The organism is Vibrio sp. 2130-1, from assembly GCF_033339515.1.
The window spans coordinates 1-57,671 of sequence record NZ_JAWOUT010000005.1; the positions used below are offsets into that span (position 1 = coordinate 1).

At 42.6% G+C, this 57,671-nt stretch carries 57 protein-coding genes and 3 pseudogenes; 43 read left to right on the forward strand and 17 right to left on the reverse strand.

Annotation, left to right across the window (positions count from 1 at the left end):
* Nucleotides 1-99: 99 nt before the first annotated feature.
* From R7Q09_RS08565 to R7Q09_RS08615, 9 genes and pseudogenes are all read left to right on the forward strand, one after another.
* Complete coding sequence (locus tag R7Q09_RS08565; protein WP_025510797.1) at nt 100-726, forward strand: hypothetical protein; 627 nt, start codon at nt 100-102, stop codon at nt 724-726.
* 147 nt (nt 727-873) lie between these two features.
* Nucleotides 874-1,446, forward strand: a complete 573-nt coding sequence (locus R7Q09_RS08575; RefSeq protein ID WP_213964699.1) for a hypothetical protein — start codon at nt 874-876, stop codon at nt 1,444-1,446.
* A gap of 140 nt (nt 1,447-1,586) precedes the next feature.
* Entirely contained in the window at nt 1,587-2,063 is a 477-nt protein-coding gene (locus R7Q09_RS08580) for a GNAT family N-acetyltransferase (protein WP_318070783.1), read from the forward strand.
* 613 nt (nt 2,064-2,676) lie between these two features.
* Nucleotides 2,677-3,070: pseudogene (locus tag R7Q09_RS08585) on the forward strand (NUDIX hydrolase).
* A gap of 146 nt (nt 3,071-3,216) precedes the next feature.
* A complete protein-coding gene (locus R7Q09_RS08590; protein WP_062730552.1) occupies nt 3,217-3,615 on the forward strand; it encodes an SMI1/KNR4 family protein in 399 nt (132 codons plus the stop codon).
* A 152-nt stretch (nt 3,616-3,767) separates the two neighbouring features.
* Nucleotides 3,768-4,250 carry a MazG-related protein gene (locus tag R7Q09_RS08595; RefSeq protein ID WP_318070782.1) on the forward strand — a complete coding sequence of 161 codons (483 nt, stop codon included), beginning with the start codon at nt 3,768-3,770 and terminating at the stop codon, nt 4,248-4,250.
* 199 nt (nt 4,251-4,449) lie between these two features.
* Nucleotides 4,450-4,731 (forward strand): type II toxin-antitoxin system Phd/YefM family antitoxin, encoded by a 282-nt coding sequence (locus R7Q09_RS08600; protein WP_213973423.1) that lies wholly within the window; start codon nt 4,450-4,452, stop codon nt 4,729-4,731.
* On the forward strand, nt 4,728-5,015 hold the full coding sequence (locus tag R7Q09_RS08605) for a type II toxin-antitoxin system RelE/ParE family toxin (RefSeq protein WP_213973422.1): 288 nt from the start codon (nt 4,728-4,730) through the stop codon (nt 5,013-5,015). The genes R7Q09_RS08600 and R7Q09_RS08605 overlap by 4 nt, the downstream gene beginning before the upstream one ends.
* Nucleotides 5,016-5,189: 174 nt before the next feature.
* Entirely contained in the window at nt 5,190-5,510 is a 321-nt protein-coding gene (locus tag R7Q09_RS08615; RefSeq protein ID WP_318070781.1) for a VOC family protein, read from the forward strand.
* A gap of 166 nt (nt 5,511-5,676) precedes the next feature.
* Here R7Q09_RS08615 and R7Q09_RS08620 read toward each other — a convergent pair whose 3' ends face one another.
* Entirely contained in the window at nt 5,677-6,468 is a 792-nt protein-coding gene (locus R7Q09_RS08620; protein WP_079765431.1) for a ubiquinol-cytochrome C chaperone family protein, read from the reverse strand.
* Nucleotides 6,465-6,743: a hypothetical protein gene (locus R7Q09_RS08625; protein WP_139046889.1), complete on the reverse strand. Its 279-nt coding sequence runs from the start codon at nt 6,741-6,743 to the stop codon at nt 6,465-6,467. The genes R7Q09_RS08620 and R7Q09_RS08625 overlap by 4 nt, the downstream gene beginning before the upstream one ends.
* 251 nt (nt 6,744-6,994) lie before the next feature.
* Between R7Q09_RS08625 and R7Q09_RS08630 the strand changes: the two genes are divergently transcribed.
* From R7Q09_RS08630 to R7Q09_RS08665, 7 genes are all read left to right on the forward strand, one after another.
* On the forward strand, nt 6,995-7,441 hold the full coding sequence (locus R7Q09_RS08630) for a DUF3291 domain-containing protein (protein WP_140055930.1): 447 nt from the start codon (nt 6,995-6,997) through the stop codon (nt 7,439-7,441).
* Nucleotides 7,442-7,602: 161 nt separating this feature from the next.
* Nucleotides 7,603-8,550, forward strand: coding sequence for a hypothetical protein (locus R7Q09_RS08635; protein WP_021485044.1), 948 nt, complete (start codon nt 7,603-7,605; stop codon nt 8,548-8,550).
* 203 nt (nt 8,551-8,753) lie between these two features.
* The gene (locus R7Q09_RS08640) at nt 8,754-9,821 is read left to right on the forward strand and encodes a hypothetical protein (RefSeq protein ID WP_206935168.1); all 1,068 of its coding nucleotides are present in this window, start codon (nt 8,754-8,756) and stop codon (nt 9,819-9,821) included.
* Nucleotides 9,822-9,994: 173 nt separating this feature from the next.
* Entirely contained in the window at nt 9,995-10,504 is a 510-nt protein-coding gene (locus R7Q09_RS08645; protein WP_318070779.1) for an SMI1/KNR4 family protein, read from the forward strand.
* A gap of 145 nt (nt 10,505-10,649) precedes the next feature.
* Nucleotides 10,650-11,369 carry a hypothetical protein gene (locus R7Q09_RS08655; RefSeq protein WP_318070778.1) on the forward strand — a complete coding sequence of 240 codons (720 nt, stop codon included), beginning with the start codon at nt 10,650-10,652 and terminating at the stop codon, nt 11,367-11,369.
* A 153-nt stretch (nt 11,370-11,522) separates the two neighbouring features.
* Entirely contained in the window at nt 11,523-12,200 is a 678-nt protein-coding gene (locus tag R7Q09_RS08660; RefSeq protein ID WP_025527241.1) for a class I SAM-dependent methyltransferase, read from the forward strand.
* Nucleotides 12,201-12,348: 148 nt separating this feature from the next.
* On the forward strand, nt 12,349-12,975 hold the full coding sequence (locus tag R7Q09_RS08665; protein ID WP_021822674.1) for a LysE family translocator: 627 nt from the start codon (nt 12,349-12,351) through the stop codon (nt 12,973-12,975).
* A gap of 178 nt (nt 12,976-13,153) precedes the next feature.
* On the opposite strand, the gene R7Q09_RS08670 is transcribed toward R7Q09_RS08665, so the two are convergent.
* Nucleotides 13,154-13,633, reverse strand: coding sequence for a hypothetical protein (locus R7Q09_RS08670; RefSeq protein WP_318070777.1), 480 nt, complete (start codon nt 13,631-13,633; stop codon nt 13,154-13,156).
* A 267-nt stretch (nt 13,634-13,900) separates the two neighbouring features.
* Between R7Q09_RS08670 and R7Q09_RS08675 the strand changes: the two genes are divergently transcribed.
* The 15 genes and pseudogenes from R7Q09_RS08675 to R7Q09_RS08745 all read left to right on the forward strand — a co-directional run bounded on the left by R7Q09_RS08675 (nt 13,901) and on the right by R7Q09_RS08745 (nt 24,837).
* Nucleotides 13,901-14,422: a GNAT family N-acetyltransferase gene (locus R7Q09_RS08675; protein WP_258481829.1), complete on the forward strand. Its 522-nt coding sequence runs from the start codon at nt 13,901-13,903 to the stop codon at nt 14,420-14,422.
* A 104-nt stretch (nt 14,423-14,526) separates the two neighbouring features.
* Nucleotides 14,527-14,927, forward strand: a pseudogene (locus R7Q09_RS08680) (DUF2007 domain-containing protein).
* A 143-nt stretch (nt 14,928-15,070) separates the two neighbouring features.
* Entirely contained in the window at nt 15,071-15,679 is a 609-nt protein-coding gene (locus R7Q09_RS08685; RefSeq protein ID WP_318070776.1) for a pyridoxamine 5'-phosphate oxidase family protein, read from the forward strand.
* A 141-nt stretch (nt 15,680-15,820) separates the two neighbouring features.
* Entirely contained in the window at nt 15,821-16,234 is a 414-nt protein-coding gene (locus R7Q09_RS08690) for an RDD family protein (RefSeq protein ID WP_021707760.1), read from the forward strand.
* Nucleotides 16,235-16,377: 143 nt separating this feature from the next.
* Nucleotides 16,378-16,941 carry a sugar O-acetyltransferase gene (locus R7Q09_RS08695; protein WP_053306980.1) on the forward strand — a complete coding sequence of 188 codons (564 nt, stop codon included), beginning with the start codon at nt 16,378-16,380 and terminating at the stop codon, nt 16,939-16,941.
* 253 nt (nt 16,942-17,194) lie between these two features.
* Nucleotides 17,195-17,740, forward strand: a complete 546-nt coding sequence (locus R7Q09_RS08700; protein ID WP_025768089.1) for a GNAT family N-acetyltransferase — start codon at nt 17,195-17,197, stop codon at nt 17,738-17,740.
* A 142-nt stretch (nt 17,741-17,882) separates the two neighbouring features.
* Nucleotides 17,883-18,487: pseudogene (locus tag R7Q09_RS08705) on the forward strand (alanine--tRNA ligase-related protein).
* Between the two features lie 137 nt (nt 18,488-18,624).
* The gene (locus R7Q09_RS08710; protein ID WP_158173947.1) at nt 18,625-18,912 is read left to right on the forward strand and encodes a putative quinol monooxygenase; all 288 of its coding nucleotides are present in this window, start codon (nt 18,625-18,627) and stop codon (nt 18,910-18,912) included.
* A gap of 143 nt (nt 18,913-19,055) precedes the next feature.
* Nucleotides 19,056-19,352 carry an antibiotic biosynthesis monooxygenase family protein gene (locus R7Q09_RS08715; RefSeq protein WP_031781322.1) on the forward strand — a complete coding sequence of 99 codons (297 nt, stop codon included), beginning with the start codon at nt 19,056-19,058 and terminating at the stop codon, nt 19,350-19,352.
* Between the two features lie 92 nt (nt 19,353-19,444).
* Nucleotides 19,445-20,050, forward strand: coding sequence for a hypothetical protein (locus R7Q09_RS08720; protein ID WP_053350312.1), 606 nt, complete (start codon nt 19,445-19,447; stop codon nt 20,048-20,050).
* 97 nt (nt 20,051-20,147) lie between these two features.
* Nucleotides 20,148-20,501: a DUF1428 domain-containing protein gene (locus tag R7Q09_RS08725; RefSeq protein ID WP_005387184.1), complete on the forward strand. Its 354-nt coding sequence runs from the start codon at nt 20,148-20,150 to the stop codon at nt 20,499-20,501.
* 128 nt (nt 20,502-20,629) lie between these two features.
* Nucleotides 20,630-21,256 (forward strand): LysE family translocator, encoded by a 627-nt coding sequence (locus R7Q09_RS08730; protein ID WP_025768094.1) that lies wholly within the window; start codon nt 20,630-20,632, stop codon nt 21,254-21,256.
* A 327-nt stretch (nt 21,257-21,583) separates the two neighbouring features.
* A complete protein-coding gene (locus tag R7Q09_RS08735) occupies nt 21,584-22,210 on the forward strand; it encodes a LysE family translocator (protein ID WP_005377098.1) in 627 nt (208 codons plus the stop codon).
* Nucleotides 22,211-22,379: 169 nt separating this feature from the next.
* On the forward strand, nt 22,380-22,844 hold the full coding sequence (locus tag R7Q09_RS08740) for a DUF2846 domain-containing protein (RefSeq protein WP_318070774.1): 465 nt from the start codon (nt 22,380-22,382) through the stop codon (nt 22,842-22,844).
* A 334-nt stretch (nt 22,845-23,178) separates the two neighbouring features.
* Nucleotides 23,179-24,837, forward strand: a complete 1,659-nt coding sequence (locus R7Q09_RS08745) for an autotransporter assembly complex family protein (RefSeq protein WP_318070773.1) — start codon at nt 23,179-23,181, stop codon at nt 24,835-24,837.
* Between the two features lie 58 nt (nt 24,838-24,895).
* On the opposite strand, the gene R7Q09_RS08750 is transcribed toward R7Q09_RS08745, so the two are convergent.
* The 6 genes from R7Q09_RS08750 to R7Q09_RS08775 form a co-directional block, all read right to left on the reverse strand.
* On the reverse strand, nt 24,896-26,347 hold the full coding sequence (locus R7Q09_RS08750) for a phospholipase D family protein (protein WP_318070772.1): 1,452 nt from the start codon (nt 26,345-26,347) through the stop codon (nt 24,896-24,898).
* A 101-nt stretch (nt 26,348-26,448) separates the two neighbouring features.
* A complete protein-coding gene (locus tag R7Q09_RS08755; RefSeq protein WP_318070771.1) occupies nt 26,449-28,488 on the reverse strand; it encodes a carboxylesterase family protein in 2,040 nt (679 codons plus the stop codon).
* 210 nt (nt 28,489-28,698) lie between these two features.
* The gene (locus R7Q09_RS08760) at nt 28,699-30,354 is read right to left on the reverse strand and encodes a hypothetical protein (RefSeq protein WP_017821369.1); all 1,656 of its coding nucleotides are present in this window, start codon (nt 30,352-30,354) and stop codon (nt 28,699-28,701) included.
* A 313-nt stretch (nt 30,355-30,667) separates the two neighbouring features.
* Complete coding sequence (locus tag R7Q09_RS08765; RefSeq protein ID WP_318070770.1) at nt 30,668-32,023, reverse strand: FUSC family protein; 1,356 nt, start codon at nt 32,021-32,023, stop codon at nt 30,668-30,670.
* 13 nt (nt 32,024-32,036) lie between these two features.
* Nucleotides 32,037-32,900 carry an HlyD family secretion protein gene (locus tag R7Q09_RS08770; protein ID WP_222712645.1) on the reverse strand — a complete coding sequence of 288 codons (864 nt, stop codon included), beginning with the start codon at nt 32,898-32,900 and terminating at the stop codon, nt 32,037-32,039.
* Nucleotides 32,901-32,910: 10 nt separating this feature from the next.
* A complete protein-coding gene (locus R7Q09_RS08775; RefSeq protein ID WP_005377106.1) occupies nt 32,911-33,123 on the reverse strand; it encodes a DUF1656 domain-containing protein in 213 nt (70 codons plus the stop codon).
* A gap of 426 nt (nt 33,124-33,549) precedes the next feature.
* Here R7Q09_RS08775 and aspT point away from each other — a divergent pair, with 426 nt between their 5' ends.
* From aspT to R7Q09_RS08805, 6 genes are all read left to right on the forward strand, one after another.
* Nucleotides 33,550-35,265, forward strand: a complete 1,716-nt coding sequence (gene aspT / locus R7Q09_RS08780; RefSeq protein ID WP_318070769.1) for an aspartate-alanine antiporter — start codon at nt 33,550-33,552, stop codon at nt 35,263-35,265.
* Between the two features lie 95 nt (nt 35,266-35,360).
* Nucleotides 35,361-36,956, forward strand: a complete 1,596-nt coding sequence (locus R7Q09_RS08785; protein ID WP_213898656.1) for a bifunctional aspartate transaminase/aspartate 4-decarboxylase — start codon at nt 35,361-35,363, stop codon at nt 36,954-36,956.
* Between the two features lie 125 nt (nt 36,957-37,081).
* Nucleotides 37,082-37,939 (forward strand): pyridoxal kinase PdxY, encoded by an 858-nt coding sequence (gene pdxY, locus R7Q09_RS08790; protein WP_005377109.1) that lies wholly within the window; start codon nt 37,082-37,084, stop codon nt 37,937-37,939.
* Between the two features lie 210 nt (nt 37,940-38,149).
* Nucleotides 38,150-39,319: a patatin-like phospholipase family protein gene (locus R7Q09_RS08795; RefSeq protein ID WP_115386040.1), complete on the forward strand. Its 1,170-nt coding sequence runs from the start codon at nt 38,150-38,152 to the stop codon at nt 39,317-39,319.
* Between the two features lie 17 nt (nt 39,320-39,336).
* Entirely contained in the window at nt 39,337-39,765 is a 429-nt protein-coding gene (locus R7Q09_RS08800) for a hypothetical protein (protein ID WP_047102715.1), read from the forward strand.
* Between the two features lie 142 nt (nt 39,766-39,907).
* Entirely contained in the window at nt 39,908-40,816 is a 909-nt protein-coding gene (locus tag R7Q09_RS08805; RefSeq protein ID WP_017821360.1) for a LysR family transcriptional regulator, read from the forward strand.
* A 286-nt stretch (nt 40,817-41,102) separates the two neighbouring features.
* Here the strand turns inward: R7Q09_RS08805 and R7Q09_RS08810 are convergent, their stop codons facing one another.
* The 5 genes from R7Q09_RS08810 to R7Q09_RS08830 form a co-directional block, all read right to left on the reverse strand.
* Nucleotides 41,103-42,254, reverse strand: a complete 1,152-nt coding sequence (locus tag R7Q09_RS08810) for an ABC transporter permease (protein ID WP_047009844.1) — start codon at nt 42,252-42,254, stop codon at nt 41,103-41,105.
* A complete protein-coding gene (locus R7Q09_RS08815; RefSeq protein WP_047009843.1) occupies nt 42,251-43,417 on the reverse strand; it encodes an ABC transporter permease in 1,167 nt (388 codons plus the stop codon). The genes R7Q09_RS08810 and R7Q09_RS08815 overlap by 4 nt, the downstream gene beginning before the upstream one ends.
* Before the next feature lie 22 nt (nt 43,418-43,439).
* Complete coding sequence (locus R7Q09_RS08820) at nt 43,440-44,420, reverse strand: HlyD family secretion protein (protein WP_047009842.1); 981 nt, start codon at nt 44,418-44,420, stop codon at nt 43,440-43,442.
* A 3-nt stretch (nt 44,421-44,423) separates the two neighbouring features.
* Nucleotides 44,424-45,839: a TolC family protein gene (locus tag R7Q09_RS08825; RefSeq protein WP_053306992.1), complete on the reverse strand. Its 1,416-nt coding sequence runs from the start codon at nt 45,837-45,839 to the stop codon at nt 44,424-44,426.
* A 130-nt stretch (nt 45,840-45,969) separates the two neighbouring features.
* Nucleotides 45,970-46,197, reverse strand: a complete 228-nt coding sequence (locus R7Q09_RS08830) for a hypothetical protein (RefSeq protein WP_005377125.1) — start codon at nt 46,195-46,197, stop codon at nt 45,970-45,972.
* A 476-nt stretch (nt 46,198-46,673) separates the two neighbouring features.
* Between R7Q09_RS08830 and R7Q09_RS08835 the strand changes: the two genes are divergently transcribed.
* Entirely contained in the window at nt 46,674-48,293 is a 1,620-nt protein-coding gene (locus tag R7Q09_RS08835) for a sensor histidine kinase (RefSeq protein ID WP_104975367.1), read from the forward strand.
* Nucleotides 48,290-48,976 (forward strand): response regulator, encoded by a 687-nt coding sequence (locus tag R7Q09_RS08840; RefSeq protein ID WP_005377133.1) that lies wholly within the window; start codon nt 48,290-48,292, stop codon nt 48,974-48,976. The genes R7Q09_RS08835 and R7Q09_RS08840 overlap by 4 nt, the downstream gene beginning before the upstream one ends.
* 91 nt (nt 48,977-49,067) lie before the next feature.
* Here R7Q09_RS08840 and R7Q09_RS08845 read toward each other — a convergent pair whose 3' ends face one another.
* The gene (locus R7Q09_RS08845; protein WP_213968878.1) at nt 49,068-51,203 is read right to left on the reverse strand and encodes a TonB-dependent siderophore receptor; all 2,136 of its coding nucleotides are present in this window, start codon (nt 51,201-51,203) and stop codon (nt 49,068-49,070) included.
* Between the two features lie 99 nt (nt 51,204-51,302).
* Nucleotides 51,303-52,268: a helix-turn-helix domain-containing protein gene (locus tag R7Q09_RS08850; protein ID WP_137282067.1), complete on the reverse strand. Its 966-nt coding sequence runs from the start codon at nt 52,266-52,268 to the stop codon at nt 51,303-51,305.
* A gap of 537 nt (nt 52,269-52,805) precedes the next feature.
* Between R7Q09_RS08850 and zwf the strand changes: the two genes are divergently transcribed.
* The 4 genes from zwf (at nt 52,806) to R7Q09_RS08870 (ending at nt 57,262) form a co-directional block, all read left to right on the forward strand.
* On the forward strand, nt 52,806-54,308 hold the full coding sequence (zwf, locus tag R7Q09_RS08855; RefSeq protein ID WP_017634563.1) for a glucose-6-phosphate dehydrogenase: 1,503 nt from the start codon (nt 52,806-52,808) through the stop codon (nt 54,306-54,308).
* Nucleotides 54,305-55,021 (forward strand): 6-phosphogluconolactonase, encoded by a 717-nt coding sequence (gene pgl, locus R7Q09_RS08860; protein WP_017634562.1) that lies wholly within the window; start codon nt 54,305-54,307, stop codon nt 55,019-55,021. The genes zwf and pgl overlap by 4 nt, the downstream gene beginning before the upstream one ends.
* A 38-nt stretch (nt 55,022-55,059) precedes the next feature.
* On the forward strand, nt 55,060-56,508 hold the full coding sequence (gene gnd / locus R7Q09_RS08865) for a decarboxylating NADP(+)-dependent phosphogluconate dehydrogenase (RefSeq protein WP_318070768.1): 1,449 nt from the start codon (nt 55,060-55,062) through the stop codon (nt 56,506-56,508).
* A gap of 226 nt (nt 56,509-56,734) precedes the next feature.
* Entirely contained in the window at nt 56,735-57,262 is a 528-nt protein-coding gene (locus R7Q09_RS08870; protein WP_005377161.1) for a hypothetical protein, read from the forward strand.
* A gap of 10 nt (nt 57,263-57,272) precedes the next feature.
* Here the strand turns inward: R7Q09_RS08870 and R7Q09_RS08875 are convergent, their stop codons facing one another.
* Nucleotides 57,273-57,476 (reverse strand): hypothetical protein, encoded by a 204-nt coding sequence (locus tag R7Q09_RS08875; RefSeq protein ID WP_005377162.1) that lies wholly within the window; start codon nt 57,474-57,476, stop codon nt 57,273-57,275.
* Between the last annotated feature and the right edge of the window lie 195 nt (nt 57,477-57,671).

The window sequence follows — 57,671 nt, forward strand, 5'->3', positions numbered from 1 at the left end:
CTATGCGTTGCGTCTAGTGTTTAAGGTGGCATGCGGGAGCATCGGTATTGCGTTGCTCACACCTTAACAGGGCGTTATAAAGATAGAGGAACATGTTAAGTGACAGAAACAATAATGGCTTACCTTGATGCAGGAAACTATGGTTATGTTTTTCTGTTTATTGCTATATCAATCGTCATTAACTTTGAAAAGATTCTTTCTACGTATTCAACCCATAGAAAACGCCGCTTAGATTCATTGGAGCGTTCAGTATCAATTGAAAGTTTAGATGAAAGGCTAAAGCGTCATTTGCATTCGGAGATTGAGATAGAAACTTTTTATCTTACTCATGGTGTGAGAGTTAGCCGTGTACTCTTAAACGGGATGTTAGATCTTAACGAAATCATTGGCACTCGGGTTTCGTTTAAGCACATAATTCGTTGTAGCCGATTACTTCCCAACCTCAAAGATGTTCATAAAGAGAACTTTCAAATTGCTATCGATAAATTTGATAAACTATATGCATATTATAATTTGGGGCTAGGTTTGCCGGGTTTTATTGGAGGGATAATATGGTTTGCTTACAGCATATCTCAAATAGTTACGTCGCCAAATTACCCAAGTTTAATCGTCTCTTGTTTCACGGTATTAGTCAGTTTCGCCATGTTGTTCCAAGGTGCTCCGTATATATCAACCAAAATTATTAATAGAGAGCTGCGTGATTTACCCATGCGTGAGAGCGTTTAGTCATCTTTATAACAAACTGTTTAAGAGTGATTCGCAACGCGTGGCATTTTCACTATGCGTTGGTTTTGGTGTTTAAGGTGGTATGCGGTGGCTTTTGTATTGCGTTGCTCACACCTTAACAGGGCGTTATGTGAATTAGGAGTCGGCATGATAGAGGCTTTGATTGGTTTATCTGGTGTCATTATTGGTGTTCTTACTACAGGTCTAAAAGATTGGATTGTCTTCAAAATGACCTCAAGACAGAGAAAACAGTACTTAGCTACTCGCGTAGTAAGCATGCTAGAAATTTTCGTTGATAACTGTGCTCAGGTCGTTAAGGATGATGGAACTTATCGAGGGCTACCGGATAAAGACGGCTACTATTTACCACAAGTCGAAACTCCAAAGTTTGATCCTCTATCGTTAGAAGTAGATTGGTTGTCTATCAACTCTGAGCTAATGCATCAAATTTTGTACCTCCCGAATGAAATATATGTAGCTAATTCTAAGATTGAAAGCGTTTGGGACTATGTGGCTGAGCCACCCGATTATGCGGAGCTATTTGAAGAGCGACATTATCAGTATTCTTTACTAGCCATTAAAGCAACCAAGCTAATCCAAAATCTTTACAACGAGGCGAAGCTCAAAGAATGCAAAGGTAAATGGGAATGGTTCGAGCCAGAGCTATTCCAAAGTGTTGTGAAAAAAGTGGAACTCGGAAGAGGTCAAAAATTCACATAACAAACTGTTCAAGAGGGATTCGCAACGCGTGGTATTTTTACCATGCGTTGGTTTTAGTGTTTAAGGTGGTTTGCTGCGGCTTCGGTGTTGCGTTGCTCACCCCTTAACAGGGCGTTAGGTGCTTGAAGGAAAATGTAAGTATGGAAATTACTTTTCGGCAGATAAACATTGATGATTTCGAATTATGCGTTGCTGCAAGAAAAGATGCATACTTTTGTAGTTTTGGGCATTACGATGGTTTCGACGACTTCATCAGTGGTTATCGTGAACGAGTCTTAGACCGGTTAGCAACATCAGGATGGTTCTATATCCATATATTTGTGGATGGTCAGTTTGCAGGGCAGTTAGAGTTTCGTAGCTTTTCACCCGAGCCTGAGACTGGCTATGTGCATCTCATTTACTTAAAGCCGATTTTTCGTGGTTCAGGACTCGCTGTAAAATTGCAGGATTATATTGTAAGCACTTTGAGTAAAGCGGGTTGTTTGCGTGCTGTACTTTCAGTAAGCCGAACTAACCATCGAGCTCTCACATTCTATAAGCACCATGGTTGGGAGTTCGTGCGCAAGAATCCCAAGCACGATGAAACAGACTTTTACCAACTTTGGCTACGCACCTAACAAACTGTTCAAGAGGGATTCGCAACGCGTGGCATTTTCATTATGCGTTGGCTTTAGTGATTAAGGTGGTGTGCGGTGGCTTAGGTATTGCGTTGCTCACCCCTTAACAGGGCGTTAGGCGACATGAGACAAACGATAGAGTAGTGATAGTATCTTGGGGTGCATCTAGCTTCAGTTAACGGAAAAGGAACGGGTTAATGAATGGTAAAGCATTTGATAATTGGCAAAATCGCGAAAGAAAGGGTGTTTAAATTGGCTTTTCAGAACCACTTTCGTCACAGCCATTTTGTACATGATTTTTAATGTTATTTTCCTTTATCCATCTTCTGATGCGCCAAGCATTACGATTTTCTTATCGGATAATGCTCTTAATTACTCAATTTACACGATCGGGGTGTTTTTCGCATTTTGGGCTATTTGGCTATACAACGAGTCTTCGTATGAGAAAGAAGTTAAACGTAGAAATGTCGCCTAACAAACTGTTCAAGAGGGATTCGCAACGCGTGGCATTTTTACTATGCGTTGGTTTTGGTGATTAAGGTGGTATGCGCGGCTTTTGTATTGCGTTGCTCACCCCTTAACAGGGCGTTAGAACTTTCAAAGGAACATATAGATGGAAGTAAATGAATGTATTTCCTTTATCATGCTTAATGGTTCAAAGGTACTGCTAGGAAAAACGCAGTGAGCAAAAGGAAACTGATCCGGGCTTAATCACTATACCGGGTGGTCACATTGAATATGGTGAAACTCAAGTTCAGGCGTTGTTCCGAGAGTTAAATGAAGAGCTCAATGTTATTCCAACGGAATACAAATATTTATGTTCCCTTTACCACCCAACAAAAGAACTGCAGTTGATCCATTATTTCATTGTTACCAGTTGGGCAGGAGACATTACGGGTCACGAGGCTGATGAAGTTAAGTGGTATTCATTGCAGGCGAACCAAGTTGGAATCGCAGCTGACAGTATCGCTTTGAAAGAATTAGAACGGGTTAGTCGTTATATTTGAGTACAGTTCTAACAAAGCGTTCAAGGCGGATTCACAACGCTTGGCACTTTCAGTTCGAATCGGCTTTTGTATTTATGGCACAATGGTTTAGGTTGGGTGGTAGCGTTGCTCACCACTTAACGCGGCGTTATGCATCAGAGGGCTTCATGGAATTTATAGATAGACCTGTAGGCGCAAATCAGGAAGAAATACACAAGTTAGAAACTATATTTCAAATAACTCTTCCTGAAAGTATGTTGAATTGGTGGAGTGTTAGCGATGGCCCTATAGTCTATTTTGGGTTCAAAGAGTTACAGTTCTTTTCTTTGTCGGAGATATACGGCGAAGATATTTATGGGGTAAAGCACGATATGTCTGGCGCAATGCCAATTTGCTTAGATGGTAATGGAAATATTTGCGTGGCCAGAATTGCAGGTGGTGTTATATCTGGCTTTTATGTCGTTGATTCTAGTGATTTAGGTTGGGAACAAGCGAAAATTATAAGCTGTGAATTCTTAAAGTTTGTGAACGATAGTTTTTCACCCGAAGAACGACTAAATGCATAACAAAGCATTTAAGAGTGATTCCCAACGCTTGGCATTTTCAGTTCAAGGTTGGGTTTTGTGTTTACGGTGTAAAGGTTTAGGTTAGGTAGCGGCGTTGCTCACACCTTAATGCGGCGTTATGGCGCAGGGATAGAATCAGCTAAGGGAACTCTATGAGCGAGAAAGTAAAAGTAGCCTTGAACTGGCTCAAAGGTCTTTTGGAATCGGAGAATATCGAGTATCAAATAGTCGGTGGGTTGGCGGCAACGATTCATGGTGGCAGTCGTGAAGTCGCAGACATCGACCTCTATATCCACAATTTAGATGCAAAAAAAGTATTAGCTCACGTTCCACAGTATGTTTCTAAGCCACTTACTCGTTACTCGGAATATGGCTGGGACTTAGAGTATTTTCAGTTAATCTATCGAAATCAAAAAATTGAAATAGGTTTGGCTCAACATACCAAGATCCAATCTTCACTGGATGGTTCGTGGCACCAACTTGAAATCGACTTCTCAAAGTCAGTTGTCAAAAGCTATCAAGGTATTGAATTACAGGTCATTCCGGTTCATCAGTTGGTAGAATATAAGCGAATATTGGGTAGGGAAGTAGACCTCAGAGACGTTCAGCAGTTAGCTTCAAGTTCAGCGCCATAACAAAGCATTTAAGGGTGATTCTCAACGCTTGGCATTTTTCATTCCATCGTTGAATTCAGTGTTTACGGTGGTATGGTTAGGTTCAGTGGTCGCGTTGTTCACACCTTAATGCGGCGTTATAACACAGTATCAAGTTCTTGCTCATAACTATTAGTTGAACTATTATTTGTACGTTATTTTGTACTAATTGAGGTTTAACATGAGTCGTATTCATTTCGATCAAGATATTCAGCCGCTATCTGAGTTTCGTGCCGGTGTAGCTTCTTACATCAAACAAATCAATGAGACTCGTCGTCCGTTGGTAATTACACAACGCGGGAAAGGCGTTGCTGTTGTTCTTGATGTTGCGGAGTACGAAGCAATGCAAGAGAAAATAGAGTTACTAGAAGAAATGCGCACAGCAGAAGCTCAATTAGCTTCAGGTCATGGTGTTTCAAATGAGGATGCGCGCGCTCAGGTGTTAGGGCGCATTAAGAAATGAAAGTAGTTTGGTCTCCTTTAGCTCTTCAAAAGCTTGGTGATGCGGCTGAGTTTATTTCGTTAGACAATCCGTCTGCTGCTGAAAAGTGGGTAAATGAGGTTTTCGATAAAACTGAGTTACTCAGCAGCATGCCTGAAATGGGGCGCTTTGTTCCTGAAATGCCCCACACAAACTATCGTGAAATCATTTTCGGTCACTATCGTATTATTTACATTTTAAGCCACGAAATTCGTGTGTTAACAGTTCGTAATTGTCGTCAGATTTTGACGGAAGATGATGTGTAAAACTGTGTTATAACAAACAGTTCAAGAGGGATTCAGCACGCGTGGCATTTTTGGTATGCGTTGGTTTCGGTGTTGAAGTGCAATGCAGCGGCTTAGTCATTGCGTGCTTCACCCCTTAACTGGGCGTTATACGCTTATCAGGACAATCAACAAGGAGCAAGGAAATGAACCAGCATGAAAAACTTAGAGTCGACAAAATCAATCTTCTCTTCAGTTTTCGGTTGGGAGTTTGTTGACTACGGACCTGAATATACAGCTTTTTCAAATCAGGGATTAGACGGTGGTTTCTTCAAATCTGATTGCTGCAACCAAACTAATACGGGTGGAGCACTTTTAGTATTCTACAGCTCTGACATTGAAGGTACTCTAAAGAAAGTCGCTCAAAGTGGTGGTGAAATCATTCGCCCTATATTCGAATTTCCTGGCGGTTGCCGTTTTCATTTTCTAGAACCAAGTGGTAATGAGTTCGCAGTTTGGTCGGAAGCCCGCGTATAACAAAGCATTTAAGAGGGATTCTCAACGCTTGGCAGTTTTGGTTTGAATCAGATTTAGTGCTTACGGCGCAATAACTTAGGTTGGGTGGTGGCGTTGTTCACCCCTTAATTCGGTGTTAGGCTAAGAATACAGAGTAGCCCTAAACAAGGGCTACTCTTAGCAAAGGTTATGCAGCTGTAGAGTGTCCGCATTCAGGACAGAATTTCATCGTAGTATCAGTCAAAACTGCTTCGCAGTTGTTGCAGCAAAGAGAGTTCAACTTCTTTCTAAGCATTGCTACATGAATGACACAAGGAATAGTTACTTTATATGCCGGCCCTGCTATGTCAATTGCTGCCCAAATACCAGAAATAGCCCATCCTACAGGTCCAGCGAGTACTGAAGCTACCCGTACAAGCCCAGCGTTCGTTGCTAGCATTAACCCCCTACCTAAAATCGCTTTTGCGATTTGATTTGCTATGATGAGAGTTAGTTGATAAGAGTAGAAGCCTCCGGCCCTAAAAATGCCGATGAATGTTGCTGTTGCTATTCCTCCTTTACTAAAGCCCCCTTTGCCGCCCATTTCTTTAAGTAGTTCCTCTTTTTCTGTGTCAGACATTTCAGACAGAGCTCTTTCGAGAATTGTTTCAAGAATAGAGTTTTCTATTTCTTCTACAGTTTTATTCTTGTTGTATGGAGCCTTAATTTTACTCGCGACATCACAAACAATTTCATGATACTCAGGTCCGGCTCCTCTCCATACGTTAGCAAAGGAGTTGCCGCCCATATCGCGAATTTCTTTTGCAATTAAGTCAGCATATTTAGTGTGATCAGGAGAATGCTTTTTGTATGCTTCATGATGAGTGAGATCCTCTGAGATCTTAGTTTTTAGGTAGTCAACTAATGTCGCTAAATCGTCACTGTCAGCTATTTCTAATATAGGGTTTAGGTCTTTATCAAAGATAGATGTATTGTTCATTTTTCTAAGCCTTTTAAATATATCGAAACAATCTTATTAATATACTTTCGATTTACTAGTTCTTCTGTTGGAAATACTGTCTCTGAAGTCTTCACAATTAACTCGATTACTTCTTTAGGTAACTTTCCTTGCGTAGCAAGTTCTTTTACTGCTAGCGCTACTCTAATTCTTTCGTCGAACTCTCCTTCTGCACCTCTTACTAGGAGTTGTTTTTGGGATTCCATTTTTAGTTTTGCTCGACGCTTTCTTTGTCTTTCCGCATCTGTCATAGCCATAGGCATCTTCCTTTCACCTTCGTGACAGTCACGAATGTATTCCCGAGCATTCACTGTGTCAATGTTTATTTCAATGAATTGCATATTGGTGGTACATTAGCCTAACAAACTGTTTAAGAGTGATTCGCAACGCGTGGCATTTTTATTATGCGTTAGGTTTATTGGTTAAGGCGGTATGCGGTGGCTTCGGTATTGCGTTGCTCACACCTTAACAGGGCGTTATACGCTTATTGACCAAGGAGGGTCATGAAATGAAATTAGCACAGTTAAATATTGCGCTTGCCAAATATCCTTTGGATGCGCCTGAAATTAAAGAATTTGTAGACAATTTAGACCTGGTTAATGGCATAGCTGAAGAAAGTGAAGGTTTTATCTGGCGTTTAAAAGACGACTCTGGTGATGCTACAAGCATTAAGTTGTTTGATGATCCAAACATGATTGTAAATATGTCAGTTTGGGAAAATATTGACTCACTTAAAAATTTTATGTTTCGCACTGGCCATAGAGATTTCATGCGCCGCAAAAGCGAATGGTTTCATCGATTGGCAGAAGATACTTATGTTTTATGGTGGGTTGAAGACGGCCATATACCAACGCCACAAGAAGCGTTGTCCCGCCTTCAACATTTGCGAGACCATGGAGATACGCCATTTGCTTTCACATTTAAAACGAACTTTACTGAAACAGATCTTGTGTGAACTACGCGTATAACAAACTGTTTAAGAGTGATTCGCAACGCGTGTCATTTTTACGATGCGTTGTGTTTAGTGATTAAGGTGGTATGCGGTAGCTTCAGTATTACGTTGCTCACACCTTAACAGGGCGTTATACAACATTCAGAATGAGGAGTACCAATCTTATGGCGAAGCCAGGGGATGATCTTGAAAAAATAGTGGAGTTAATAGAAAGATCTATTTCTCCATCTTCAGTTATTCGTCAGAATGTGTTGTTGCCAGTGTTGAATTCGCCAACAGGAAGAACTAGGCAATGTGACGTTGTCATTGAGAGTGGCCCTGAATTTCGTTGTAACGTAACAATAGTTGAGGTTCAAGACCGTAAGTCGCAAGTTAATATTGCTACCTTTAACGATTGGTTAACGAAGTTAGATGATGTCGGCGCTAACAGCTTAATTTGTATTTCGCGGAAAGAATTCCCAGAAAGTGTAAAGGAAGTAGCAAGGTTTCAAGGTAATAGGGTTCTTCTGGTTAACCTAAAAGAAGAAACTCCAGAAACACTTCCACTGAACTTTTTGTCCTTTTATGTGGCATATGAAAACGTCAGTATTACCGGTATAGATGCTTTGAGTTGTTGCGTCGAGAAGGGCAGTGCTGATTTAGCATTACTAGACTCTCAAATCATGCACTCAAATGAAAAAATATGGTCTACAGACAAAGTCTCAAACATGTCTATAGTCGAATTACTATCTCCTTTAATCAAGGAGTTACATTATGACGCAAAAGGAATAGTAAAAGACGTGGCTTCTTTTACGTTTCAAAACGACAGACGCTTGGTTCTATATTGCAACATGAATGGCGAATATATCCGGGTTGGTTTAAATGTGGTTGTTCAATATGCTTACGATAATCACCTTCTTCCCATGACGGTATCTAGCTATGAACAGATTGATCACGGAGTATTGGCTTGGGTTTTCGAAATAGATCATGAAACAAGCCATGGCAAAATAAAAACTAAAGTCCCTGTAATTAAGCATGGTGACAATGCGTATGAAATGCTGGATGTTATCAACTCTACTGATTTCAACTCTCAGGTGACAATAAGAAGTCTAGAGCAAAAACCTGTTGTATAACAAAGCATTTAAGAGTGATTCGCAACGCTTGGCGCTTTCGCTTCGCTCAAGTATAGCCAAGCGCCGCTCACACCTTAATGCGGCGTTAGGTGTCAGCAGAGCATACTCTTCTAACTAAATATCACAATAGAGTCTTGAAAAACTCATTGCCTATTCCAATATAACTGGTTAGTAAACTAAATTTCACTTTTAGGGCAAGCTCCATGACAGGATTAAAGTTGAGGTTTATCAAACCTTGCAGGGAAACGGATAGCTCACCTGACCTTACAGTCAGTCGGGTAATAGAGAATAAAAATAGAAATACGGAAACCGCGTTATTCTTGGACTTAAATATACTTATCCGTATGGAAGATGTAATTCTTAAAGGAGGAGACCCTGTTGAGCTTGGGTTAATGAGTCTGGTTAACTTTTTGAATCAGTGTCCACCCGAAAGTGTTAGCTTAGTTCCTGGCCTTGCGTTAACTGAAGTCCATCCGAAATTCAAAAAGCAATGTTATGAGTTATTTGAAGTATTTCTTTCAATTTTCTGTCCCCAAATGATTGATCACCCAACTGCCACTAGAAACTCAGAAGTTGAGGTAGAGCCAACCCGAAAGCGAGAGTTTCATGAGTTACCGATTGGCGAACAGTATTTACACTCAATTTCGTTCTACTCACTAATTCAAATTCATATTATCAACAGTCGACACAGTAACTGTTCTGGTCTTGAAAAATTTAATCATTACATGGACGCAGTGTGCAAAGACATTGATATGTTGAGCGCTGTAGAAGCGGAAATAGCTAAGTACTGTTTTTGTACTCACAAAGATATTTATAGCGAAAACCTCAATGAAAAAATTCAAGCTATAAAGGAAAACTTTTTAGATCGACACAGTAATCCTAAAAAGCACCTTGCTAACATATTTAATGGTGTGCAAGACCTAAAGTACGGCAAGTCAGCATTAAAGTTCTCTGAAGAAATGTTCTACGGAAAGAACCAAGAAACTTGGGTTGTTACATTGGATTCAAAACTGTATTGGCTAAGTGAATCAATACATCACTACCCGCAGCAAGGGGAGCCTGATAGCAAGTTCTTCTGCATTGTTCGTGACCGTGACCAAGACAACTGTGAGTACTGGAGATCTGTTGATGACGCGTTATACAAAAGATTAGAAGCAAGAACACAACAAGGTAAGTCTAGTGTCCCATTAACTGATCGACATATGAAAGACTTGCTTAATACGCTGACCCGTAAAGGCTTTGATGACTTTTACGAGGAGTTTGGAACTTGAATAACAACTGCCTACTAAACACCTAACAATCTGTTTAAGAGTGATTCGCAACGCTTAGCATTTTTGCTATGCGTTGCGTTTAGTGTTTAAGGTAGTATGCGGGAGCTTCGGTATTGCGTTGCTCACACCTTAACAGGGCGTTAGGCGTTGTCCAGAAAGTTTGGAGAGATAAGATGAATAGAACTTTTCCAGATCAATTAAAAAAACTGCACTCAATAGAAATTGACTACGCGGACGGTGATGGAATTGATTTTGAACCATATGATGATTTCTACTCACAAGAGGAAACATCAGAATGGATTAAAGCATGGACTGGTAATTCTTCACTCAATGGGCATGAATATTTAATTTTTGGTCAAGATGGTTCTGGCGGTTACGCTGCTTTTTGGTTGGTCGCCAATGTCGAAGATCATTTGCAGCAACCTATTGTTTTCTTTGGTTCTGAAGGTGAAGTTGGGGTGGTTGCACAAAATTTTGGAGACTATGTTTGGTTGTTTGCACATGGTCTTGGGCCATACGAGGCTGTTGCTTATCCTGATTTGAAGCGCCCCCTAAATAGTAAGTTTTTGCGCTTTGCTCAGGAGGTTGCCCCGTCAAATGAAAGCCCAGTGTCTAAAATCATAAGTGTGGCCAAATCAAAGTACCCTAACTTTGAGCAAATGATTGACGAACTTTGCCAGTAAGCCAAGCGCCTAACAAACTGTTTAAGAGGGATTCGCAACGCGTGGCATTTTTACTATGCGTTGATTTTAGTGTTTAAGGTGGTATGCGGCGGCATCGGTATTGCGTTGCTCACCCCTTAACAGGGCGTTATGTTTTAAGGAAACTATGGAAATTCAAGAGTTAACTAATATTTTAAGCCAGATTCAATTCAAACAAGAATTAAGTATTGAAACATACATTATCATTCTTTGTGTTTCTGGTCTGGGGGCATGGTTTGCGTCTTACTTTAAAACGAAAGGGCAAAACTTTGCTAACAAAGAAGACTTTGAACAGTTGCAAAAACAACTTGAGTCTAACACTACAGTTGTTGAAGAGATTAAGACTGAACTATCGCAGAAAAACTGGATATCACAGCAAGCATGGGTGAAAAAACAAGAAGCTTACGAAGCAATCTTCGAGTGCTTGTTCCATGTCAAAAAGTACGTTGCTCATGAAAAGGATGAGTACTTTGAGTGGGAGCACTACAATTTTAGATTTCCAGAGCTAGCTTATGAAACAACAGATGAGTATACAATCCGTATTTGGGAGCACGAGAAAGAAGAGTATTTAAAAAAGTCTCAAGATCCTGAAACAAAGGCGCAAGCGGAAAAGTTGAAAGTAAAATACGATGAGTCATTTGCTAAGTTGTTCCATGTAATTGAGGTCAAGGCTATATGCCTAGATCAGAGGGTTACAGAGACCATCACAGTGCTAAAGCAAGGTTTGTCAAAGACGGACAATGAAGAAGATTGGGATGAGCATTTTTTCCGTATTTCTCGTCTAGTTAATGAATCAGTCGATAAGCTAAGAACAATCAGCATCGAAGAATTAAAGATTAAAACATAACAAACGCTTCAAGACGGATTCGCAACGCGTGGCATTTCCACTATGCGTTGATTTTAGTGATTTAGGTGGTGTGCAGAAGCATCGCATTGCGTTGCTCAGCACTTAAGCCGGCGTTATGCGGGCAAACGTTAATCATAAAAAAGGACTTTAGACGTGAAATTAGAAGATGTTGTTCCTTGGGGGCGAACGCTCAAAGAATATGAGCTAATGTTTAACATACTTGAAGAAGATAAAGAGAAAAGAATCCTTGGATGCGGTGATGGTCCTGCAAGTTTTAATGCAGAATTGACCCAAAGTGGGCGCTATGTAGTTTCAATTGACCCTATTTATCAGTTTTCTAAAGAGCAAATAAGCCGTAGGATCGATGAAGTCCGCCCGATAATAATGCAGCAGCTAACGAAAAATTTGGATGGTTATGTCTGGGATGTAATAGGTTCTCCGCAGGCGTTAGAGAACACTAGAATGATGGCAATGAACCACTTTTTAGCCGATTATGAAGATGGTAAAAATTCGCAAAGGTACGTTAGTGGCTCACTGCCTCAACTTCCATTTGACGACAAAGAATTTGATCTAGCATTGTGTTCTCATTTTTTGTTTCTTTATGACGAGCATGTATCTGAACGAGAGCATATTCAAGCTATTACCGAGCTTGTTCGCGTATCACACGAGGTTAGGATATACCCTTTGATTTCGTTAAATGGTAAACCCTCAAGTTATTTATCTGGGGTGGTTAGGCATTTAGAGAGTCTTGGTATTTCTGTAAGCCTAAAAAGTGTTGAATATGAGTTTCAAAAAGGCGCAACCCAGATGCTTGTGGTAAAAGCCGCATAACAAAGCGTTTAAGGCAGATTCGCAACGCGTGGCATTCTAAGTTCAAATTGGCTTTAGTGTTTACGGGGCAATCGTTTAGGTTAGGTGGTATCGTTGCTCACTACTTAACGCGGCGTTAGCACTCAGAATCATTCAACAAGGAGGTTTTATGTTTCCATTAGAGGTATTTGTTACTTATACATTAGCTTGTTTACTTTTGGTGATCTCGCCGGGCCCGGACAACTTGCTCGCTATAGGTAGAGGTTTAAGCCAAGGTCGACTGGCGGCAGTAATGTCAGGCATGTCTTCTGGTGCTGGTATTTTATTTCATGTAGTCGCAGCAACATTCGGGCTAACCCTTTTAATTCAAACCTCTGAAGTGGCTTTTTATGTTGTAAAACTGGTTGGTGCTGCTTACCTAATATGGTTAGGTGTGAAAGTACTCCGTACGAGAAACCTGTTCTCACTGGAACCAGCGAAAAAACAGTCTCTGAAACTTATCTTTTCTACTGGGTTTCTATCAGCAGCACTTAATCCGAAGCCAGGTATGTTTGTTCTTGCTTTTGTACCTCAATTTGTAAACCCAAGTTTAGGCTCAGTGACAACTCAAATGATTGGCTACGGTGTGTGGTTTGCAGCATTAACAGCAATTGGCTTTAGCTTAATGGGTGTGTTTTCTTCTCAATTGTCTGAGTGGTTTAGAAACAAGCCTAAACTAGTGTCAGGGTTAAATATTGGTGCAGGTATCACATTCGTGTCTTCTGGGTTAGCAATAGCGTTTATGAAGCAGCGATAATCTAAGTGCTAACAAACTGTTTAAGAGTGATTCGCAACGCGTGTCATTTTCACCATGCGTTGATTTTAGTGATTAAGGCGGCTTGCGGCGGCTTTTGTATTGCGTTGCTCACCCCTTAGCTGGGCGTTAGCCTTATTACGGGGAATTGGAGCCCTCAGCAGAGGACTCCCGATATAAATCACTGTTTAAAAACGTGGTCTAAAACTGCAATATGATACGCATTTACTTGTCCCCAACGTTCATCAGGAACTTTATTGATCTTACCTCCAATTTTTTGGGTGTAAGCTCTAGCTTCCAAACCTTTAGCTTTTGCTAAGGTCAGAATGATTGGGATATTTTTAGAGTTACAATAAGCGATAACTGTGTAGTAATCCTTATCTCCAAATTTATGCTCTAATGCAGCATTTGCCGCTTTAAATGCATCGTCGGCTTTTTGATTGGCTTTTGTAACTTCGGCATTTGTTCTAGAAATGTGAGCTTGTGTATTTAACTGAGCCTTTTCTAAGTTGTTAATTCGTTGGTCATGTTGAACTAGCAAATTAGCTTGGTTTAATAGTTGCTCCGCCGATGATAGTACTCTCTGTGCTTCGAAATATGCATCTGTCAATTGTTCTTGGACTTGCCATGAAAAATCATCGGTAAATGCTTTTACCAACATTGAGTACCCACGTTGTGTAATTAAAATAATTCCAGATGGCGGAATAGGGTGTGGGTAAGAAGCTGCAAATGCTTGGTCCGTAGGCATTGCTATGAAGTAGTGTTTGTTCTTAAGCAACTTCGATTGGTTTGCAGTAAAAATGTTGTAAGTAGTGTTTTGAGAAACTCTATGTTATTTGTCAATGTCCCACAAGGTTAGGACACGCTCGGAGTTAAACTCAACGACAGGGATCGTAACCAAAAGGTCATTAATACTCAAAGGTCAAATATGGATATTTACCCAGAAATCGAGTTATCTAAAGCACAGCATAATGCAATTGAAGCTCTTAGAAACCAGTCGTTTCCTGAACATCAAGTTACTCGCTCTTACTATAAGCAACTCCCGCATATGAGAGTTCTGAATTACGAAGGTGATCAGTTAGTTGGTTACATGGGATTAGACTACAGAGTTGTTCGCGTTGGTGATGAAATTTATAAAGTATTAGGTGTGAGTGACTTTTGTGTCGAGAGCACAGTTCAAAGACAAGGTATTGGCACAAAAATGTTGTCTCAACTCAGCGAGTATGCGTCCACTAAAGATGTCGACTTCATCATTTTAGTCTCCGATTTGGAGCGTTTTTATGTGGCTAATGGTTATCAGCGCCTTAACTCTCTAAGTTCTTGGTTGCGCGTTCATGAACATAAAAATTACGGTGTCGCTGTAGAGCAACTAGATGATTTATATGTTAAACCTATCAGCGGTAAAACTTGGGCTGTTGGTCATATAGATTGGTTAGGGTATATGTATTAGTCTGTAGTGGGCTAATAAATTGTTCAAAAAGAAACACTACACGTGGCATTTCCAATTAGCGTTTCTTATACCTTACGGGAGCGCTTTCCCACTAGGAGTAATATGTGATTGTAGTAGCAAGGTTTTCTTTTCCTCATGAAGCTCATATTGCGAGAGCAAGCCTAGATAGTGTCGGAATAGAAAGTTACATCGCTGACGAGCACACGGTAAATACTCAGTGGCTTTATTCAAATGCAATTGGCGGCGTCCGTCTGATGGTGGCCGAAAGTGATGCAGAAGATGCGAAACAAATACTTAGTAGCGATTTCTCAGAATCATTGGGAAATGAAGTTGACGTTGATGAAGAAAAAGACGTTTGCCCTAAATGTGGTAGTAAAGATCTATTTGCATTTACAAAAGGTAAACGCCCAGCTTTCTTAGTTTTTATTTTACTGGGTTTTCCACTGTTTTTTACAAGCATGGTTATAAGTGTAAGCAGTGTGGGGAGTTTAGTGAAAAACTTTAAATCTTTAGATAACAAGGCATTAAAGAGATAATTTGTACTCGTAGTATTTTTACGATGAGTTATGTCGAGTGCCTATACAAGAAGTCAGAGTTACTGCTTGCTTACAAGCAAAGTATTATATGATAGTGAAGGAATAAAATTGAATGAGTGAAATTAAAACAATAGAGCAGTTAAAAGAATTTTACGCAGAGCCAAGTGCGCGAGCTAAAAATAAAGCGCTGCCTGTGCTGGATGTTCATGCGATTACATTAATTAATAATTGCCATTTTGCAGTTCTAAGTACCGCTGATTCACAAGGGTATATCGATCTTTCTCCTAAAGGAGGGGAGCCTGGCTTCGTAAAAGTTTTAGATGAATCAACATTGCTGCTCCCTGATAGCTCGGGGAACAATCGTATCGATAGTCTAAAAAATATCATTAGTAACCCCAAGGTAGGGTTGTTATTGATGGTAAATGGTATTGATGAAGTGCTCCGTATTAAAGGAATCGCAAGTATTCACACCGACGCCAACTTGATATCTGCTTGCCCCGATGGAAGTAAAGATCCTAAGGTTGTTATCAAAATAGTCATAGAGAGTATGTACTTTCATTGTGCGAAAGCGGTGATGAGAGGGAAACTTTGGTCTGATGACTATAAAGTAAATCGCTCAATTCTCCCTTCATTAGCTCAAATCTTTAAAGATCAACAAAAGTTAGAAAGTAAAGCGCTTAATCAAGAAGAGATGTTGAAGTATTACCAATCTAGCCTTTAGAACGAGCTTGGTAATATATTGAAAAGATAGCAAAATCAGGTTCGACCGTGCTCTGCGGAAGTATGGATTAGGTTTAGTGGGGATGTTACTGTCTCAATAGCGTTAGTTCACAAATAAACAATTGTTAGTCCAAATTTTAAAATGAAAAATGCAGAAAAATTTACTCTAGAAAATTACGTTTTGGCTAGTCCGGGAGTTAGGTGTGTTGGACAAATGATTGATCTTTTTGTCAGTTTTAGCATTTTTACTCTCGTTTTATGGGTCGGCTTAGAAATCGGTATTGAAAAAGAGCTTGTGCGCGCTACAGCAGTAACTGCGACTGTATCGTATTACCTTTTTTCTGATTGTTTACCAAATGGTCAAAGTGTGGGTAAAAAACTTTTGGGCATTGCAGTTATAAGTGCAAGAACGGGTAAAAAGTGCAATATTTTTCAGTCGCTCTTTCGAAATGTTATTACTCCATTCTTAGGTTTTATTGACTCAATTTTCATTCTTGGTAAAAAGAGGCAACGGCTCGGTGATAAGTTAGTGAGAACGGTGGTGGTAGTGCACTAGTTTGTTGAAAAAATTGATAGCGCTGAGGACTTGCGTTCAAGTCGGGCTTTGTTTTCGTGGTGGAGCAGCCTTGCTTAGGTGGTAGCGTTACTCACATACTTAATGTAGCGTTGTAAGAAAATTGGTATTGGAGTCCAAGTTTTATGTCAGAAAAAGAGAAAATGTTAGCAGGTGAGCTTTATGACCCAAGTGATGAAGAGTTATTAAAGTTAAGGTTGAGCGCTAGGTTACTAACTGAAAAATTGAATGCTACCTCTGTTGAGCATAAACAAAAGCGAGTTGAAATAACTAAGCACTTGTTCGGCACAACAGGTGACGATATTCATGTTGAATCTTCTTTCAATTGCGACTACGGATCCAACATTCACGTTGGAGATAATTTCTACGCTAATTTTGGTTGTGTGATTTTGGATGTTGCGGAAGTTAAGTTTGGTGATAACTGTTTACTTGGGCCTCAAGTTGGAATTTATACTGCGACTCATCCCTTAGATCCTATCGAGAGGAACAGTGGTTTAGAGCTAGCAAAGCCCATAAACATTGGTGACAATTGTTGGATAGGTGGCCATGCCGTAATCAACCCTGGCGTAACACTTGGGAACAACGTGGTGGTAGCCTCTGGCGCAGTCGTTACAAAGAGTTTTGGAGACAATGTCGTTGTTGGTGGCAACCCAGCCAGAGTACTGAAGGAAATCGTCACTAAGCGATAATAAAGTATATGGACTATTTTGAGCCTGAGTTTAGGACTTATGATCAACTCACCCCAAGCTTTGATGCGTTCAGCGGTTACTTGTTGACGCACTTGAATGTCTAAAATTGGCTTCAATATAGAATCGTTACACGTGGCGCTTTTGCCGTGCGTTGAGCTTGTTTAAAAGTCTCATACGAAATCATTTGTATTACGTGTCTCATACTTTTATTGGATTTTCGTCACCAATAACAAACCAAAAGGCTGACCCCAAAATGTTAGTAACAAAGATTGAAACGGAACGATTAATTCTAAGAGAGCTAGTTGAAGATGATGCAAGCGAATTGTTTGACATCTTCTCAGACCATGAGGTCATGAAATATTGGAACTCTGGCCCTTGGGTTTCAATTGAAGAAGCGCGGACATTTATAGCCAAGAGTACACAGGCCATGAATAGCAATACAGAAGTGACACTAGGCATCTTCCTAAAGAGCAATGGCCAACTTCTGGGTAAGATAATGCTGTTTAATCACGTGAAAGAGTCTAGGCGCGCAGAAATTGGCTTTGGCGTTAGTCGTCATTTCTGGGGGAAAGGCATTGTATTAGAGGCGGGAACTGCATTAATCGAACACGCATTCAAAACACTGAATTTACGTCGAATCGAGGCTGAGATAGATCCAGACAATGCTTCTTCAGGTAAAGTCTTGGAACGGTTAGGTTTTATAAAGGAAGGTTTCCTTAGGCAGCGTTGGGAAGTGAATGGAGTAGTCTCAGATTCAGCAATTTACGGGTTGTTAGCTAAACCCCTGGACAGCGTTTAGTACCCAGCCTTAAAAGCATCTAATAGATCTAGCCTGCTCGTACTCAATACACAGCCTTACACTTGACGGCGAGGTTTCTTGAATTGACTTGGTGGTCACTGAATGTACTATCACGGATAGGACTTACTGCAAGGATAGCAGCATGAGCGAGAAATTATTTTGGGTTAATCCCTACCAAACAGAACTTAACTCAAGAGTGACCAATGTAGACGGAAATAAGGTTGAATTGGACCAGACTATCTTCTTTGCAGAGTCTGGAGGCCAAGAGAGTGATAAAGGAACGATTAATGGTATTCCGGTTTTGATTGCTCAAAAGTTAGGTGTTCGACTTATTTACACATTGGAATCCTCTCCAAATTTTACTCTTGGTGACATTGTAACTACGAATATTGATTGGAAGCGTAGATATGCCTTAATGAAGCTACACTTTGCGGCTGAAGTGGTGCTCGAGATGTTTTATCAGCGTCGGGAAGGCATTGTTAAGATAGGCGCGCATATTTCTGAAAATAAGAGTCGCATAGATTTCGAGTGGTCTGAAAGTATTGGCCCGCTATTGAAAGAAATTGAAACTGATGTGCAAGATTTGATTAACTCTGATTCAGTTATTATTAGTGACTTTTCCGATCAAGAGAGTGAAAGAAGGTATTGGAGAGTGGATGGGTTTGCGCAAGTGCCTTGCGGTGGCACTCACTTAAAGCGCACATCAGTAAAGGCAAAGAAAGGGTAGAGATAACCTTATGCTCGTAAGTCGATAGGGCATTAGAAATAGATTCCTAACACGTGGCATTTAATTCATGGTGAGATTCACATTTGCGATATGAAGGTTGAGATTGAGGGCGTGTTGGCTACTTCTGAACAAAAGGTTACAGGGGTGAGAGGATGATATGTCGAAAGTAACATTGAAAGGCTTTATTTTAGTTCCGGAAAAGGATTTAGAATTAGTAAAACATGAGTTAATAATTCACAAAAGGCTCACGTTAGAAGAGTCGGGCTGCCTTACTTTTCTTGTGACTCAAAGCTCGACTAATCCGTTTCGTTTTGATGTCTATGAGGAGTTCGTCGACAAAGCCTCTTTTAAACAACATCAGGAAAGAGTTCAAGCCTCACATTGGGGAAAAGTAACAGCCAATGTTAAACGGCAATACGAAATCTTTGAATGTGTGCATGACTAATCGAATCGGAGTGATTTAGAGCGTTTACGCTTTGTTTTTTAGATTGCTCTACGCTCTACTATGTTGCTTTATTCATCTATTAACCTGGCTTAGTGTTCTTGATACTTTGCCGTATTAAATCTAGAAATTTTAATGGAAGTGTTATGTTTAGAGTTGTGTATGAATGGCGTGTGCCAAGTGAAAAAATGGATGAGTTTCAAAATATATGGCGTTCGACGACAGATTCAATTCATGAGTCAGTAGATGGGGCGCTTGGTAGTTTTATGCTTCGTTCTTACGATGTACCGGAAAAGGTTTTAACTATTGCCAAGTGGCGAACACGTGAAGACTGGGAGCGGTTTTGGGGAACTAGTAACCCAGAAAAAATGAAGAAGATGAGTGAAATTGCAGAGCGTATTTCAGTTGAACCATTCGATGAAATTGAAGATAGAACTAAGTAGGGCTAGAAGCAAACAACAGAAACGTTAAAGTGATGCCTAATGCACAGTTTGACGGACAATATGAAAGACAACCTTAACGAAGGAACGGGGTTATGCAGATTTTAATTGTTGGAGGTAGTAAGGGGCTAGGAAGGTTCTTGGCTACGAACTTACAGGGTACAGAAATTTATACGATTTCTAGATCAAAGCTAGTTGAGGATGGAGTAGTTTCTGTTTGTATTGACGTTGATCCCGATAAAAAACCAGATTACACGTGCTTCAAAGGTGTAGAGTTTGACATCATAGTTTATTTGGCGTCCATGTGGGGAGAGTCTTCAGAATTGACAACAAACGAACTGATTGAGTTTATGAATGTTGGCCCGATTGGGTTTCTTAATCTAGTCAATGAACTTAACGCTTTAGGTTCACTTAACGATAAATGCAATATTGTATCTATTGGATCTACAGCCGAGCTTTCAGAAAGTAGTGAATACCCAGCATTCACCCTCAGTAAAAGATTACTCAAAGATATTTCTAGCCAGCTGCAAAACGTTTATCGTGATTACCGCTTTACTCACTTTACAATAGGTGGGATCGGGCATGCTGAAGAGGAACGTATTGAGTATTCGAGTGTTTTGGAGATTATAAATATGCTAACCAAGCTTGATCCAAACACATACCTTTCAAATATGCATATAAAGTCCAAGCTAGGAATGTAGCTCTCAAGCTGTATTACGTACCTGCTTCTATGGTTTGGCATCATGTGCATTCTTTTTATTGAGCTATGGTTATAACTCCAATGAAAGGAGTTTACTTATGTCATACATTGATGGGTTTGTCGCTGCAGTGCCGACAGCGAATAAAGAAAAGTATATCGCACACGCAAAAATAGCAGCAGAAATGTTCAGGGAGTTTGGGGCCTTAAAGGTTGTTGAGACGTGGGGGAGTGAAGTACCAGATGGTGAGATCACATCATTTCCCATGGCAGTTAACGCTGAAAGCAACGAAACCGTTGTGTTTTCGTGGGTAGTCTGGCCTTCAAAAGAAGTTCGAGACTCAGGGTGGCTGCGGATCATGGGTGATCCTCGAATGAGTCCAGACAATAACCCAATGCCCTTTGATGGAAAGCGTCTCATTTATGGCGGATTTGATGTTATTTTGGAGCAGTAAAATACCAAATAATCTCAACTCGATTCGTGACACTTGGTGTTTTAATCAGTATTACGCTTCTGATGTACGTTCAATAGAGTATTCCGCGAAAGTGTTGATAAAACTCCATTTGGAGGCTTAGAGTAAAAATGGAAGAGATAAATTATTCACTGATTGTCGTATCAGCTATCGCTGCCATCGCTAGCCCTGGACCTGCCACTCTTGCGATAGCAGGCACGTCAATGAACCACGGTCGACGCTTTGGTGGGTATTTGGCTGCAGGTGTTTTAACGGGGTCTTTATTTTGGTCAACCTCAGCCGCTTTTGGTCTCGCAACCATACTCTATAGCAATGTTTGGCTTTTTGAAATTCTTAGATATTGTGGGGCATTTTATCTTTTATATTTGGCTTTAAAGTCCGTACATTCTGCCTGCAACATCGAGCAGCTAAAGTTACCCAAAACATACGTAACGACAAAGAAGGGTAACTACTTAACCGGAGTGTTAATTCACTTAACTAACCCAAAGGCTATTCTGTTTTTCGGTGCGCTTTATTCGATAGGGGTTCCTCCTACGGCCAGTCCGTTGGAATTGTTGTCGGTCATTTTTGTTGTGGGGCTGGTTAGTGCTTTGGTTTTCTTTGGCTATGCTTTTCTTTTCGCGCATAAAAAGGTCAGACAAACCTATCTCAGATCCAAAGCAGTTTTTGAAGGCGTATTCGCGTTATTTTTTGGTGTAGCAAGTATTAAGTTGCTGCTTAGTGAGGCAGGAAAATGAAGCACAAAAGGCTTGAAGAAATAAGAATAGATAATCTATCTGATTTGACGGCCTGTTAAGTATACTAAGTAGCCGATATGTTAACTTCCATAAGAGCTGCTGGCTAGAAAAAGCTTACAACCAAACGATGCTAAATATTATCATTCAAAGGGCTAACAAAGGCCCATAATTTAATTCGTATCACTGTTCATGATTGTGCTCTTCGCGCAGTGCTGTAGTATTAGTAACGTGTTGTTAATACTAAATATAACCAATTGAAACCTGGACGTTGCATTACTTGTAGTTCGATGAAATGTTATCCCGCAAGACGTTAATTTGGAGAAAAGAATGGATTCAAACTCACTATTATTATTTGTTGTCGCTTGTCTCGCTATCAACATGATTCCTGGACCTGATGTAATTTATATTGTTTCCAATACAATGAAAGGTAAATTATCTGCTGGGCTGAAAGCGGCTCTGGGGCTTGGTGTTGGTTACTTTTTTCATACACTAGCGGCATGTTTAGGTTTGTCAGCAATAATTCTGAGTTCATCTTTGGCTTTTAGCGTTGTTAAATGGTTAGGGGCCGCTTACCTAGTTTATTTAGGTGTTCAGTCATTACTGTCTATGTGGCGTGGAGAAAGTAAAATCGTTGAAAACAAAAATGTTGATAATAATAAAAATGTGTTTGTTCAGGGGGTTATCGTCAGCGTCTTGAATCCAAAAGTAGCGCTATTCTTTCTCTCGTTTCTGCCTCAATTTATTGATACGTCTGCAAGCTCAACATCAATGCAATTATTAGTACTTGGCTTGCTGTTCAGCGTACTTGCGACGACATGTAACGTTTTGTACGCCTCTGTGGGTAATTGGGTATTTAGTCGTCCACACTCTCAGCGTTATTCAAGAACTCTTGAAGGTGTTTCAGGTATTCTACTTATCAGTCTAGCGAGTAAAGTGGCATTTAGTGATCGTTAGATACAGGGCATTTTATTCTCGTGATTATTATATGGCTAATGTTTGCTCAATCCATACGTTAAATGAGTGCTATTGCATAGGTTGAATCACAAATTTCAAAAATACCAATAAGTGAACGTATTTATTTATAGTATGGTTGGCGCGATTTTATCGTAGCTAGGTTAATAACATGAAAAATAAAGTAATCCTGTGTTCCGCATTCCTTTTGGGGTTGTCAGGTTGTGCTTCTGTTCCTACTGTTGATTCGACAGTATCAAATCAAATGAAATCATTTGACGCACCTCAAAAGGGGAACGCAGGGATTTACATTTACCGAGAAGATGCTTTTGTCGGAGCAGCGCTTAAAAAGTATGTTTACGTCGATGGGGAATGTATTGGTGAAACTGCTCCTGGTGTATTCTTCTACCATGAGGTCGAAGGCAATAAAGAACATCAAGTAAGTACAGAGTCTGAGTTTTCTGAAAATCACTTAACTATCTTAACGGAAGAGGGCCGTAACTATTTCGTTAATCAATACATTAAAATGGGTGTATTTGTTGGTGGTGCGGGCGTAGAACTCGTGGACGAAAGCAAAGGTAAAGCAGAAGTACTAAAAGTCGACATGGCAGAAAAAGGAAACTGTTCTTCGATCTAGTTTTACTAACAGACGCTTTTTAGATAAAAAACACATTATCAATGTAACCCAACGCTTGATGAGATCCATTCAGCGTTGGGTTTTGTATTTTTGGCAAACAGTATACCTATTTCAGACCGCATGATTTGCCACCTCCTAGCTTGAGCCAATTTATCGTTCAAAGTATCTACTTGTGAAACGTGAATTTTCGAGAGGATTTCGTAGGGAGCAATCCTACAAACGCGATTAACTGATATGCCATTCCATCATTAACCTTGTCGAGTGTATTGCTAAACTAGGTAGCGGTGTGTCTCCTCTCATTAAACAAATAATAGGTATATCGGTTTTAGCTTCTATGCCTTTACATCATGCACTCGGAGCGCAATTTAAAATCAAAGGGCTAACACCAATATTAGAGAAAAATCTTGAAAGTCACCTTACACCACTAACGAAACTCTCTGTTTCAAACATTACCTCAAATCGACTAACGCAGATGGTTAATAATGCGTTAAACCCTTATGGCTACTATCATTCCGAGCTCAATGTTCAGAGATCAGAGAATGATCTCATCACGCTTGAGGTTGACGCGGGGGAGGTGATGTTGGTCAAAAAATCTAATCTTGCTGTGTCGGGGGAGGCCAGTAATGATCAGGATTTCATCGAACTAATTAATCAAGCTCAACTTAAACAAGGTGAGCCGTTGCTTCATTCTGAGTACGACACGCTAAAACGAAACTTGATTTCATTGGCTCAGCAAAAAGGTTATTTAGATGGGCGTTTTATTGAATCGTCTTTGGAAGTCATTCCAAGTTTGAATCAAGCCCATGTGAATCTGCATTTCTCTAGTGGTTCTCGTTACCAATTTGGAGAGCTGTCTGTCCTTACGTCGGGTATCGAAACAGCACGAATAGAAGCGATGAGAACGTTTGAGCGGGGCGACGATTTTGACACTTTGAAATTGAGTCAATATCAGGCCGACCTCTCGAGTACTGATTGGTTTCGCAGTGTGATTGTGAAAGCGGATTTCGAGGAGATATCCGATGGTCATAAGGTGCCGATAGAAGTGCTCGCAGAGCCGAATTCACGTAATATTGTGCAGGTCGGTGGAGGGTATTCGACAGACTTGGGATTGCGCGCTTCGCTGAAATGGACCAAGCCTTGGTACAACGCACGTGGACACAGTTTTGAGGCACAAGCGTACGCTTCCAAACCGGAACAATCGCTATTACTTGGTTACAAAATTCCCACCCAAAATGTTCTAACGGATTACTACGGGATTCAGTTTGAATCTAAGCATGTCGACTATCGAGACACATCGAGTTTTTCTAATGATTTATCGTTTGAAAAACACTGGCAGTTAGACAGTGATTGGCAAAGCACCATGCACGTTCGTTATTTGCAAGAAAGTTATCGACAAGCGTCGGAGAATAACGAATCACAGTTGTTATTACCGGGGGTGACATTTTCACTGCTTGATCGCAAGAACGATCAATTAGAAGTAAAGCACCGTCACGTCTACTCATTGGAATACTCAGACCCTAATTTTTTCTCCGATTCTCGTTTGCTGCGTATTGAGGGCAAGAGCGTGCTGTCTTGGGATATTAGTGAAAAACACAAGTTTCACTTTCGTTCTAATGTCGGTATTAATGTCGCTGACACTTTGAGCGATATCCCATCATCATTACGTTTCTTTGCGGGAGGTGATGGCAATCTTCGTGGTTATGGTTATGAGTCTATCTCTCCGAGAGATGAAAATGGCGATTTAACGGGTGCCCGTTACATGTTTACTGCTGGGCTGGAATATCAATATCAGGTCTACCGCCAATTGTGGCTTGGGGCATTTTATGATGTTGGTGATGCCTTCAACGATAGGGTGGATTGGAAAAGCGGTACAGGGCTGAGTTTGATATGGAATTCAAAATATGTGCCCGTCAAAGTGGACTTTGCTTATGGTTTAGATGCTCCTCAAGGAGACCAATTCCGCGTTCACTTTTCGCTAGGCACGCAGTTTTAGCGGGCATTAAAAAGGCTCTCATCCTTGCAGATAGAGAGCCTTTTTAAGTCTTGATTGTTTAGAGTTCGAACTCACCATTCAGTTTCTTGAATATCCAGTTAGGCGCCTTATGCCATCCACCATAGTTTGGATTCTTAGTATGGATCTCATGCATTGATTGCCACTGAGTTTGGCCTTGTCCATCTCGAGATACTCGCCAAAACAGTTCATCTTGTTGTCGAGTTAAGTAGTGCATGACATGTTCTGCAAAGGCTTCGCTCTGGACCAACACACCAAATTCCACATTGAGGAAATCCGATCTTGGGTCGAAGTTTGATGAGCCGATATAAGTTAGCCGATCATCGAGTATCACCGTCTTGTTGTGATAATAAGTATCCGCATGGAAGTAATGGTCATCATTTTTTGCTTGGTTTTTGTACTCAAGTATATGAACGCCCTTACCCAACAAGGTTTGGCGATGCTCCTCGTAATAAGCCGGAATAAAGCCAGAATCATTAGATGCAGACGAGTTCGTCATTAACGTGATGTCCGCTTTTTGCTCCATCAAGGTATCAATAAAGGCAAATTCACCATCACTTGGTACCACATAAGGCGTTGATATCACTGCTTTAGATGCAGAGGTTATTTGTTGCCAAACTTGGTGTTCTGCACGTTTTCTAAAGTAGGGTTTGTTGTTTTCTAACTTGTTTAATGAGTCGAAAACGGGGGTGACTTGCGCAGCAATGAAGTTGGGACTGGTCAGGTGTTTAACCTGTTTTTCAACTTCCGCCAGAATGATGCTTTTGTCTTTCTCACCTTTATTAAGCGCTTTAGTGAACGCGGAATAGTTTGGGGTAACGTTAACGATGTTTTCTATTGGCGTGACATGCTTGCTGTCCCAAAGTTGTTGGTAGTTCTGGTCGAACGCTCGAATAATGTTGCCTTTGAACAAGACATCCATATCAAAGAAGTTGGCTTTGCGGCTGTAACCAAAATAGTCGTCGCCAATGTTACGTCCACCTAGAATCATCCATTGATGGTCAACGTTGAAGTACTTCTCGTGCAGACGATTGTCCAAACGTTGTTGATGAGTAGAGAAGTTGACGGCGCGACCAATCCAACCTGACTTACGTGAATCAAACGGATTGAATAAACGGATTTGAATGTTGTCGTGAGCGCTGAGATCAGCAAGCCATTTCTCGTTAAACACCAATAAATCATCGAGAGTGAGTCGAACTTGCACGCCTCGATCTGCTGCTTGCTTGAGTTCATTGAGTAGCATCAAACCAAGCGTGTCACTCTCCCAAGAAAAGTAAGTCATATCGATGCTTTGCTGAGCGTTTCTTACCAGTTCAACACGACGAGCAAAGGCTTCTGGAGCGGTAGGAATTAAGTAAACTTCGGCTTGATGCTGAGTAGTTTGCCAATTGGCTTCAAAATCCGGTTCAACTTGAGGGTAGGGCTGAGCACAGCCAACCAACAGCGCGCCGAAGATAAAGAGTAGCAGAGCACGAAGGGCGTTAGGAAACATGAGTAAACCTTCCTAATTATGTTCAAGGAATGAGGATGAAAAAAGCCAGCGAACTGGCTTTTAGGTATTCGGGAACGAGTTTTGAGTAGCTGAGGATGAAGTTACATGTGGCTAAGAATCAGCCCAAGTTCCTCGAGACCGTTGAGGCGACCTTGGCGCAGTTTTGGATCGATGCCTGAGTGATGAGCATTGTCCCAGTCTTGCGTGGATTGAATGCCGCCATCGTTATCGATCAGCAATACTCGGTCAGTCGCGCTGTTGTATTGGAAGTCCTCAAATAAACGTTCGCTAAACCACATACGAGAGAGCTCGTTCATCATCGCTTTGTCTTTGCTACCTGGACGAACACTTGAACCATCAAGCTTTAATGCCTTGTTAAACACAAATGGTAATTCCGATGCATTACAAGCGCCCACAATACAACTGATGCTTTTGAGTAAATCACCAACGTCGAGATCGCCATTTTCACCTTTTGTGTTGTAAGTCCATACGTTGAATCCAGGTTTGTAGTCAAAGTAGTAGAAGCTTGGCGTTGCTCCTGTTGCTTCTTCAGTTGAAACTTTATGACGGTTTGGACCCGTGAAGAGCAAATCATGCAACGTGGTTTTGAATTGCTGCATGTTTTTGGCCGCGCCATTCAGTTCGCTTTCATCGTTAGGGAAGAAGTCAGCCAGAGCAAGTAACTCCGTGGTTGAATCGGAGTTCCCCAAACCGAAGAACAACTTAGTCATCGCCTCATAAGCGGTGCTAGGCAGCAGTTCCAATAAGTCAGAAAGATCGAGTTCAATTGAAGCTGAATCGCTGAGTAATGAACGATATTCGGTGCGTAAACGGTTTAAGTTCGTTTCCGATTCTAGCCACTCAACCATGTATTCGACGATTAAGGTTTCGTCACCACTTTCAATGATTTCTGGCGCTTCTTGGCTCAAGATTTCAATAATAGTTGGGATCAAAAATGTCAGGCTCGGCAGCATGCCCAGAGTATTGCTTTCTGCACTGTTTGAGCCAATTACCGTCGGTACGATCCATTCACTCTCAATCGCTTGTTCAGTAAAGTGATAGCCCGGTACTTCTTTCACTAGAAACGCTGGTGGGCGATGCTCGATGTAAGGCGAAAATGGCATCAACGTAGCTAATGGGCTGTTGTCGCGTGTTGGACTGATAACCGGAATATTCGCGGCGGTCAGTACCCAGTTCTTAAGACGTTGAATAGGATCAAGCATCTCGCTCTGTACCTTCATGACCTCTCCAAGTGGTAGTAACGCAAGATCTTCAACGCTTTGCTCTGGTCTTTGGCTCTTGGCAACATCGTAACTTTTATATTCAAAGCCGTAAGCGTTGCTTTGCATGATGGCACGTTGAAAGTGCTCACCTACGATTGCAGCATCGCCTTTTGATTGCTGTAAAATTCCCACCGACATGGCACCCGCACCTTGACCCATGAGTGTCACGTTTTGCGGATTGCCGCCGAATGCCACTATGTTTTGTTGAACCCATTCAAGCGCGTGTTTTTGATCGCCTAGGCCAAAGTTACCGCCCTCTGGGTTGTCCAAACCATCGACCCAAACACTGCCCAACAAGCCCAAGCGATAGTTAAAAGTAACTGCAATAAACGGGTTACCATCGTCAGCACCTTGTGCAACCACCATATCACCATGAATCAGCGGTTCTGAGCCCGCGCCGTATTCAAAGTCTCCACCGTGAATAAAGACATACACTGGCAAATCTGCGTACGCTTCTGTCCCTGCTGGTCGCCAAATGTTTAGGTTCAAACAATCTTCTGATTGCGTTTGTGCCGTGGTTTTTAATTGCGGACACGCATCACCGAACTGAGTCGCATCAATATCGCCTTCAAGTGGGGCCACAATGCTGTGCTTAAAGCGGTCTGCTTGCGCAAATTGGATACCTTTGAACGCCTCTACCGCTGCCAGTTTTTCATCCGCATCAAGAGGTGTGATGACAAGGGACTCTTTAGTGGCTTGAATCGTCGCATCACCAATTTCCAAAGAGATTTGCTCTGGTGGTAACGGTTGTAATGGCTCCGGATCGTAAGGAACGCTAGGTTTGCTTGAATCATCACTACAGGCAGCTAAGGCAAGAGTGATGGTAATGGCTAAAGTTGAGCGATTGAGTAAAGTCATTGTTATGTCCAAAAAGTCATTTGGTGCGTACACCGAACATGTTAAACGGCATCTAACAAGCGACGTCCTGACGCTTTGGTATTAATCCGTGAATGGTTGGATGGCTTGTTGTATTGATGGCTCAAATGGTAGGGCACCGGTGACAGTTTCAATAATCGCCTTTGTAGGATGCAGTCCTACCATCGTCTAGGGGCCGGCTCTTTATGAGAGCTAGAAACGGTAACCAAGATTTAAGGTTACTGACTCTCGAGTTTCCCCTTTGTTATAGAGAAAGGTCAGGTTGTAGTTTTTGCCGATTTGCTTATTGAAACCAGTCAAAAACGCCCATTGATTAAGATCTACACCAATGTCGTAATCGAATTCGATATCACCACTTTTTACATGCCCGTCCATTCGAGCGTCCAGTCCTTGATATTCTGCTCCGACAAAGAACTGCGTGCGATAATCGACAAGTTGATAACCCAACATCGGCTGTACAGTAACAATACCATCGCCCCAATCATCTAAGCCCTTTAAGCGAGTTTGCGAATAGGTACCAGTGACAGAAGCAAAGAACTCTTTATAGCCAACCGAAAGGGTTGTACCTATACCACGAAGGTCATATTCCAAATGCAGCGGCACGTCTAAGCGTCCACGACTACAAAGTGCAGATAAACCATCGCAAAACTTATCACCTAATCCTGGCAGTTTATCGTTCAGCTTATCTTTTATGTACTGGCCACCTTCACCCGTGTAGGCGGCATCAACATTGGCATCGACATTAACTTTTCCGATGTAACCAAATACATTCCAAAATGGCAGGATGTTTACATCGCCACGAAGCGTCATGCTCTCAGCACTGACGATGCCGACACTGTCTTCTGGATCAAACAGTTCATTAAGGCCGATACCTTCAATCGTGAAATCATTAAATGGAATATTCATATCTTGATTTCGATACGCTAGCGACACACCAAACGGCAGAGGCAAATCGATACCTTGACGACGAACCATATCACCCATTAAAGGAAAAACGCGGTCTAGCTTAACACTGGCTTCTTGCATGCGTGGATCAGAGACCTCATTCAAGCGTTTTTCGTCTAGTACTTGCACGCCAAGCTTATCTTCATAAATCGCTACCGGTTTTACGCTGCTCATCATTTCGAGGGGTTTATTTTTCTTTGAACCAACTATCTTGGTGTTTTTACTGGCAATCGCAATTTTGCCTGATGTTAACTTCTGGAAGAGGATCTCTTGATCGTAAGAATCCACTTGGTAGTTGTGATGTGTGAACGGTTTATCGTTGGTAATGACCATACGTTTCGGTTCACCATTAACCAACTCAATATCAACGCTTAAAAAGCGGAAGTAGGCGATATCTTGAGGAAGACCGTATTTTGAGTAATTAAAACTGATGATCACATTACCGTTCTGATCCTCTTTGGCTCTTACTGATGACGGATCAAAACTCTCTGCGTAGTTTCGAAGGCGGTATTCTGTTCGTGTGAAAGCTTCGATCTCATCAAGTACTTTTTCATTTTCATCGAGTTGTTCAGGGTTGTACTTGATACGCAGATCAATGTTGCCTTTGTTATCGGTGTTCTTAACCAAGTAGACGGACGAATCGCGAACGCTATCACCGATTTTAACACTTCGGTGGGCATGCTCGACCAAATGCTCGCCTTGAACTAGAGAGCTGATGGCCAGTTTTGGTAAATCATGACTGATACCGTATTTGTCGAACAGCGCTCGGCCTTGCTCGATTACTTCGTTGTAGGTCGTCGTCTCTTCAGCGGCGAAGCCAAAAGTGGGGGTAGTAAGCATTAGTGCGCTCGCGAGCACAGTAAGAGAAGACGTCTTGCCGGCGCGTAATTCAAAAAAACTCATGACAGTTTCCACTCTGAATAGTCTCAAACCTTCGAGACTCAGACAGTTAATGTGTCACTGAACTTCTTGTTCAGTTAGATAGATGTGTTTGCTGTGATTGACGTTGTGAATGCATGGTTTTCGATTGCATTTCGTGAATCAATTCGTGAATCAATGAGAGGATTTTATGAGGTGAAGAGAGATTCCGTTAATCGCTTTTGATGGATACTATCCTCGCTTTATGGGTGAGGCAGGAATAGGGCAGTGAACAAAGCAAAAAGCCCCGCAGAGCAAAAGCAATGCGGGGCTTTAGTTTCAAGAACGGAGGTGACGCTTAGGCCGTGACGCGAACACGGAACAGATCAGTAAACAACTTGGCAATCATCAAAATGATCATAATGTTTACCAGCATCAGCAAGGGCGTTTCAATTCGATATGCTGGGGTTAAATTGAGCGCTCCTGATGTCAAGACAACCAATAAGTTAATACCTAGAATTCTGTGTACCATCAGCTTTGGTGTGGAAAATACCTTCCAAATTACGATGATGTTGATGAAGTAGAATAGCCCAAGCTGCCAAAGCTCGGTCATCATTGGCATTAGGAAAATGTATTGCAATAGAATCACCGTGCCAGTGCCTATCACACCAAAAAATGCATCTTTAATAATGCTTGGTGGCATAGTAGGAACGATTGAAGAGAACACGCCAGCTAGCATCGGAAAAATGAAACCTCCGGGTACGGGCAGATAAATCCAGATCAACAAAGAAGTGACGAACATGGATACACCTTGCAATACCTTTCTGCCGTCTTCATTCAAATGCTGGATAAACGTTCGATGCTCGTGATGCCAAACTGTGTTTTTCTCTCTTTGCATGACACAAGCAACGTGACCGATGAGAGACGTACTTGGATTTTTAATATCAAAGCTTTGAAGTTGCTGCGTTAGCGTTGGCCAATCGATCTCACGACTTTGCGATTTATCTGCTTGTTCTAGCAATCGGTCTTGGATTTGTGCCATCTCATTTAAACGCGCACGCCATAGCTGACGATGTTCTTTCAAGTGGTAGCTGCCAGTAAGTGGTAAGCCGACCAGTTGGAATAACTTTTCTATGTTGGCGCTGTTGGTCTCAAGAGCTTCAATATCTGTATCATTGGGCGATTTCATAGCGTTAAGCATCGCCTCTCTGCTGGTCTCAAAACGTTGAATGAAGTTTTGTTCTGTACTGACTGGCCAGACTAATCGGTACACAACAGAAAACGTGATCACACTAAGAATCGTCTCCTGCATACGAAGGACGGCGAAGTGGAACGTTGCTTGGCTATCAAATCCTCCCATACATGCGATGATGGAGCACACAGCAAAACCGATAGAGAACACATAACCATACTTTTCGTCGCTCGACATAAAAATGCACGCACCTAAAAACAAGGTGAAGAAGGTGAGAAACAAAAAGCGATCTTGAGAAAACGTCGTGATGAGGAAAAAGGCATAACCGATGCCAAGGAGGGTTCCTAATAAGCGATTATGACCTTTGTTTATTGAGTGAGCGAAGCTTTCATTTAATGCCATTACCGCGACTGCGATCGCTGCCCAATACGGTTTCTCCCATTGAAACCATAAGGCAAGGCAGATCGCGATAACGATAGACAGCGCAGCTTTGATTGCTTCTTTGGTTGAGGCATTAAACATACATTCCACCGCATTATTGTTTGATGATTTTGATAGAGGCCGTCATACCAACACGTAGTTGAAAATCTTTCGGTAAGTGATCTAATTTCACTTTAATTGGAATGCGTTGAGCTAAGCGTATCCACTGAAAGTTAGGGTTCACATTGGGCAAAAGATCGTTACCAGTACTACCATCTTGCTTCGCAATGCCGTAGCCAATGCTTTTGATTTTTCCTTCCAGCACAGCTTCATTGTGCATCATTAAGGTCACGTAGGCTTTATCTTGTGGATCAACGCCAACTAAATCCGTTTCTTTGAAATATCCTTCGATCCAAAAGCTGTCTTCATCAATCAAAGCCACGACTGGGGAGTTAGCGACGACTTGAGAGCCGACGCGTAAGTTCAAATTAGTTATATAACCATTCGTTGGCGCATAAACTTTTGTGTAATCAAGGTTTAGCTTGGCTTCTTCAACATTGGCTTTCGCGAGCTCTACGTTGGCAACGGCTGTCTCCACCGCATTGTCTAGGTTATTCAATGTCAGTACAGGTACAGCGCCAGGTGTGCGCTTTTCTAACTTAAGTGCTCGCTGCTCTTCATTTTTGGCCTTTGCTAGTAATGCAATGGCTTGCTTTTGAGCTGCTAGCGCTTTGTGGTACGCCGCTTTATAGATGCTTGGGTCAATCTCAAACAGCAAATCGCCTTGTTTCACTTGCGAATTGTCTTCAACGTAGACTTGGATGATTTGTCCTGTCACGCGGGGGGTTATAGAAACGATGTGCGCGCTAACTTGGCCATCTCTAGTCCAAGGGGTGTCAGAGTATGATTGGTAGTAGCTGAAAATCACGGTGCCAGCTGAACACAGTAGTAGCAGTGTGATGAGATAACGTTTTATCACGGAATTTGCCTCAAAATATGGTAATGAATCGACCAATAACGCCAGTAAAAATCACAATTAGGCTTAGCTCAGCGAGCGCGGGAAATGCAACGTATTTGTGGAGTCCCAGTTTTGTTGCAACGGTTCCAACCAAAATGGTGAGCATGTAAGCCAATGCAATAACCAGCAACAAGGGAGGGAAGTAAACTTCGCCCCACACAAGTTCATGTGGCATTGAGTTCATGGTGTTTTTCTCTATTAACTTGATGAATGTAAAGATAAGGCAAGTGATGGAATCAGTGATAATCGCTTTTGTAGGATCTAATCCATCAAGAGAAAGGTGTCATGCGCTACATAGAGGGAATAGCGCAACAAAGTAGCTTTTTGGACAGTGAACATAAAAATAAATTTATTTTCCAATTTATTTGATGCTCATTTAAGACCACTAAGTTATTAAATTTTTGACAATTATTGTTCAATGTTTGCTTTTGAATATGCGAAGTGATGGTTTCATCCTTCAAATGGGATTACGAGTTGTGAGGTTTTGTTTCTAATATTCGCTTCGAAGCAAACGAGATGCTTTTTAAATTAAATAATCCAACAAATATGAGTGACAGATTATTCGTTAGATTATTTGAGTTTTATATTTATTAGTAAGAGTAAAATTGTCATGGAAATTATTTCTAACCTTTTTGACATGGCACCATTTGTTGCTCTCTTTATTACGCTCTCTCTCGGTTATATGGTTGGTAAAATTACCATTGGTCGATTTGTTCTTGGCGGTGTTGCCGGAACATTATTAATGGGTGTAATTATTGGGCAATTTGGTGTTCATATTGATCCCGGCGTAAAAAGCATTTTCTTTGCGCTCTTTATTTACGCAGTAGGGTATCAAGGTGGTGCGCATTTCTTCAAAGCATTGAACTTTAGAACCATCAACATTCTACTTTCTGCTGTAGTGATGACGGTGTCTGGCCTGCTTTGTGTACTAGCAGCAGCTTGGATGTTTGATCTAGACAGAGGTACGGCAGCAGGCCTTGCAGCTGGTGGTTTGACTCAATCGGCAATCATCGGTACAGCGGGTGATGCGATCGCACGTCTTGGTGGTGTGACAGAAGAAGCGAAGCACCTAATGCAGACCAACGTCGCAGTAGGCTACGCAGTTACGTACATCTTTGGTTCGCTTGGTCCAATTCTGATGGTGACATGGGTATTCCCAACACTGATGAAGTGGGATATCCGAGCAGAAGCGATTGCGCTAGAAGAGAAAAATTCAAATGGTAAGCGTGATTTAGCGCCGGGTGAGTTCAACGCTGTCACAGCGCTGGTTACACGAGCATTTAAAGTGAGCAAAGATGGTGGGCTAGCAGGCAAAACCTTAGCCCAGTTAAACCAACACGCTCTGGCTGCTTGTATTGAATTGATTCAACGCGATGGCAAAGTGCTAGACGTGGACAAATTCACAGCACTGAAAGAAGGGGATGTCATTGTTGTAACAGGTCGCCGTAATGCAGTACATCAGCTGCAAGATGGTTTGGCTGACAACGAGATTGCACTTCCAGAAGGCTATGAAGTTATTGAAGAAAACCGTCAACTGATCGCAGACAACCGCAAACTGATTGGTAAGTCGCTGCAAGAGATTAAAGAGGCTTCGAACCAAGGCTCTATGCGCGGTATTTATGTGACGGATTACATTCGTGAAGGCAGCTCTATCGAAATGACGCCGGATCTTGTGGTGAAGAAAAACGACGTCATCCAGCTTACAGGTACAGCAAAAGACATCAATCGCGTTGAGAAAAACATTGGTCAGCGAATGGGCTCAGCAAACGTGACTGACTTAGTCGTGCTTGGTATGGGCATGGTGGTGGGTCTATTAATTGGTCTAATCAGTTTTAAGATTGCTGGTATTCCCGTCACTATCGGTTCTGGTGCAGGTTGTTTGATCTCAGGTTTGATCGTCGGTTGGTTGCGTAGCCGCAATCCGCATGTTGCTCAGTTTCCTGTGGGTGCCGCGAACTTTATTCGAGATTTCGGTTTGGCAGCATTTGTGGGCATTGTTGGCCTTGAGGCTGGCCCTCAAGCGGTCGACACCATCAAAGAACACGGTATGTCTCTGTTGTTCCTTGGCATGGGTGTAACGATTATCCCTCAGATTATTTCGTTCTTCTTCTCATACTTTGTATTGAAGATTAAGAACCCAGTTGAAGCACTTGGCTGTGTTACAGGTGGACGAAGTGCGAACCCAGCATTCGCGGCTTTAATGGAAAAAACAGGTAACGCAACGCCAGTATTCTCATTCACTGTGACTTATGCAGTCGCCAATGTACTGCTTACCCTATGGGGTCCAATTATTGTCGGCATTATTACTTTAAACGCAGGCATGTAATTTAAATAAATTCGAACACTCTTATCGCCTAATTAAATAGGCGGTAGGGGAAGTATTATCCAAATTTTACTAAATAATAGATTCAGGTAAATATTATGACTACGCAAAACACAACAATTGATTTTTCAAAATTTGCAGATTTAAGCCCATTTGAATTAAAAGATAAACTAATTGAAGTGGCACAAACTGTTCCTGACCGCGCGTTATTAGATGCAGGTCGTGGTAATCCTAATTTTCTTGCGACACTACCACGTAAAGCGTTCATTCGTTTGGGTGAGTTCGCAATATTGGAAGCCGAGCGCACTTATTCATACCTAGATGGTGGTTTCGGTGGCATTCCAGATGGTGTGGGCATTGTTGAACGCTTCGATACGTTTGCAAGCAAGAATAAACAAGACCAAGGCGTACAGTTCTTGGAAAAGTCGCTGAGCTACGCAAAAGACCGTTTGGGTCTAGAGAAACAAGCATTCTTGAATGAACTGGTTAACGCATACCTTGCATGTAACTACCCAGTGCCACCACGTATGTTGACGAACATCGAAACCGTTGTGAAGCAATACATTGCAGAAGAGATGTACGGCCCAATGCCAATGACAACAGACTTCGATCTGTTTGCAACGGAAGGCGGTACAGCGTCTATGACGTACACCTTCCAAACTATGTTCAACAACGGTCTATTAAAGAAAGGTGACAAGGTTGCGCTAATCACTCCAATCTTTACGCCGTACCTAGAGATCCCAGAACTGAGTGAGTACGAACTGGAAATCGTTGAGCTACGTCTGGATGAGACAACATGGCAACTGCCGATGGCTGAAATCGAAAAGCTTGCAGATACAGACATCAAACTGCTTTGTGTCGTGAACCCAGCAAACCCAGCGTCTGTGAAGTTCTCGGATGAAACTCTGGATAACCTATCAAACTTCGTGAACAACGAACGTAGCGACCTGTTCATTGTGACTGACGATGTATACGGCACATTTGCGGACGACTTTGTCTCACTGTTCGCGAAACTGCCATACAACACGCTTTGTGTGTACTCGTTCTCGAAGTACTTCGGTGCAACAGGCTGGCGTTTAGGCTCGATTGCGATTCAACACAACAACGTGTTTGACGATGCAATGCGCAGCCTTCCTGAAGCGCGTCAACTTGAGTTGGACGATCGTTACAAAACACTGACTCCGGAACCTCGTGAGATCAAATTTATTGACCGTATCGTAGCAGACAGCCGCAGCGTAGCGCTTAACCACACAGCAGGTTTGTCTCTTCCTCAACAAGTTCAAATGGCGCTGTTCTCTTTGAACTGCTTGATGGACTCGGAACAAAACTACAAAGAAGCATGTAAACGCATCATCCGCGAGCGTTACAAAACTCTGTACAAAAACATGGGTGTAGAAATTGAAGAAAACAAAGATCGTGTGGACTACTACACACTGCTTGAGCTCGACACTTTGGGCGGCAAATTGTACGGACCAGCCTTCGTTGAATGGTTCAAAGCGAGCGAGAAGGGCAAAGACTTCCTGTTCCGCCTTGCACATGAAACCGGCGTTATCCTGCTTCCAGGCCAAGGCTTCGATGTAGTGCACGCATCAGTTCGAGTTTCGTTAGCAAACCTTACTCACCACGAATACGAGCTTATCGGTCGTGCAACACGCAAAGTGTTGGATGAGTACTTTGCTGAGTTCCACGGCTAATTAATCCAGCCTGATTAAGAATAAGCCTCGGCGTTGTCGAGGCTATTCCGACCAAATAAGCACAGTGCGCGATATTGTGTTTATTTAGTCGCCAAGCTAACAAACTTCTCAATTAAGAGTGACTTATGAAAAGCATTATTTCTATTCAATCTCATGTGGTTTATGGCCACGCCGGAAACAGTTCTGCAGTCTTCCCAATGCAGAGAATGGGCCTCGAAGTATGGCCAATTCACACGGTTCAGTTTTCAAATCACACTCAGTACCAGCAAGGTTGGACTGGACAGAAGTTTGGGGCAGATGAAATTCATTCTCTAATGAGAGGCTTAGATAACATTGAGAAGTTAGGCGAATGTGGCGCGATACTGTCCGGTTATCAAGGCAGCGCAGAGCAATGTCGAGCGGTGGCCGAAGCGGTAAGTTTAGTCAAATCGCGTAACCACAGCGCGCTTTATGTGTGTGACCCAGTTATGGGTGATCCAGACAAAGGTTGCATTGTGGCAGACGGTGTCAAAGAAGCGATAAGCCATAGCTTGTTGCCCATCGCTGATGTGATTGTTCCTAACCAGTTTGAACTGAGCGAGTTAACAGGTGTGAAAATTGACTCTCTTTATGATGCGGTCACTGCATGTAAAAAAGCCCTAGAGCTGGGACCGAAAATGGTATTGGTGAAACACCTGCATGCACTAACAGATGACGCCTTCAGTATGATTTTAGCCACGCCGAAAGCAAGCTATTTGGCCCAACGCCCTAGTGTTGAATTTGCTATGCAGCCAGTCGGTGTCGGTGATTTGATTTCTGCGATTTTTACTTCTTGTTTGGTGAAGAAGATGTCTCCTGTCGCAGCCTTTCGTCATACACATAACGCCGTTTACGGTGTATTGGAGATCACCAAAGGCTATGGCACATGGGAGCTACAGACGATCAATGCCCAATACGAATTTGTCGAACCGACGCATGAGTTCAACGTCGTGAAAATTGCTTAGCGCAGTACCTAATTAACGGAGAAGCGTAAAGTTAGCATATAGAAACTTGGCATAATTGCTTTGATGGATAGCATCCTACAATCGCGATTATGGGGTTTAGCCGTGCCTAGCTATAGTAACTCCACACAACGAAACGGACTTCATTTTGACCCAATTAACTTCAAACTGAGTCTCTGGTCATACGCCAGAGAACATTAAATGAGACTGATTATGAATCGTTTAATTTCCTCTGGTGTGACGGTTGCACTTTCGCTGCTGATAGTAGCTTGTAGTTCACCTCATACGCTGGATGTTCGTGTTTCTCAAAGCAACTATAAAGATGTCGAGATCGCGAGTTCGACACCAAATGAGCCACTTCGAATGTGGGCCAATGAAGCGCCGGATTTTCTCTACTCAGCGCACAATCAAACCACACCGATCAAAGTAGAGGGTGAACAGCTCAATATTTTGGCCTTATCGGGTGGTGGCGTAAACGGCGCATACGGGGCCGGCGTTTTGATGGGGCTACAGGAAAAGGGGGAGCTAAAAGATTATGCCATCATTACTGGAGTCAGTGCTGGTGCCCTAATCGCTCCTTTTGTTTTCATTGGCGGTGATGCGATGCCAAAGATGAAAGAAGTCATGCTCAACATCAATGATAAGAATATTTTGGGTAAGAAGAACTTCTTAAATACCCTGTTTAAGGACGCGTTTACCGATGGTGAGAACCTCTATGATTTCATCGCAGACGCTTACCCTGAGCCCATGATTGAGGCGATGGCGCAGCAACACCGCAATGGTAAACGCCTCTTTATTGGCAGTACCCATTTTGATTCAGGCGAACTGGTGGTTTGGAATATTGGTGCGATTGCGAACAGTGATTTAACGGACAAATCTGAACTGATTTACAAGGTGCTTGCTGCGAGCGCATCGATCCCTGGTGTTTTCCCTCCACAATTTATCGATGTTGAACATGATGGAGAAACACTTGAGGAGTTACACGTAGATGGCGGTCTCGCAGCGCAGGTGTTCTTTAATCCGTCTAACTTCAACTATCAACAAATCTCAGATGCTTTGGGGTTAGAAAAAGCGCCTCAGCTGGATGTGATTCGCAATGGTGCGTTAAAAGCGCCGTATCGTCCACTAAAAGACAAAGGTTTGGACTTGGTATCGAAAAGTGTCTCAAGCCTTACGCTAGCGCAAACTCGTGGTGATCTCTATCGAATGAAATACATCAGTGAAATCAACGATATCGAGATGCAGTTTACCTACATTGATCAAGATTTCAGATACGCCAAAGTAACGAAAGATATGTTCGATCACCGCTACTTGCTGACGATTTACGAATATGGATTCAAAAAAGCCACCCAAGGGCAACTTTGGGTAACTGAACTCCCTTAATACAGGAAAACGATACAATGAAAAAAGCCGTTCTTACACTCATGATGCTTACCGCTTCCGCGACTGCATTCGCCCAAAGTGGTGCCCATCTTGACCAGCAAAAAGTGGATAGTGATATGCAGCAACTGTCTGCAATCAAAGAAGAAGGTGCAGCCTTTATTATGATTGACGAGAACTCGAGTTACGTGGCGGTCGAGTTCGTGGGAAAGTGGGAAGAGATCAACAACTATGTGTCACACAAAGAAGCGAAACAACGTAAATTGGAAAAAGTGAACAAGCAGTTCGTGTACTCTCAGGTCGGTGAAACGTTGGAGTCACTTGAGCAAAAAGTCGTTGACCACATTTACGCTGATCAACCTAAATATTTCAGTGTCGATGTCTACCGCGATTACCATGGTGACTCAGGAGAATTCAACTATTTAGCTCGTGTCGTTGAGTACAACTAAGTTAGAGAAAACCTACTGAAGCTAGTAGGTTTTTTTGTGTCGTCGAGAAGGAATTCAAACGCAGATTGTTTCCGTTACCAAGTAGCAATTCTACGATCTTGTGGTAATTTAATTAGATAACTCTAAAAAGTAAGCACAACCTATGAATTTTAGTTTTGAACAACTTCTCGCGTTCGTAACCGTTTATGAACAGCTTTCGTTTAGTAAGGCGGCGGTCAAACTCAATAAGCACCGAACCACAATAGGGCAGGTGATTACCAATCTTGAAGACCAACTGGCGGTCAACCTGTTTGAGCGAGTGGGGCGCTCGGTAGAACCGACAGAAGATGGTCATCTTCTTTACCACTATGCTAAGCAAACCATCGAACAAGCACGTACTTTCGATAAAGTCGCATTAAGTCTAGCTTACGGTGGGTTAGAGAATGTTAGTATCGCCTATTCAAGCGCTATACCACACCGTTTTCTTGTATTGCTTCGTATTCAATTAGCAGCAGATTTTCCGATGATGCGAGTTAACTTTCTTGTTCGTAATCGCAACGAAATTAAAGAGGGTTTACAGAATGGTGAGTATCAATTCGGTATTGTCAATGTACATGATAGTCGAGCAATACATAGTTTGGATGCGACGTTTTTAGGTCATTTTGAATTTGTTCCTTTCGTCCAGAAAGGTGGTGAACTCGCTTCTGTGGCACCAGATCGAGTATTGACAGCCTTGAGGAATAGTAAACAATTTGTACTGCGGTCTCTTATTGAAGAGGGAATGGGCGAAAAAGTCATCGTAAGTTCGAACCATGAAGAGGTCGACCAATTGGCCCTTGTAGTGAAAATGGTTGAAGCAGGTTTAGGATGGGCGATTCTCCCCAGAACGTTTGCCCATTCGGAGTTTTCTAATAATCATATAGAGCCAGTGGAAGCTTCTGAATTATTGGAAGGTTTTAAGTTTGGTTTTGGCCTATGGTGCCAACCCTCTAAGCAAGTCGGTGATGTAAAAAATTCAATCATGAAGGTCGTTACAGAATACCGAGAGAAAATAATCCGCGATATGACTTAGCGGCGACATGTATCTTGCTCATCCCTATCAACAACAAGACTCAATGTGAGTCTTGTTTTTTTGTGTCTGAAAAACGTTATCTTTCTAGCGAAGACTAATGTCTATTGGAAGGATATGACCCTCTATATGAGAGTATGGAATCCATACTTTTTGGCTTAATCTAATCTCGCTCAATGGGTAAGCCCAGAGCAAAAAGTGTTTTTACCATATGTCCGCTGCAAGGACGCAGATTTTCAGCCGGGTTTAGTTACCCGGCTTTTTTTATAGTAATAGAAAATGTCAGCTGTCACCCCAAGCTCTCTGTTACAACTGGCTTGTTACTTCGCTTAGCAATCCAGTACGCAACGCTACCCCAAAGCACGGTGAGTGCCCAAAGCGCCGTCCAATGTGGAGCTACTTGTTGCCAGGTTGCCCCCATTTGGTTTAGCGCTAAGAAAGCTTTTATCGCCCAAGTGCTTGGGCTTAAATCAGCAATCCATAATAAGGGAGTAGGTATGGCTTCAATCGGCCAAATAAAACCAGCCAAGAAAATGAGCGGCATAGAGCTCACTAGGACGACTAAGGTGACAAGTTCACGCCGAGGTAATAAGTAACCTAGCCAGAAGCCTAGTCCGCAACAACCTAAAAAGAACGGTAACAACATAGCCAGCAATTCGCCCGCGTTGGCGATATGGTTTACGTTTAAGCGTTCGAAGCTAAAACCAAAATAATAGGCGCCGAGTAAATAATAAATTGCCACAAATACTAACGTTCTCACAAGCAGCAGCGATCCCGTTGATACTTGTGACCAATAGCCACGACCATGACGCTGTGTTCCCGTTTGCAATCCAACCGCCATGATCAACGTTTGTTGTAAAATCAGAACAAATACTGCCGGCACTACGTATTCGATGTAACCCATGGTTGGGTTGAACGTCGGTTTCATATTAAGCTTAATAGCAGAGTAATTATGGCTAGCCATACTCATGGGCACACCATCTATCACCATTTTACTGACTTTCACTTGGGCCCCTAATGTGCCTCCCGCTTGGGCCAATCCTTCTACCACGGTTCCGTACACGAGAAAATACGAGGCGTCCGCAGCGTAGGCTAGAGTCGGGCTTTTACCTAGCATTAGGTCTTTGTAAAAGTGTTCCGGTATGACTAAAAAACCGGTGATCTCTCGTTGTAAAAATGCTTGCTTTGCATCGGCAATCGTATGAAGTCGAGTGACTACGTTGACTTGTGGGGTGGCATCAACCATACGTTCCAGCTTTAAACTCGTCTGACTACCATCTAGATTAACAATCGCGATTGGTTGTTCACGAGGCGTTTGTTGTGCATAAGGCAAAGGGTATAAAAACGAGTAAAATACGACACCACCAAACACGGTCAACGTAACGACTGGATTGGTTAGAACGGCCTTAAGTTCCGCTTTAATCAGTTGCCACAATGTCATACCGCCTCCTTCGCTTGGCGTGTTGATGAAGCTGTTCGATGTTTACCCATCAAGGCTGCGGTAATGAGCAGGGGCACAACGTAACCAATCATAGGCCATAGCGAGCTTAAAGATTGTGCGGCCGATGCTCCATAGCTTGCTTGACTCACTTGTACTTCAATGTAATGGGTAATCGGCAATAATGAACGCCATGCATAAGCGAGCGTGTTCATGTCAGAAACTGGGAATGTAATTCCCATGAACGCGAAGCTTGGAGCCGTAAATGCGCCAGCAAAACTCATCGCACGTGCAGGATCCATCGACAAGAAGAAGAACAACGCTCCCATAATGATACAGGCGATAACCGTCGCCAATTGTGCTAATAGCATAACCACAAAACTGCCTTCCATTGGCCAATCAAGCACGGAATAAAACCAGTACAAGAACAACGCACCTTGCGCCATAAAGACCGGAATGTACTGACTTAATAGGGTAGTGAGCCTGGCGTATGGCTTTTCGCCCAAAAATGCAAAGCTATTCTTTCCACCATAAATGCGAAAGTGCGCGGCAAGAATCAAAATAGTGCTTACTACAATACATATTTGCCAAATGGCTGGCACGATAGCCGTTACCAAAAATTGTGCGTAGTTATTGTTACGGTTAAATAATGCGGTTATTTGTGTCGACACGGGTACAGCCTGTCCAGCCGCTGCTAACGTTGTGGTGTTACCCTTAGCCAAGTTGCCCATTACTTCAACCTGAGCGTCGAAATAGCCTTGTGCTTGCGCAATGGCAGAGTTGATCAGTTTCGCTACCAAAATGTACTGACTGTTGTAAAAGACAGAAAGTTGAGGTTGGCGGTGCTGGAGAATATCTTGGTCGAACTTAGATGGGATGACCGCGTAAGCGTAGATATCGCCTTCAATCATCGCATTTTTTGCTTCGCTTGCACTGGCGTAATGATAGTTAACAGCCAGACTCGACGACGCATCCAAAGATTGAATGAGCTTTCGAGAAAGTTGGGAATGTTGTAGATCAACCACACCGATTGGCAGATCCCGGGCAATGCCCGCAGAGAACACTCCCCAAATCATCATCGCGAGCAAAATCGGTATCCAAGTAAGGCACGAAAGCAACCACTTGTCTCGTCGTAAGATATGCCGCTGTGAAATCTTAATCGTCATAGCATTAACCTAGTGGTTGTGATTAAAGTTCAACGACAACACTCATTCCCATACGCAGTTCAGGTTCGGGTTGAGCTGGACGAGCTTCTACTTCAAAGGTACGAAGATCAAAACCTTGAGAAGCATCGGTTGCTCTCCACGTTGCAAAGTCACCCATAACGGCAACATGCGTTACTTTGAACTCAACATTTTTCTTTAAGGCAGGCAAATAGGCATCAAAGGTTGCTCCTTTTTTAAAGTGTTGAAGGTAATCTTCACGCACATTAAGTGTCGCCCAGGCATCTTCTGTATCTATCACGGTAACAACCGGGAAGCCCTGAGGTGCTAATTCACCACTTTGAAGTAGAACTTGAGAGACTTCGCCGTCAAACCAGCTGTAGATCTGAGTATCTTTCGCATACGCTTCTACTTCGGCTACGGCACCTGATGCCATGCGCGCTTTTTCCGCCGCAGCCACTTTGGTTTCACTTCTAGCGCCTTCTTTTGCCATTTCATACATTTGAAACGCAGCACTTTCTGTGTATTTCGCTGCTTGCCATTGAGTTAAAGCTTCATCGCGTTTTTGTTCTGCAACCACGCCATCGTTATAAAGGTTATTCACACGATTGTAGGTTTTTTCCATTAAATTCGCAGCGGCTTTGGCTTTCATCCACTGATCTTTTGCTGCTTGGATTTGTTGCTCACGTGCGCCTTTCTCAGCTTCTTGAGCTAAGGCGTCCGCCGCTTTTTCACCTGCTTTTGCTTGTTCTAACTTCGCTTCAATTTCAGGACTATGAAGGGTAAAAATAAGCTGACCTTTCTCTACATCGTCGCCTTTACGTACCATGACCTCATCAATACGCCCTGGAACTTTTGAGGAAATGCTGTATTGCTGGGCTTCAATTAATCCCTGTAAGCGGATCGGTTCCGGTTGATAGGCTTGGTAAAATTGATACCCAACCCAAGAGGCAACACCCAAAGCACAAAGTGAGAGTAAAACGGGTTTTAGTGATTTAGCTGCCATGATTTATTTCACCTCTTTGGATGTTGAAGCAGGGATATAAGCGGTATTTTGATATTGTTCGAAGCTGTTCATTTCACTGCTCAATGCGAGTAGCTTGGTTAAAGATATTAAATAGCGGAAACGCGCCGCCGAACGTTGTGTTTCTATACTCGCGACATAAAGTTGTGCATCCACAACATCCAGAGAAGACGACAGACCCTGAGTAAATGCTTTTTCACGCAAGCGCAGGTTTTCGTTAGCGAGTTCAATGCTAGATGCGAGCCCTTGTACTTCATCAATTGCTTGCTGAGCCTCCAAGTATGTCTTTTGGACTAACAGCGATAAGTCTTGTTTGGCTTGGGACTTTAATGAGTCGACCTGCGAGACGACGCTTTGAGCGGCTTTGACTTTTTCGCTTCGCCCTGATGATTCAATCAGTGGAATGCTGACACCAACACCAACTAACCAGTCAGGCTTCATTTGGCTTGCGAGAGAATCGTCTTCATACAAGCTGTAGTCGCCGTAAAGATAAACTTCAGGGTAGTATTTCCCTTTTTCTGCTTTGATTAAGCTAGAGGCTTGTTTGTGTTTAGCGCTCAGAAGTTCTAACCCCGGATAGGTAAGCAGCGTTTGATCGACAAAAGCGCTAAGAGGGGGAAGACTGTCGTTGATAAACAAAGATTCAGCGGGCTCTACGGCATCATCTTGCGCGAGTAATTTACCTAATGCAGCCTGAGCGATACTCAAATCGCTGGCTGCTTTACGTGTTTCTACAGATGCTTTATCTAAAGAAGCCTCGGCTTGCAGGCGCTCAACGTGCGCGATTTGTCCTTGCTCTTCAAGCTTAATGGCAAAATCTCGATGCTTTTTTAGCCCAGCTTCAACCGCTTGCCGCGTTGCGAGTACTTCCTTTGCCAGTACGACAGAAAAGTAGTACTTCGATAAATCTTCAAAACGCGCTTGTTGTTCCATTAAAAGCTGACTTTTCGCCTCATCCGTTTTGCCTTCTGCTGCTGATTGAGCCGCAGAAATTCTACCACCAGTAAAAATTGGCCAAATGGCACGAATAGACGAAGAGAAAATATCGCGCTCGGTTATGGTCGAAGTGGTATTAGCTAAGGCACCAAAAATAGGCTGAAAAGCAGGAGGTACGTTAATGTGTGCTCCTGTGCTGTCTAGAATCTGTTTTCCCGAAAGCGTGATATCGGTATCTAAACGCGTGTAATTCGCGCCAATGGTAACTTGAGGTAAGTTGAGATTGCTGGTGGCACTCTCTTGGTATTGGTAGTTCTCGACGTTTGAGCGTTGAGCTTTAAGAGAATAGTTGTTTTCTAGCAATAGCTGCCATGCGGTATCAAAAGTGATCGGTGCCGCATGACAGGCAAGGGAAATCGAGCTGCTAAGTAAGCCCAGTATCCAAAACTTTCCTGTTTTTTTCATAATGGCTGCTTTGTCGTAGAGTATTAGCTCTAATATAAAGGATTCGTAACTGCGTGTTAAGTAGGAGGGAAAATTGGGCAGTAGTATGCGCCCAGTTATATTTGTGCTGGGCGCGGGAGATGTTACAAATTTATTTCGTATATGGACAGTGAAACTCCGCTCTCCACTCGAGCTGACGAGAACCTCGCATCGTATTCAATAGATCTTTTCCACTCATTTGAGGGAACGATAACAGGACTTTGAGATCAGAAGTACCGCCTCCGTTTTTTTCATAAGCCCTGACGTGTGTAAATGTTGAATACATATTCTCTGACAGCATCGCCTTATTCAGGCATATTCCAAAGGTATCGCGTTCCATGTTTGGTGTTCCTTCTAACTATAAATGCACCTCTGTTTATAGTTTTCCAGTTTTCAGATGGTGTCTAAGTGTTTGTCATATAGTCAGTATTTGTGTTTTGTTTTATTTTTGTCCAAACCACTGACATCAATGTTGAGCTTTTAATAGACTTCCAGCTTCACTGCTTTCAAACCGAAACTCTCATTGGTTTCGTTGATTAAAAATTATACGTTGTAAAGTCTAAAAACGCCTCAAAAACCGCTAAAATCGATGTGATCGCGATCATGATTTTAAGGGCAATTTATGTATGGAATTGAGTATCAGAGAGGAATGCTAAATTTGGTGAATGGTTGTAATTTTATGTTTCAGCTCGTCGATTAATTAACCGTAAACTCTGCGGTTTGTTTGCCTTCCTCACAGATTTATCACCGCGACAACGTCATGCTGTTAACTGAGTGTTAACGTTACGCTCAAGAGTGAATCACAAGGATGTATCAATGAGTTGGAAAACCATCAGCTTTCGTAAGCGGATGCTCATTATCATGACGCTATCGGGGTTGATAGAGCTGTTATTGCTTGTCGCCGCGGGGTTCACTTATCTCAAAATCAATCAAGAGCAAGAAATGGGAGAAAAAGCACTGGGTGTTGCCCGTTTTTTAGCGGACTCAGCGGTTGTTCGTGAAATGATCGAAACCCAAAACCCCCAGCCATACCAACTTCGCTTTCGAGAATTAACCGAAGCCATAGGTGCTGCATTCATCGTTATTGGCGACCATAAGGGAGTACGCTTAATCCACCCTGTTGATGAGCGGTTGGGCAAGCCAATGAGAGGTGGCGACAATCGTCGAGCGCTAGAACGGGGGTTGTCTTATGTTTCGACGGCACAGGGCTCGTTAGGTTATTCAGTTCGTGGTAAAGCTGCGATTTTTGACGAGCAAGGGAACATCATTGGTGTGGTTTCAGTTGGCTATTTGCTCGACCGACTGCAAGACCGCATCGAACCATTTTTGGCCTTTTTGATTTTAATGGTCATCGTAGTTGTCGTCGCTAATGCCATTGTATCTAATTATGCGTCGAGAAAGTTTCAGCGCGCCATTTTAGGCTTTGAACCTGAAGAGATAGGGCGGTTGTACGGCGAATTAGAAGTGACGATGAGCACCATCAAAGAGGGCGTGTTAAGCATTGATGCCCAAGGGATACTTCGCTCGATAAATCGTAGTGCCTGCCAGATTCTCGGTATTGATAGAGAATCAGCGCTCAATAAACCTTTGACTGACACGCTGCGTGATAGCGATCTATATACAGTATTAGAAAGCGGGCAGGAAGATCATGATATTGAAATATTCCTTAATCATAAGCGCCTGATTGCAAATCGCTCTCCAATTTATGTTGATGGAAAAATCGTGGGGGCGGTATCGAGTTTCCGTTTAAGGGATGAAATTAATGATCTAACCGAGCAGCTATCACAAACCAAGGAATATGCAGATTTGTTACGTTCGCAAACCCATGAACATCGAAATAAGCTCAACACCATTAGTGGGCTAGTACAAATGGGTGAGCTTGATGCGGTGCAAAAGTTAATTGGACAAGAAACCGCACACTATCAAGCAATGATTGAGTTTTTAAGAGATACCGTTAAGGACCCGCTAATTGCAGGTATGTTGCTTGGAAAAACTGAACGTGCTCGCGAGTTAGGCTTACAACTGGTGGTTGAGGAAGGCAGTCGTCTGGAGCCCCTACCTGAGTGGCTAAATTCGGAAGACCTTGTCACAATTTTGGGTAATTTGATTGATAACGCTTTCGATGCCACGTTAACTTCAATTCGCGATGAATCAAATGTTGCGTCAGAACGCAGAAACATTGATGTGTCCGTTAGCGATTACGGAAATGAAGTGATACTTGAGGTGATAGATCATGGTTGTGGCCTCCCAAAAACAATGGATCCACAAACATTATTTACAAAAGGCGTTTCAACGAAATCTCGTCAAAATCGAGGTGTTGGGTTGCACCTTGTCAATCAGCTTGCTACTCGATATCACGGCCATGTTGAGATGATACCCAATACAAATTATGGGACAAGAATAACGGTGTACTTACCCAAGGAAGAACAATTATGAGTATGGCGACTCGCGTAATGATCATTGAAGATGATCTGGCTATTGCTGAGCTGCACCACAAATACTTAAGCCAACTGACAGGTTTGGAAGTGGTTGGAATTGCGACCACGAGAATGGAAGCAGAAATGCAACTCGACATTCTTAAGCCAGATTTACTATTGATGGATGTCTATCTTCCCGATGGCACAGGGCTTGAGATACTAAATACACTGCGTGCAAGTAACCAAACGTGTGATGTCATTTTGATTACAGCCGCAAGGGATGTCGATACATTACAACAGGCGATGAGGGGTGGCGTTGTCGATTACTTGTTAAAACCAGTGATGTTTCCACGCTTAGATGCCGCACTGAAAAAGTATGTGTCCCAACGCCAACAACTAGACATCGTAGAGAGTTTGGATCAGAACCTCGTTGATAAAATGCTGCAGTCTCACGCCAATCAAGACAACTTGCCGAACCGATTACCAAAAGGGATTGATGGTGTAACCCTAGACAAGATCAGGGAGTTGTTCCCAAATGGCAGTGCGCTGACCGCTGATGAGGCAGGCGAAAAGATCGGCGCGAGCCGAACAACGGCGAGGCGCTATTTGGAGTATCTTATCAGCACTGGTGAACTAGAGGCTGATTTAAACTATGGCTCTGTTGGTAGGCCAGAAAGGTGCTATAAAAAAGTGACACGGTAGCGTTTATATTGATGCTCTATGCAAAATAAAAAGCGATGGCTTATTGTAGAAACCATCGCTTTACAAATTACTGCTGTTCCGCTCTAAGAGGTTAGAAGTTGTATTCTAACTTCGCTTCGATAGAGCGCTCAGCGCCAAACCAACAGTTATTTTTGTCGTAACAAGAATAGTATTCTTTATCGAATAGATTGCTTGCAGAAAGCGTGACGCTAGCCCCTTTCATTGATTCAGATACCGTTGAGAAATCGTAACTTGCTGCCAAATCAAACAAGGTGTAGTCCGGTACTTTTTGACTATTCTGTGCATCAATTTGTGCTTCCCCGACATAGCGAACGCCAGCACTGGTACGAAGGCCTGAAAGATTTCCTTCAAAGAAGTAATTGGCCCATAGAGAGGCCGTTTGCTCAGGTACCCAAACCGGCGTTTTACCTTCTTGGTTGTAATAACTGTCCTCGGTAATCTCCATATCGGTATATGTATAGCCTAGAGTGAAATCAGCTTGTGCTGTGGCTTGCCATTTTGCCTCAAGTTCAATACCTTGTGATACCACTTCGCCCGCTTGATAGTTCGGTGCATAAGGATTATTCGGATCGGTCAAGATCGCGTTTTTCTTCGTAATATGGAAGAGTGCTAAGTTACCTGAGATATCACCAGATAATGGGGCGTATTTAAAGCCTAACTCCCATTGATGACCGGTTGATGGCTCAAATGCTTTACCAGAAGAGTCGGCACCCGCAATTGGCTCGAAACTTTCCGAGTAAGTAAGGTATGGCGAGAGACCAAAGTCTAGCTCATACAAACCACCGACTCGGAAAGATACGTTGGTATCGTCTAACTCTTCCTTGCTGTTGGATACTGTTCCTAGATAATCGCTAACGGCGTCTGTATTTGAATCGTATTTATCCCAACGAAGACCTGCAATCATTACAAGTTGGTCGTAACGAACTTGATCTTGGAAATAAACGCCAATCTGCTTCGTTTTGATATCTAAGTTTTGTTTGTATTGGAAATTCAGTGCATTACGATCAATGCTGTTGTGGTCAGGATTAAAAATGTCCTGAGTTAGCGAATACCCAAGCGTGTCTTTGTATTTTACATCTGAATCTAGATACTGATAATCAAGCCCGAACAATAAGTTATGTTCAAAATTTCCTGTTTTAACGTAGCCAGATAGTTGGTTGTCAATCACAAAGGATTTGGACTTTTCATCGGTTAAATAGGCATTTCGACCAACGGTACGGTTATCCGCTTCAAGTGCACCGTTATATGTGTTTTCCTGATAGGCATCGGCGGTCATGTAGCGGGCATTCTGTAGAAATTGCCAATTGTTGTTAAAGTCGTGTTGGACTTTGTAACCCATCATCAGAACTTCGCGTTCGTAAGTGTTCCAGTCCTCATCCCCCAAATAAGTGCTTGGTGACATCGAGCCAAGTGGGTTTTTAATCACTGAGCCAGACGCAGGCACAGTCGTGTAGATACCTGCTGATGGATCATTTTGATAGTAAACATTCACGTTCACTAATGTGCTTTCTGTCGCTTGCCAATTGAAAGATGGGGCGAGTACATAACGTTCGTCTTCAGACGTATCGGCTTGACCATCTCGCTGTTTAGCTAGGCCTACAATACGGTAATCCACATTAGAATCACCAATTTGTCCTGTGGTGTCGAACGTCAGTTCTTTTAGGCTGTTAGTCCCAGTACTAATCGAGACAGAGTGCGAGGGTGTTGACTGAGGCGCCTTGGCGATAATGTTGACCATACCTCCTGGTGGAATATTGCCGTAAAGAACAGACGTTGGCCCTTTAAAAACCTCGATTTGCTCAAGAGCAACGGAATCGACCTGAGGTTGAAGGTTCCAACCGTTGTACAGCAAAGGAAGACCATCATAAAAGTTGGTGTAGTTAATAAAACCACGAATATTGAATAGGTCAAGTCGGGAAACGGCACCGCCACGCAATTCTGTATTTACGCCAGGCGCGTAACGCAATGCTTCGCTCACCGAGTTTACGCCGCGCAGGTCCATGTCATCTTTAGTGATTACCGTGATCGCTTGCGGTGTTTCCTCCGGTTCTAAAACGGTTTTAGTTGCGGTGTTTCGGTATGTTTCTCCTAGCACCGTAATCGTTTCGTGTTGGGATACGCTCTCAGTCGCATTGGCGTGGCCAGCGAGCAATGCGGATACGACGATAGCAACCGCTGAACGATGAAATCGAATCGGACTTTCCATATTTATAAATTCCACTACTTTTTCTATTTATTGATAATGATTGTTATTTGTATTCTATATTCAAAGAAATAGGAAAAGTTAACAATTTGGTGCAAAACACTAATCTTTGGAACTTATTCTTCTGTTCTTAGGTTTTAAAGATAGCGAGTCGTTTGGCTCAACAGGAATCCAATACTGCATTTGTGCTTGTTCGCTATCAACATCATAACCTTCTGGATAAAGCTCTAACTCATAACCATCGATAGCATGATAATTAGAGTAGGGTAGCCAATGTAAAATAAACCATTCCAGCGTTGAGGCGAGCTCTGATGCTTTGCCTATGTGTGTAATGACGGCGTAGGTTTGCTCAGGAACAGCCAAGAGGTCTAACCCCGAGTTGGAAGAGTTCGTTGATCTTGGTGCGTTTGCTGTTGGACTGCACTCATAACCTGCCCAATACTCAAGTTGTTGGTTGTTTGAATACGCTTGAGTCACATCAATCACGCCAAAGTAACTACTTTCCGAATTGTTAAGGTTTTCAGATGAATAAAGACGTGACCAAAGCGACGGTACTTTGGATTGGAAATCGGGCGCAGCGGAAAACAATCCGTGAATAGGTTCATGATAACCAGCAAGTTCAAAAGCCGGTTTTGTTTCTATTCGAACTTCAATAAAGCGCTGATGTTTTTTCTCTTCTTTTGGTGTCTTACGCAGCGTCAAAGGTTGTCTCAACCCGGAGAGCTGTTGCGTTTTTCGATATTCACGGGGGCTTTTTGAAAACATATTCCTGAACGCTCGGCTAAATGCGTGTTCAGATGTAAATCCCATTTCTATCGCTATATCTAACGAGCGGTCAGAAGTATGGATTAAGCGCTCAGCCGCAAGGCTAAGTTTAAGCTCTCTGATATAGTGAGCGACGGATACGCCAGTGTGTTGTTGAAATACGCGTTGCAGTTGCCAGCGAGACCAACAACTTGCTTTCGATATTTCATCTACGCTCAGAGTGCTGTCTAAGTTGGTGTGAATGTAGTCAAGCACCGATTGTATTCGGTTTATGGGATGTGGGTTAATGGCGCTTGATTTCATGGCGTTCTACTTTCACATTAATAGTGATTTCATTATCTTTAATTGAGTATCATTATCAATAGCATGATGAAATAAAAAGTAAGTAACACAGATCACGATAAAACTGTAATGGATTGCAAGTATGAGTAATTATTGCCCATATTAGAGTTTTTGCTTAAATTTTGGAGTGTTCAGATGAAACTTTTTTTATCAATAAAATACAATCGCTTATGACGTTTTGTGCAACTTATTTAAACGTTTGCACTGGCAAGTGTTGATGTAAATCAAATAGTCGTAGACAATATTGCCCCGTGTCGGACTCTCCTCCAGCGAGTACAGTGTGTACTTTTGAGACATAAGTGACTTAAATGACCTCAATACGTCGTGTTTCCAAGAATCGGAAATGCAACTTCTTGAGGTTCTTTGGGCCCATAGACTTTACCTATCAACGTAATAGGTAAGACCAATTTTCTATTTTGAGGTGCCATTGATAGGGTTGGCTCATTCTCTAGCCGTATCCGGGCACACAATAAGTACCTCGTTTTTAAGGGAAAGATGATGGTAATACCAGAAAACAGCAGCATCGTTATTTTTGGTGCTTCAGGTGACCTTACGTACCGTAAGCTCATTCCTGCTTTATACCACCTCTACGCGAACAAGCAGCTTCCAGAGAATTTTGCCATTCTGGGTGTAAGTCGCACTGAATACAGTGATGAGTCTTACCGCGCGAAGCTGAAAAAATCGCTTCAGGAAATGGAAAAGACTGAGCCAGAAACGCTTGATGCATTTATTAACCATCTGCACTACCAAGCAATTAATACTTCTGACACACAAGATTACGGTAAGCTATCTTCTCGCTTAGACCAACTTGCGGACGAATATCAATTCGAGCAACGCAATACGCTTTTTTACTTAGCAACCCCACCAAGTTTATACAGTGTGATCCCTGCAAGTCTTGCAGCACATGGTCTTAACAGTGAAGAAGATGGCTGGAAACGCCTGATCATTGAGAAACCATTCGGTTATGACCTTGAATCGGCGCGTATTCTGGACAAAGAAATTCACGAGCACTTCCAAGAGCATCAAATCTACCGAATTGACCATTACTTAGGTAAAGAAACGGTACAAAACCTACTTGTGCTTCGTTTCTCTAATGCGATGTTTGAGCCGCTTTGGAACCGTAACTTCATTGATTACGTTGAAATCACAGGCGCAGAATTCCTTGGCGTAGAGGAGCGTGGTGGTTACTACGACAACTCTGGCGCTGTGCGCGACATGTTCCAAAACCACTTGCTACAAGTATTAGCAATGGTAGGTATGGAACCACCAGCGCAAATCAATGCAGACTCGATGCGTGATGAAGTGGTAAAAGTGCTTCAATGCCTAAAGCCATTAGACGAAAACGCTCTGCGCAATGACCTAGTATTAGGCCAATACACGGCGTCTGAAGTCCGTGGGCAAAGCCTACGCGGCTACCGTGAAGAGCCGGGAGTTGCAGACGATTCTCGTACAGAGACTTACATCGGTTTGAAAGCGTACATCAACAACTGGCGTTGGAATGGCGTGCCATTTTACGTGCGTACTGGTAAGCGTCTTCCAACACGCGTTACTGAGGTGGTTATCCACTTTAAACAAACACCGCATCCTGTGTTTGGTCAAAACGCACCAGAAAACAAGCTGATCATTCGTATTCAACCAGACGAAGGCATTCAAATGAGCTTTGGCTTGAAAGAGCCAGGCGCAGGCTTTGAAGCGAAGGAAGTGAAAATGAACTTCCATTACGCTGACCTGCAAGAAACGCAAATGCTAACGGCATACGAGCGTCTTCTACTTGATGCTTTGAATGGTGATGCTACGCTATTTGCACGTAGTGATGCGGTGGAAGCGTGCTGGCAATACGTACAGCCAATCTTAGATTTTAAGCAAGATCCACAATCCCTCTTCGGGTACGCATGCGGCACTTGGGGACCTAAAGAGTCAGATGACTTGTTACAGCGTGATGGCCGCGCTTGGCGTTTCCCATGTAAAAACTTAACAGATACGGATTACTGTGAACTATGATCAACCATAAGATCTACCAAACAGCAGAACAGGTAGTTGAAAGCCTAGCTAACGATATGAAAGCGTTTAGCGAAATGGGCAGACCTGTTCACATCTCTCTTTCTGGCGGCAGCACTCCTAAAATGCTGTTTAAACTACTGGCTTCAGAGGCTTACGCAACCTCCATTCAATGGGAAAACCTCCACTTTTGGTGGGGTGACGAACGTTGTGTTGCCCCTGACGATGCAGAAAGCAACTACGGTGAAGCGAACACGTTGTTGTTTAGCCAAGTAAATATTCCTGCGGAAAACATTCACCGCATCCGTGGCGAAGATGAGCCTAAAGCAGAAGCCGAGCGCTTTGCAAAAGAGATGGCAGAGGTGATCCCGAGTGAAAACGGCACACCTGTGTTTGACTGGATCTTATTAGGCGTTGGTGCAGATGGTCATACAGCTTCTCTGTTCCCTGGCCAAACGAATTATGATGATGCGAACCTATCTCTTGTGGCGTCGCATCCTGAATCGGGCCAACTTCGTGTGTCGAAAACCGCACGCGTATTAGAAGCAGCGAAACGCATTAGTTACTTAGTGCTTGGTGCAGGAAAAGCGGACATTGTTGAAGAAATTAACAGTTCACCAGCACACGCACTGCCATACCCAGCGGCTAAGATTCAAGCGAAATCGGGCCTAACGGAATGGTATTTAGATTTAGACGCGGCAGCAAAAATTGCTTAAGACGCTGCTCGTCGATGAAATAAAATTGGAGAGAAACAATGAAAGGTGATATCGGTGTAATTGGCCTAGCAGTAATGGGTCAAAACCTTATCCTAAACATGAACGATAACGGCTTTAAAGTGGTTGCTCACAACCGTACTGCTGCTAAAGTAGACGAGTTCCTGGAAGGTCCAGCAAAAGGCACGAACATCATCGGTGCATACTCTCTAGAAGAACTAGTAGAGAAGCTAGAAACGCCGCGTAAAGTAATGTTGATGGTTCGCGCTGGTGACGTTGTAGACAAGTTCATCGAAGCGCTAGTACCTCTGCTAGACAAAGGCGACATCATTATTGACGGTGGTAACACTAACTACCCAGATACAAACCGTCGTGTTGCTGCACTACGTGAAAAAGGTATCCACTTCATCGGTACTGGTGTATCTGGTGGTGAAGAAGGTGCGCGCTTCGGTCCATCTATCATGCCTGGCGGTGCTGCTGAAGCATGGGAAGCGGTTAAGCCTATCTTCCAAGGTATCGCTGCGAAAACTGACGCTGGTGAGCCATGTTGTGACTGGGTTGGTAACGACGGTGCAGGTCACTTCGTTAAGATGGTACACAACGGCATCGAATACGGTGACATGCAGCTTATCACAGAAGCTTACCAGTTCATGAAAGACGGTCTTGGTATGTCTGCTGACGAGATGCAAGCAGTATTCGCTGATTGGAACAAGACTGAGCTAGACAGCTACCTTGTTGAAATCACTGCTGACATCCTTGGCTACAAAGATGAAGACGGTGAGCCTCTAGTTGAGAAGATCCTAGACACAGCAGGCCAAAAAGGTACTGGTAAATGGACTGGTATTAACGCACTAGACCTAGGTATTCCACTAACACTTATCTCTGAGTCTGTATTCTCTCGTTGTCTATCTGCACTGAAAGACCAACGTGTTGAAGCTGAATCTCTATTCGGTAAGACAATCACTCCAGTTGAAGGCGACAAGCAAGAGTGGGTTGATGCACTACGTCAAGCGCTACTAGCTTCTAAGATCATCTCTTACGCTCAAGGCTTCATGCTAATGCGCGAAGCATCGAACGAAAACGGTTGGGACCTAAACTACGGTAACGTAGCACTAATGTGGCGTGGTGGTTGTATCATCCGCTCTGCGTTCCTAGGCAACATCCGTGATGCGTACGAAGCGAATCCAGACATCGCATTCCTAGGTTCTGATGAGTACTTCAAAAACATCCTACAAGGCAGCCTAGCAGCATGGCGTAAAGTAGCAGCGAAGTCTCTAGAGTCTGGTATCCCAATGCCATGTACGATTTCTGCGCTATCTTTCCTAGACGGTTACACAACAGCTCGTCTACCAGCGAACCTGCTTCAAGCTCAACGTGACTACTTCGGTGCTCACACTTATGAGCGTATTGACCGTCCACGTGGTGAATTCTTCCACACTAACTGGACTGGTACAGGCGGCGACACAGCGTCTACAACTTACGACGTGTAATCGTTTTAAGTAAACCGACTAAATATAAAGATATAAAGGGATGCCCAAGTGGCATCCTTTTTTGTGTCTGTAAGATATTGGTAGATTTAAAAGTTACATTAAACGTTGATTCGTCACGCACTTCTCAGAAATGGGAGAGCATGCATTTGCTAGCAGTTTAATATTTCTCTTCGAAGAGTGAAGCTAAGCCGCTCTCTGCCGTCTCCTCAACTATAAGGTAATAGAAATGACACAACAGAAGCATCCATTTCACACAGCTTTCGTGTTGCTTATGTTCATATTACTGATTACTTACTCCATCTATCGCCTTTATCATCATTTCGTTTTCGAATCTCTACCGCTTCAGCTCAGTAGTGGTTTTCAAGTGGTCTACATTGATGCGTCATATGTTTTAAGTATCGCAAGCTTACTCTTGTGCCCTACATTATTGGTCTATATTTTATTTGATCGAATGACTCAGTTAGTCAAAGTGCCGATTAAAGTGATAACTATAACAATTGTCTTGTCCCTTATCGTTGCTATTCCAGGTCAAATTTTTGAATTTGGGCGATTGAAGTATATTGCAGAAAATAATGGTTACTCAGCGTGTCCACCTTTCACAATTGCATCAAGCGGAATGTTTGTAGAAGCTATGGTAAAAGAAGAAAAATACTGTATAGAACCAGAAATTAATCGTATTGGTATGTATGGTTATTTTCACGAACTCGAACGGATTGATAACTATATCAAGTCACACAGAAATGACATTCAATAGAAAAGAGCGCCTAGGCGCTCTTTTCAGTGGTCGTTTTCTTGTTTTGATAAAACCTGTCTTTTAGGTAGAGAATTGCACTGACCACAAGAGCCACTAAAGAAACAGTAAATAGGGCGTACATGCTGAGAATCCATGCGAATGTGGCCGTCAAGAATGCGATGAAGGAAAACATCCTGCTGAAAGACATCACATGGCCAAGTTTGTTACTTTTCATAAACGCCTCCCGAAGCTAAGTGGGGATAGACAATTGTGGTCATATGCCACACTTTTAATTGTCTGCTCTTTTGGGGCGTTTCACACAAAAAAGTGGCTAAAGATTTCTCAAAAAAGGTGAAATATTGAACTGGTAGACAAATCGTTAAACTGAGTTGCACAGATATGACTTCGGTTGTCTATCACTTCAAAGTTT

Coding starts and splice junctions, on each gene's coding strand:
- pgl (WP_017634562.1), top strand. CDS start 54,305: ATGATCAACCATAAGATCTACCAAACAGCAGAACAGGTAGTTGAAAGC.
- R7Q09_RS08690 (WP_021707760.1), top strand. CDS start 15,821: ATGAAAAATGCAGAAAAATTTACTCTAGAAAATTACGTTTTGGCTAGT.
- R7Q09_RS08875 (WP_005377162.1), bottom strand. CDS start 57,476: ATGAAAAGTAACAAACTTGGCCATGTGATGTCTTTCAGCAGGATGTTT.
- R7Q09_RS08630 (WP_140055930.1), top strand. CDS start 6,995: ATGAAATTAGCACAGTTAAATATTGCGCTTGCCAAATATCCTTTGGAT.
- pdxY (WP_005377109.1), top strand. CDS start 37,082: ATGAAAAGCATTATTTCTATTCAATCTCATGTGGTTTATGGCCACGCC.
- R7Q09_RS08765 (WP_318070770.1), bottom strand. CDS start 32,023: ATGTTTAATGCCTCAACCAAAGAAGCAATCAAAGCTGCGCTGTCTATC.
- R7Q09_RS08810 (WP_047009844.1), bottom strand. CDS start 42,254: ATGACATTGTGGCAACTGATTAAAGCGGAACTTAAGGCCGTTCTAACC.
- R7Q09_RS08825 (WP_053306992.1), bottom strand. CDS start 45,839: ATGAAAAAAACAGGAAAGTTTTGGATACTGGGCTTACTTAGCAGCTCG.
- R7Q09_RS08635 (WP_021485044.1), top strand. CDS start 7,603: ATGGCGAAGCCAGGGGATGATCTTGAAAAAATAGTGGAGTTAATAGAA.
- R7Q09_RS08815 (WP_047009843.1), bottom strand. CDS start 43,417: ATGACGATTAAGATTTCACAGCGGCATATCTTACGACGAGACAAGTGG.
- R7Q09_RS08595 (WP_318070782.1), top strand. CDS start 3,768: ATGAGCGAGAAAGTAAAAGTAGCCTTGAACTGGCTCAAAGGTCTTTTG.
- R7Q09_RS08685 (WP_318070776.1), top strand. CDS start 15,071: ATGAGTGAAATTAAAACAATAGAGCAGTTAAAAGAATTTTACGCAGAG.
- R7Q09_RS08820 (WP_047009842.1), bottom strand. CDS start 44,420: ATGGCAGCTAAATCACTAAAACCCGTTTTACTCTCACTTTGTGCTTTG.
- R7Q09_RS08640 (WP_206935168.1), top strand. CDS start 8,754: ATGACAGGATTAAAGTTGAGGTTTATCAAACCTTGCAGGGAAACGGAT.
- R7Q09_RS08710 (WP_158173947.1), top strand. CDS start 18,625: ATGTCGAAAGTAACATTGAAAGGCTTTATTTTAGTTCCGGAAAAGGAT.
- aspT (WP_318070769.1), top strand. CDS start 33,550: ATGGAAATTATTTCTAACCTTTTTGACATGGCACCATTTGTTGCTCTC.
- R7Q09_RS08600 (WP_213973423.1), top strand. CDS start 4,450: ATGAGTCGTATTCATTTCGATCAAGATATTCAGCCGCTATCTGAGTTT.
- R7Q09_RS08675 (WP_258481829.1), top strand. CDS start 13,901: ATGGATATTTACCCAGAAATCGAGTTATCTAAAGCACAGCATAATGCA.
- R7Q09_RS08840 (WP_005377133.1), top strand. CDS start 48,290: ATGAGTATGGCGACTCGCGTAATGATCATTGAAGATGATCTGGCTATT.
- R7Q09_RS08655 (WP_318070778.1), top strand. CDS start 10,650: ATGGAAATTCAAGAGTTAACTAATATTTTAAGCCAGATTCAATTCAAA.
- zwf (WP_017634563.1), top strand. CDS start 52,806: ATGGTAATACCAGAAAACAGCAGCATCGTTATTTTTGGTGCTTCAGGT.
- R7Q09_RS08590 (WP_062730552.1), top strand. CDS start 3,217: ATGGAATTTATAGATAGACCTGTAGGCGCAAATCAGGAAGAAATACAC.
- R7Q09_RS08575 (WP_213964699.1), top strand. CDS start 874: ATGATAGAGGCTTTGATTGGTTTATCTGGTGTCATTATTGGTGTTCTT.
- R7Q09_RS08700 (WP_025768089.1), top strand. CDS start 17,195: ATGTTAGTAACAAAGATTGAAACGGAACGATTAATTCTAAGAGAGCTA.
- R7Q09_RS08830 (WP_005377125.1), bottom strand. CDS start 46,197: ATGGAACGCGATACCTTTGGAATATGCCTGAATAAGGCGATGCTGTCA.
- R7Q09_RS08800 (WP_047102715.1), top strand. CDS start 39,337: ATGAAAAAAGCCGTTCTTACACTCATGATGCTTACCGCTTCCGCGACT.
- R7Q09_RS08725 (WP_005387184.1), top strand. CDS start 20,148: ATGTCATACATTGATGGGTTTGTCGCTGCAGTGCCGACAGCGAATAAA.
- R7Q09_RS08870 (WP_005377161.1), top strand. CDS start 56,735: ATGACACAACAGAAGCATCCATTTCACACAGCTTTCGTGTTGCTTATG.
- R7Q09_RS08625 (WP_139046889.1), bottom strand. CDS start 6,743: ATGGCTATGACAGATGCGGAAAGACAAAGAAAGCGTCGAGCAAAACTA.
- R7Q09_RS08755 (WP_318070771.1), bottom strand. CDS start 28,488: ATGACTTTACTCAATCGCTCAACTTTAGCCATTACCATCACTCTTGCC.
- R7Q09_RS08580 (WP_318070783.1), top strand. CDS start 1,587: ATGGAAATTACTTTTCGGCAGATAAACATTGATGATTTCGAATTATGC.
- R7Q09_RS08805 (WP_017821360.1), top strand. CDS start 39,908: ATGAATTTTAGTTTTGAACAACTTCTCGCGTTCGTAACCGTTTATGAA.
- R7Q09_RS08775 (WP_005377106.1), bottom strand. CDS start 33,123: ATGAACTCAATGCCACATGAACTTGTGTGGGGCGAAGTTTACTTCCCT.
- R7Q09_RS08760 (WP_017821369.1), bottom strand. CDS start 30,354: ATGAGTTTTTTTGAATTACGCGCCGGCAAGACGTCTTCTCTTACTGTG.
- gnd (WP_318070768.1), top strand. CDS start 55,060: ATGAAAGGTGATATCGGTGTAATTGGCCTAGCAGTAATGGGTCAAAAC.
- R7Q09_RS08785 (WP_213898656.1), top strand. CDS start 35,361: ATGACTACGCAAAACACAACAATTGATTTTTCAAAATTTGCAGATTTA.
- R7Q09_RS08615 (WP_318070781.1), top strand. CDS start 5,190: ATGAAAAACTTAGAGTCGACAAAATCAATCTTCTCTTCAGTTTTCGGT.
- R7Q09_RS08835 (WP_104975367.1), top strand. CDS start 46,674: ATGAGTTGGAAAACCATCAGCTTTCGTAAGCGGATGCTCATTATCATG.
- R7Q09_RS08735 (WP_005377098.1), top strand. CDS start 21,584: ATGGATTCAAACTCACTATTATTATTTGTTGTCGCTTGTCTCGCTATC.
- R7Q09_RS08695 (WP_053306980.1), top strand. CDS start 16,378: ATGTCAGAAAAAGAGAAAATGTTAGCAGGTGAGCTTTATGACCCAAGT.
- R7Q09_RS08750 (WP_318070772.1), bottom strand. CDS start 26,347: ATGTTTCCTAACGCCCTTCGTGCTCTGCTACTCTTTATCTTCGGCGCG.
- R7Q09_RS08795 (WP_115386040.1), top strand. CDS start 38,150: ATGAATCGTTTAATTTCCTCTGGTGTGACGGTTGCACTTTCGCTGCTG.
- R7Q09_RS08620 (WP_079765431.1), bottom strand. CDS start 6,468: ATGAACAATACATCTATCTTTGATAAAGACCTAAACCCTATATTAGAA.
- R7Q09_RS08845 (WP_213968878.1), bottom strand. CDS start 51,203: ATGGAAAGTCCGATTCGATTTCATCGTTCAGCGGTTGCTATCGTCGTA.
- R7Q09_RS08665 (WP_021822674.1), top strand. CDS start 12,349: ATGTTTCCATTAGAGGTATTTGTTACTTATACATTAGCTTGTTTACTT.
- R7Q09_RS08745 (WP_318070773.1), top strand. CDS start 23,179: ATGCCTTTACATCATGCACTCGGAGCGCAATTTAAAATCAAAGGGCTA.
- R7Q09_RS08730 (WP_025768094.1), top strand. CDS start 20,630: ATGGAAGAGATAAATTATTCACTGATTGTCGTATCAGCTATCGCTGCC.
- R7Q09_RS08720 (WP_053350312.1), top strand. CDS start 19,445: ATGCAGATTTTAATTGTTGGAGGTAGTAAGGGGCTAGGAAGGTTCTTG.
- R7Q09_RS08670 (WP_318070777.1), bottom strand. CDS start 13,633: ATGTTGGTAAAAGCATTTACCGATGATTTTTCATGGCAAGTCCAAGAA.
- R7Q09_RS08605 (WP_213973422.1), top strand. CDS start 4,728: ATGAAAGTAGTTTGGTCTCCTTTAGCTCTTCAAAAGCTTGGTGATGCG.
- R7Q09_RS08715 (WP_031781322.1), top strand. CDS start 19,056: ATGTTTAGAGTTGTGTATGAATGGCGTGTGCCAAGTGAAAAAATGGAT.
- R7Q09_RS08740 (WP_318070774.1), top strand. CDS start 22,380: ATGAAAAATAAAGTAATCCTGTGTTCCGCATTCCTTTTGGGGTTGTCA.
- R7Q09_RS08645 (WP_318070779.1), top strand. CDS start 9,995: ATGAATAGAACTTTTCCAGATCAATTAAAAAAACTGCACTCAATAGAA.
- R7Q09_RS08850 (WP_137282067.1), bottom strand. CDS start 52,268: ATGAAATCAAGCGCCATTAACCCACATCCCATAAACCGAATACAATCG.